Origin of the sequence: Ferrimicrobium sp. (genome assembly GCA_022690815.1) — a bacterium.
In the GTDB taxonomy this organism is placed as follows: Bacteria; Actinomycetota; Acidimicrobiia; order Acidimicrobiales; family Acidimicrobiaceae; genus Ferrimicrobium.
Window position 1 is genome coordinate 1 of sequence record JALCZJ010000009.1, and the last position, 57671, is coordinate 57671.

The window sequence follows — 57671 nt, forward strand, 5'->3', positions numbered from 1 at the left end:
AAGTTGTGCGAGCAAAGATAGCCCTCTTGGCCAACGAAGGCGTCAGGCTACGAGATATCGCTGATGAGCTGGATGTCTCTTGCTTCATGGTCTCAAAGTGGGTCAAGAGATTCGCCCTTGTTGGAGTGAGATCGCTCGGTGACGCCCCAAGGTCAGGGGTTCCAAGGACCCACTCAAGATGACAAGATCGCCGAGATCATCAGACTCACCACTACGACCACGCCATGTGACTCATCAACCCACTGGTCGACCAAAACGATGGCAGCCCTATCTGGAGTATCCCTTGCGACGGTTGCGCGGATATGGCGAACGTTTGGCCTAAAGCCCCATATGGTTGAGAACTTCACTGTATCCAATGATCCACAAGTTCACTGAAAAGGTCCAAGACGTTGCTGGTATCTATCTGAACCCCCCAGAGGCGGCAATTGTTCTCTCGCGTTGATGAGAAGACGAGAGGTGCAAGCCCCGAGTCGCACCCAGCCCATGCTCTCGGGTGGTTCCAGGGGTTCTGCTGCGTCAAAGATGCGAGTACAAGCGCGGGCGGTATCTCCAATCACAATGTTGGCCCTCGATGTCGCATCAGGCAAGGTCATCACCAAGATGACGGTTGCCCACAGGGCCATAGAGTTCATTTCAGTTCCTAGAGCTCATCGACAAGAACGTACCCAAAGAGCTGGCAGTTCATATTGTCCTCGACAATTATGCAGCCCTAAAGATCCGAATCCGTTCGAACCTGGCTCCTTGCCCATCCTCGCTTTCCAGTTCCACTTCACGCCGACGTATTCATCCGCCGATGTTTCAGGTGGAGAGGTGGTTCTCCGCTCTTACCACCAAGTACCTACAACGCAGGTGCAGCCCAGCGTGAGTGAACTCAACAAAGGAATTACCCAGTGGGCCAAAGCCTTACAAACGAGAACCCCAAGCCCTTCATCTGGACCAAGAGTGCCGAGGCGATCTTCGCTTCCATGCAGAAATACCTGGGCCCTATCGTTTCTGAGCAAACTTCTGAGGAGGGACACTAGGGTTTCACCATCGCATGGTGAAGTCCTGGAAGAGACAAGGTCGTTACTATCTCAACAAATGGCCCTCGTCTAGAGCTATGGCATCGATCAGATCCAAAATTAGGGACCTGACCCAGCCACGGCAGGTAGGGCGTCCATTTGAAGCAGTAGTCGAACAACTCAACCCGGTACTTCGTGGTTGGGGCACCTACTTCTGCCAGGGTAACTCCTCCAAGAAGTTCGGTGCAATCGACTCCTACGTACACGAGAGAATGGCGAAGTTAGCCTCTAGGAAGTACGGCCTATCCGGTTTTAACTGGATCGACCGCTTCACCTGGGAGTGGCTAGGGGACCTTGGCATCTATCGACTTACCGGAACGATACGCTATCCAACTGCGCATGCCTGAGAATGAATGATGTCGGAAAGCCGTGTGCAAGAGAACCGCATGCACGGTTTGATAGGGGGTCGCTGGGGAGGCTGACTCCAATCGTGGGGGCTGCTGATCCCGAGCCGGTGGGCTGGAAGATGCCACCACAATGGCCTGGTCGGGATCTCAACCGCGATCGGACGATGCTCAACCAGTGGCCTACCTTACCGACGCACCCCGGTTTCGGGGCGTGGCGTTGGCCCTGAGGGGTGATTTTGTTTCGTCGAGTAAACCAGTGGTTCTGGATCGGTTCTGACCCAGAGTTGGGACGCGGTGGGTTAAGGATCTGATTTGATGTTTCATTTGTGGGGCGCATCAAGAGTGTTATCCGACTGCGCTGAGAGTCGGAAGTAGTTCCCTAGATGGGAACCGGTTCGAGTGCCCGAAGACTCGTCAGCGCACTCATGAAGGCGTTGGCGAATGGCCAACGAGCCGGGGTACGAAGCGTGATCTTGCCCGATCGGTTGACAAGGCGTCCGACAAGCGAGATGAAGTGGTTGCGAAAGCTACGGGCTACGACCATGGACTCGCGAGGGGTGATGGCACCAAGGTAGCTCACCTGGCGGGTGAGGTTATGAGCGATCACCCCATGGGCTAGCCATGCTCCCTCGTGCTCTGCTGCCTTCTCTAGATACGTAGCCACGCTTGGTCGAGAGACTCCCGTCTCCCGACTGATTACCCTGACACTCTTGCCCTGCGCACTGAGGCGCAGTACCTCTCCGATCTTTCTCATTGGTATCCTCCTATTGGGCATGTGGCACCTTTGGGTGGTTGGTTTCCAGTTACCACATAAGGATGCCACAGCCTCTTTGCATCCATTGTTCCTGAGTCCTTCTCGCACCCTCTAGGGGGTGGCAAACTTCAGCGAGAACAGGTGGCAAACTTCGGCGAGAATACGCAGCTGCACCCCGAGAGCTCCGCCACCACAACCCGACCAACGTTCAGGGGTGTATCGTCGTCACCACCCCTGGCTGACGCTGTCCGCCTGCACCCAGGTACACTCGGGTGTACCAATGTACAGGTGCCGCAGCTGCGATCTCCCGGCATTAGGGTCGGTGCCAGAATTGAGTACAGTGTAAATATTGGCTCTTTGAAGACCCATAAGCGACCAATCGACTGAAGCCCATATCCTAGAACGGTCGTACCTCGTTGCACAGTGAACTGACAGGATGACAATGAGTGAAGCTTTACCACACGGTGATTCTCGACCCATCCTGGGCCGCTTGCTGACAAATAGTCTCTTCACTACCATTTCTACCATCATCGTCGGTGTAGGCGGGTTCGCTATACAGGCCATAGGGAGTAAAGAGCTTCCAACCAGAGAGTTTGGCGAAGCCTTTGCCGTGATGAGTTTTTACGCACTTGTCGGTCGGCCCTCAACCATCGTGGGCCGTTTAGTCGCTTGGCAAGCAAGCCGCGATTTCCACCCGGAGAAGCTGGCGCAACGCCAGAGCATTACCATGTTGCGAGTCCTCTCTGTCCTCTCGTTCCTCGTTGGCTGCCTCGTTCTCTTTGGATCTCTTGTCGGAAGGGACTTCATTGAGGACTATTTGCGGATACCGGTATACGACATCTTGATCGCTGCTCTCGCTACTCCATTTCTCCTTGGTATTCAACCCCTGTTGGGCATGCTCCAAGGCGAGTCACGCTTTCGGCAATGGAGTACCTTGAACATGATCGTTACCATTTTCAAGCTCCTCTTTGTCGTTATTCTTATTGCTCGATTTCAAGTCTTTGGCTTTCTTCTTGGCACCACCATGGGAACGATAGCTGCATATGTCCTCGGCCTGTGGTATCTCAGAGAACAAATGTTTAGGCACTTAGGTGTTCGGCACGTTCGATGGAGAACCTACATACCCTTTATATTGACGGGTGTCGCCTCAAAGGTGTTGATGGGGGTCCTGTTAAGCCTCAATATTATCCTTGTTGAACACTACTTCGATCACCATAGTGCCGGACATTATGCAATCGTAGCGCTGGTTGGCAATGCAATTCTCTATGCTACCGGTGGAATAGCGAGCGCGGTCTATCCATCAATCGCATCGCGCCAGTCTCAGGCCATCTCCACGCTTCGGATTATGGTGTATGCAGTGCTCGGAACAGCAATTATCGCAATCATCGCAATCATTGCGCTTCATTCAGCGGAGCCAATTATTTTTGAAGTCCTGTCACGAGCGCGAAATTTACGGCATCCGGACTATTTTATACCGTATGCCGTAGGTGCGGCAATGCTGGCATTGTTGGCGATTTTTCTGCATACCCTACAAGCGACGAATAAGCTTTCGTTACTCTGGGTTCTCGTGCCACTCATCGCACTGCCACCGATCATACTGGTAATCTTTCACCAGACTTTGATGGCTGTCGTCATAGCAAACGATGTTTGTATTGCCCTTTCTCTTCTTGTATTGGCAATCAAATATTTCCTGGAAGAACATGGACTGTCTGGGCTCGGCGACGCCGAGATCGGACTATCTGTCCCCATTCTCGAATACACCCAAGTTGATCCAGAGCCTGAGATGGGCGACCAATGCTCACGATCCGATCAGCTTTACGACATCGTGGGTCGCCGTGCATTGGTGCGTCAACGAACACGAGTTGGGAGTCCCCTCGATCCAATCTTACTGGCTCAGAAGAGGCTGGTGAAGACGCCGTTGGGTTATTCGCTCCGTGCATCTCTAGCGGTTGCCGGTGCACTGGATTCCACTCCAGTCTGCTTCGTTGCTGATCTTATTAGGTGCAACGAGACCTCCCTCACGAGTGAGATCGGATTATGAAGCGCTCCACTCTTGCGGTCTACTTTTGCCAACGATGCGGTTTGTCCGCCAATACCCTCATTTCGATTGTGGTTAGTTCCTTACACCTACAACGACTCAGGGTTGCTCGACGGAACCGGTCGCGACTGCGTCAGCGCTCCGAGACCGCTACGCAACTCTTAGCGCCCCTTCTGGCATCAGCCGATCTTCCGGAGCTCATCAGGCACCGCTATCGGGGCGAGTTTCGCATCTTCTCGAATAACTCAAACCTTCAAGCCATCCAGCTGATCTTGCCGGATTCGTTAGACACCTACGTATGTAAGGTGGCAACAGATACAGTGACGAGGTCGAACCTTGTGCGGGCATGCCGACAGCTAGCTCTGTTTGCGCACGACCCCCGCTATCACACCTGGCATCCCTATCTACCAACGCTTTTGCACGAAACAGTGATCGATGACGTGTTCTATGTCATTGAAAAGTCAGCATCTAGCACAAACGCTTTGGAATTCTCGCTCAGTGCACGACGGGTGACGCGGCTTCATGATTACCTCGACCTCATCCACGCCTTCAACGAGATCTGTGCAGTTCCGTTAACTATCGGTGAGGGCGAACTCTCAGATCAGCTAGGGGATAGCTTTCTCCATTTGCGCTCTCTCTATCGCGAGGAACGCTTTCAGGTCCTCCTGGAGTCGGTGGGGGCTCTTGAGAGTCACATTCGATCCCAACTCCTCGGCACGCAGGTTCTCCGCGGCGGCTCGCATGGCGACTATGCGCTCGAAAATATCCTTGTCGATGCCCAAACTGGACTGCCCATCGGGGTCATTGACTGGGGCGATGCTCAATGTCAAGGGATCTCCTATGTCGATGAGCTTCATCTTGCGTTGAATGCAATCAGCGTCTTGTCGTCGAAGTATCTAGGACAGGTCCTCATCGAGTTACTGAGCTCACTCGAAGGCACTCGAGGACCCTTGGGTCCGCTAGCCCGGTCCACGTTGGAATATCTCACGAATCATTGGGCCCAACCCCACCTCAGCTTGGAGGACGGACTACTCCTCGCCTGGCTTACGAACGTGAGCCGAACCCTCCGCAAAGGCCATAGCACGCGCAATGGCTATTGGCGCCAGGGCAATATCGACGTTGTTTTGCGCTATTTCCAGCTCAAGTTCTCTAGATGACAATCTGGTGTCACTCCTCAGAAGGCTGCGTGGAAACGATCGGACCCAGCTATTTCGGCGTGGATGTGAAGGGCGTGTCGGCGCTCTTGGTCCAGATGTACCTGAATGCAAGGGCCGGACCAATACGAGTTGGGGGTACTCACCATCTCTGGGAGCTGAGAAGGGAGTTCGGTCCCTGGGGTAGTCGTCGGTTGAGGATCCAGGGTTAACTGCTCCATAGCCATGACCGGTCCTTGTCAAGCTTTGGGTCCGAAGTCCCTGTGTGTACTGCTCCACGCTAGCTTTGGAGGAGACTTGTTCGAGGCGTCTCCTAACTTAGCGTGCTGGCGGATTCGGCTGAGATGTGAGCCTCGAGAGCTTGGCAGTAGCGCAGCAATTTATCAACATGGCAGCCACAGGGAACGGAGTTACGAGACGGTATAGCCGTAGCTCACCCCGTGCCCGTGGTCCGAAACTTGATTCGAATTCAACCCAGGAGCGCCAACGACAGCGGTAGTCCCAGAGATAGCGACCGAGGAACCGAATTCATCGCCAGAAACCAGGTTTGCCGCTGAAAGTTGTCCCACCTGAGTCCAGGCCCCACTGGCATCACTAAAGACATATGCAGTTCCCTTACCGTCGAACCCAGGAGCGCCAACGACAGCGGTAGTCCCAGAGATAGCGACCGAGGAACCGAATTCATCGCCAGAAACCAGGTTTGCCGCTGAAAGTTGTCCCACCTGAGTCCAGGCCCTACATTCACCTGCCACTAGGACCGACCCGATCGTCCCGGGCGTGCAACGGATGGTTCCTGCCGTCAGTGGCACACTGCCAATTTCACTAAAGACATATGCAGTTCCCTTACCGTCGAACCCAGGAGCGCCAACGACAGCGGTAGTCCCAGAGATAGCGACCGAGGAACCGAATTCATCGCCGGCGGTTCCGGAGTCTGGTGTGAGCAGCAGTGCGGGTTCAAAGTGAGAAGGGTCGTAGGTCTCTGCATATACCCGCCCGTAGCCATAGGCGGTCGGCGCACCGACAAGTTCGGTCGAGCCCGATATCGCAGTAGCCGCCCCGATGGATTGTTCAGTTGGACTTGGTTGTGCGAGGAAGTGTTGCTGTTGCTTCCACTCACCGTTCCAATACGTAAAGACGTATGCTGATCCGGGGCTACCGCCAAAACTAGGGGCACCGACCACGAGAAAGTGTCCTGCTAGTGCTATCGACTTGTTTGAGAAGAACTGTCCCACACCAGGACTTTTAGGAGCTAGTTGCGCGATAGTGGTCCAGGCCCCACTGGCATCACTGTAGACATAAACTGCGCCCTTACTCCCATACGCCAGGGTTGCTCCGATCGCCACCGTTTTACCTGAGATGGCAACTGACGAGCCTAAGTCGCTTTTTCCTTGAGCGTCGATGACAGTGAGCTGGGCACTCACAGCCCACAAATTTCCGTTTCCCTTGTAAATAAATGCTGTTCCCGTGTTGCTATTCCACTGGTCTACAACGGCCGTACCATTGGCAATTGCCACCGCATTGCCAAAGTCGTCGCCAGCCCGGGACGATGGCGGGGTAAGGGTTGCACGGCTCACCCATCTGCCATCGATGCGTTCATAGATCACCGAAAAGCCCTCGGTCGAAGAGGTGTGTGGTTGATTGCTTCCTGGTGCTCCAACGATGGCGTTCGGACCATATATGGATACTGAGTATCCAAATTCTGCTCCTGCTGTACCAGCGGTCAACTCCGCCACCTGTGTCCAGGTGCCACTGGCATCGCTAAATACATAGGCTGCACCAACGCCGTCTTGTAGCGGAGCCCCAACAATCGCGGTGGTACCATACAGAGCAACACTCCTGCCAAATTGCGCTTGCGAAGAGGCACTTGTTGCGACAAGCGAGGCTTCAGGAACCCAGTTACGAGTCGTGGTCGCCCGATAATACACATTGACTTGCCCCGCGCCGCTGTTTGCACCTGGCTGTCCAACTGCGATGGTACTGCCTGAAACCGCTACCGAGGCACCGAAAAACTGACATGCACATCCTTCGGATGCGAGTGGTGACGACGTTGCCGCGTCAGTACCTACCGTTGCGGAAGTGAGAGCCTGAGTACGCAGTATCGTACCAACGCCAAACAGAGAAGCCACGCCGAGAAGGCAGGATACCACGAATCTGATTGATACGAGTGTACATTTTTGCATCGCAACAGCGTAGCACAGCGGCGTTGCATTGGGGTCACGCGCGTACAAATGGGAGGTATTAAAAATATGGCTCTATTGACAGTTGTGCGGATCAACTCGCCCGTTCAGAGGACAGCTTCAAGTCAATCGGTCCGAGAAGCTTGCTCACCACTACCAGGGTAGCCTTGGCGGAGTGAAACCCATACGAGCGGGCAATGATGGAGTGAACTCATGCGTTGAGTCCCTCGACCCTTCCGTTAGATACCCCAAGTATGGCGGAGGCAAGTATCCCGTCTCAATGAGTTCGGATGGTCGGTGATGAGCCGGATGGCCCTCGGTAGTCTTGAGCGTGAGGCTCGTTTGCACCAGTGATCGAGCCCCTCTTTCACCTCGTCGATCTCGAGGTTACCAGCAAAGATCGCCCGTAGGGACTCCTTCATCTCATAAGCTCGCCCCTCGTTGTTTGATGGCGACGAGGGCTAGTCCACGACGTTTGGTCAGGGTTCCAGAATTCTTCAACAACGCCTACCTTGCCCCAGCGAACGTACGGGCATAGACAGGAGAGGGAAGTTTTCTCATTTCCTGCCAAAGGTCTTTGCGTACCTCCTCGAGGGCCTCGGTTCTGAAACTTAACCACATGAAATGGATCGAGACAGAACCCGAGCGTTAGGTGTCTCCTCGCCAAAGGCTCAGACCATGATCCATGGTGGGGAGCCTTGATCTTAGCACTTCGCTCTTTTCCCAGGTCATCGAAGAATTCATCTAGACTATTAGCACTTTTCCCCTCTGCTTGCGTAGACGATCTTGCCCGTCTCGTGATTGGTGACAAGCGTGAGGTAGTTGTGGCGTTTGCGATAACTGATCTCGTCGACCCCGAGAATGAAGAGATCCCCAAGGCGGTTGGGATCGAGCTCTTGGCGTGACGATTCGTTCACCTATCGTCCCTAGTCTGCAGTTTACTCAGAAACACTAGGGCCCAGGTATTTCTGCATAGAAGCGAAGATTGCGTCGGCACTCTTGGTCCAGAGGAAAGGCTTGGGGTTCTTGTTGGCGGCCTCGGCCCACTCGGTAATTCCTTCATTGCGTTCGGTCACACTTTGATGGGCACTGCGCTGGAGGTACTTGGTGGTGAGGGCTGAGAACCATCTTTTTACCTGAAACATCGGCGGACGAGTACGTCGGCGTGAAGTGGAACTGGAAAGCGAGGGTGGGCGAGGAGCCACATACGCACCGATACAGTCTTGTGAGCCCCGTAGTTTTGTCGAGGACGGCATGAACGCCCAGCTCCTTGGGTACGTGCTTGTCGATGATCTCTAGGAATCGAAATGAACTCTATGGCCCTAAGGGCGTTGGTCATCTTGGTGATGACCTTGCCGGAGGCTACGTTGAGGGCGCACATTGTGATTGGAGATCCCGCCCGCGCTTGTACTCGCATCCTCGACGCAGCAGAACCTTGGCACCATCGGGTGTATGCGTTGGGTACGATCAAGGGCCTGTACTTGGGTCTTCTCATCAACGCGAGAGGTCAATGGCCGTCTCAGGAGGGTTCAAGTAGATCCCAGCAACGTCTTGGACCTTCTCTGTAAACTTGTGGATCATTCGACACAGTGAAGCTCTCAACCATGTGAGGCTTTAGGCCAAAGGTTCGCCATATCCTCCCCACCGTGGAGGCAGAGACGCCAGCGGCGGCTGCCATGATGTTGGTGGACCAATGGGTTGATGAATCCGTGGCTCGGTCATGGTTAGCGCGTCTAATGATCTCGGTGATCTTGTCATCCCCATGGGTCCTTGGGGTCCCAGGTCGTGGTGCATCGGCGAGAGTTCCTACCCCATAGAGGGCTGATCCAGAGCGCATCGCATACCTTGAAGAGCACATCAGCGCCGTCGGAGCAGCTATTGGGGCGGAAGTACCCGTCAAGGGATGCTATGTCTGGAGTCTGATGGATAACTTCGAGTGGGCACTCGGTTATTCACAACGCTTCGGACTCATCTACATCGACTATCCCACCGGTGAACGGACTCCAAAAGCGAGCTACTACTGGTACCGCGATCTGATTGCATCAACCTAACTCTCACATCAAGACACGTTAGCGGTAACAATCCACCGCCTAACTCCACAACGTCAGTGGTGGGCCCCAACGTTCTTCTGTGGGTGGGTCACCTAGTGGACACGGTCACCCCACCGTGCCCGACAGTTCACTCACGCCTGCAACTACTCCGCCCATTGCTCCTTTGCCCCTGGGGTTGTGCCTTTGACCCTCGCAACGGGTGCTATTACACCTGCGCCGATGCCGGCCACCCACGATCGGCCTTGATCGCCAGACCAGTATCGACCCGTCAGTGGCCGCGCAACGCAACCAGTTGAGCAAGCGACTCGCGCTGTCGGCCATCGGCATCGAAATTGCCTGGCCTCAACCACTGCGAGAATATCTCCGAGAGACGAAGCCACTCGGCATCGATGATCGAATACCAGGCAGTGTCGCGGTTGCGTCCTTTGACAACAGTGGCTTGCCGAAAGGTTCCCTCGTAGGTGAATCCAAGTCGCTCTGCGGCTCGTCGCGACGCATCGTTAAGCGCGTCGCATTTCCATTCGTAACGACGGTAGCCAAGCTCATCAAAGACGACCCGCATCATCATGATCATTGCCTCGGTCGCAGCCGTGCTCCCCTGGAGGATGGGACTATAGTTGAGATGGCCTACCTCGATGGTGCCCGCCCGTGGATCGATGCGCTGATAGGATGCGACACCAACCGCGCGCCTTGCGCCATCGATGATGGCAAAAAACATCGGATCACTCCGATGGGCGACCTCGACGAGCCACGCCTCGTAGGAGGAGAAATCCTCAAACGGACCGCACGGTAGATAGGTCCATAATCGGCCTGATCGATCAGCCCGGTAGCTCTCAAAAAGCTGGGCGCCATGTCTCACTGGATCGAGCGGTTCGAGCCAACACCAGCGACCCTCAATCGTCTTAGCAACCGGCCAGGCGCGCGGGCTCTAGTTGATCACTTCGACGCCGACCGGCTGGCCAAGGTCATTGAGCTCTGTCACCCGAGCCATCCTAATCAATGGCCAACCACCTGCTCGCGGCGGTTAGGTGGGATCGCCCCATTGACCACCGACGTGCTCGGCCAACAAGGTGAGTAGATCGCTCGGCTCAATCGTCGCCGTCAATTTGCGTAGCTCCTGGGCACCAAACCAGCGATGACCAAGCAGTGTGATACGTTCCTCGTCGGTCAACGTCAAAGGACCCACCAGGTTATCACCAACCCGTGCAAGAAAGAACGGTTCCACCGCCATGAGTCTTCGGCCAGCCCAGAGACTGTCGCGCTGCACCAAAGCGATAGGACCTACGAGAGAGTCAGGATTGAGGCCGGTCTCTTCCAATAACTCCCGGTGCGCGGCTTGCAGATCGGACTCACCATCCTCAACACCACCACCGGGCGGCTCCCAAAACGAGCGTCCATCGACTGGATCACGCCAATTGAGTAGTAGGACGCGCTCGCTTGTATCAAGACAAATGATTCGCACCGCCGGCCGTATAAGCTCCGGCACACCCTCGAGGTCATCTGCCATCATCGTGTTCTTCACCCCCTGTCATTGGCGTTTTGACACCAATTCTTTCGGACCCAAGGTTTCTCTCGAACCTAAGGTCGCAGCATAACGCTCACCAATCGTTGGGCGCACCGTCGGTTCTGATCTAGCCAAGAACTGGTACGAAGCAGCTTGTAGTCAAACGCTCATACCTGGCCGACACAGCACCGAACGCATGGGGCCAGGACCTCTTGGGTCAAAACCGAGTGGCCACCGTCAGGTGCACTGATCTCAACAGGGGTGCTGTCGTGCCTCGACTCTGGTGGACGCTGCACAAGCTAGCGATCGCCCATGCATGTAACAGGCGAGGGCGATTTGGTGCTAAGTTCTGGGGATGGATCAACACGCAAACTCCGACTACTCAGGCACTTTACACGAGCATCTCGTGGACTCCCCCGCTTTGCAGGGCAACCCACTTGGCGATCCATCCCAGCGGCCTTTGGTCGTCTACACCCCACCCGGTTATGATGACGATCCCGCGCGGCGGTACCCGAGCGTCTATGTCATTCAAGGCTATACCGGGCAAATCTCGATGTGGTGGAACTACACGCCATTCAAGGAGCCGTATCCCCTTGTCGTGGATCGTTGGGTCGCGACCGGGGACATCGCTCCTTGCATCGTCGTCTATGTCGACGCCTGGACGCGATATGGGGGCTCGCAATACGTCGATTCCATCGGCACTGGTAACTATCACACCTACCTCTGCGACGACATTGTGCCCTTCGTCGACACCCACTATCGGACACTCGTCAACGCTGCGAGCCGAGGTATTCAGGGTAAGTCGAGTGGGGGCTTTGGTGCGATGATCACACCGATGCTACGGCCCGACCTCTTTGGTGGTCTTGCCACTCACGCCGGCGACACCCTCTACGAGCTGTGCTATGGCAATGAGTTTGGCAAGGCGACGCGTCTCCTGCGCAACTGGGATGGATCCCCCAAGCGCTGGTGGGACGACTTCACGAGTCGGCCAGCGTTTACCAACCCGGCCGACATGACGCTTTTGGGACTCTATGGGGTAGCCGCCTGCTTTTCACCGGATGATCAAGGCCAGCCGGTGCTCCCATTCGACACCACCAGCGGAAGAATACTCGACGACGTTTGGGCTCGCTGGCTCGAATGGGATCCTGTACGGATGGTCGACCGCCATGCCAATGCCTTACGGGGATTGCGGGCGATCTGGGTTGATGCCGGACGCTCGGACGAGTACTTCCTCGACCTCGGCGCCGAAGCGTTCGTCGACGAGCTCAGAAAACATGGCATCGATGATGTGCACTTCGAACTCTTTGAAGGAACCCATGGCGGTATCGACTACCGCTATCCTCGTTCGCTCGCCTTCCTGGCCGAGCACCTCCAGCCCTCCTGAGTTCGTCACCCACACCGACCAATCGCCGAGCATCACCCCAATGTCACCATGGCCTCAATGCACTGACGATAGGGGGGCAGTTCAGCATCGGCATCTCCGACAGCGACGAGGAGCCGTGGGGCCAATGGCATGGGGTCTCGTGCCGACGGCAAATGGTCGCAATTTTGGCACGAACGCCAACACCACGACCCTTGCATTGGTACAGTGTCATCGCCACCGGCTTGGGAACATCGAGGGGCCAAATGCTCCACTTGCCATGCAGGAGCTATGATCGGCGTCCACTCCTTACAGGGCACGTATTATGAGAGCGTCTTGGTCCGGAGCGGGACAAAGGCTCCACGGGCCACATCGAGCCTCCAGATTGTCTCGGTCGAGCCACTATAGGTAGGGTTCGCCGAGCAGTCAGACGTCGTCACGAGATGACCATGAACGACATGAGGGTTTCCACCGATCTCGATGGCAGGCTGATTAGCCGCATTGGGAGCCTTCAGGTAGTGCCAGTGTGAGGTCGTCTCCGCCAGCACGGCACCGGGAAAGCAACCCCCGCCGAACATCTTCACTTCGAAGGCCGGTGCGCTCAGGCCGTCCAAATGGAGTGTTGGCATGCTCGAGCCAAAGAGGCCGACCATCGGATCGGTCGCAGACTCCGTAAACGGCGAAATCAGGGCCGAGACCTGGACCCAGCGGCGCCTGTTGGAATACTCATAGACCCGCACCGGTGTCCCATCCGGCGCATACGGGAAGGCTACGCCGACATACCAATGACCCTTGATCGTCACTACGCGGCTCATCTCTGGCACGAACTGCTTGGTCGTCGCGCCGATGACGCTACTCGGGATATGGTGGGCCTGAGCCGCCGCAAAGTACTGGTGCACAAGCGGGTGTAGCTGAATCCGTAACCGCTCTAGCAATGCCGCCGGTGTGATCGTTGCCGATTTGACCTGACTGCTGGCGGAGGTTGTGCCACAGGCCGCGAGTCCGATTGCACCGCACACCAACAATCCAGCCAAGCGCCACCACGTGGTACGCATCACTGTCGTAACTCCATCGTTGTTATCCTCTTGTCACCCCACGCCGACAATACCGACCCTCAAGCGCAATGGCCACAGGTACACGATCGTTACCCACATATCATATCGGTCCAAGCGCACCTTGACAAACAGTCGAGTGTCGGTGTCATCCCCTCTCGAATCGACGAATCCTCACGATGGCGAGCGCTCACGCGTGAGAAGAACTGAGCGGTCGAGCTGGAGCGAATGCTCTGCGCGGCTGAACACGCGCCGGTTTTCACAAAGACTCCACTACAGTCCATCGCCCTAAGGATTTGCCAACACCTTAGAGTGACCATGCACTGGGTCGGGTGATCAGAGTCAACACAACCAACACCACAACGCCAACACACTCGATCACGAGCGAGAGTACCGCATCCGGTGCTGACATACTATCCCGGAAACCAAAGAGACTCACGTTTACGCTCACGAGCAGACCCGAAACGGTTCCGGCCAAGAGCAGGGCACCCGCAACGTAAAGCGTCCAGCGGCGCACAACGCCTACCGCGATGCCAAGGAGTACGGCGAGCGTACCTTGGATCAAAAAGAGATCACCAATCGTTGGAACATGAGAGTAGCCCGTCGACCATAAGTCAAAGTGTATGACCCCCGACGCAATGAGCAAAAGTCCTCCTAAGACCGGGAGTACGACCAGCAAAACACCATCCAATCCGGCCCTGCGGGGTGATCGTGCGATCGTCGATCCTGCAAATTTTCTTGGACGTTTCATCAACCCTCCGTTGCTCTTCACCCTTCTACGCATCCAGAGCTCATCCTGGATGGCCAACGGCGAATGGTATCCCTTGTTTCAGGGTGGCGGTTGACGGTTACCTCACTGCCTCTCGTAACCCCCACACCGCATCAGGCCCCACCTTGGGCGACCGCACGCGTTGACCCCCTTACCATCGAGGGCCAACACTCGTGGATGAGCCCTCGTCGTCGACGATGACTGATCAATGCTCACACCCCACCCAAGCTGATTGCACCTAAAGAGCTGTGACTTGGATCTCACACCATCTCGACCGAATCAGCTGCCTCGACCCAGCCACGTAGGTGGCGGAGCATCCAGGCTCCACTATCGGAGCGACCGACAATGGTCAGCCAGTCCCCCTCAACCAACTGGGTGACGAGTCGATCATCTCGGAGTACCCTATCGATGAGCTCAGGCGACTGGTCGATCACCGCGGTGAGTCGAAGCGGCTCATGGCGGACTCCATCTGCGTCGACGACCGATTGCTCAGGCAGGCCTATCTTGAGATCCCAACCAAGACCCTCGAGTACACCAAACCTGCCTACCAGGTTGTGGAGCGTCTTGTCGCCCGCCCCAAAGACCTCAGGGGCGAGGCTCGAGAAGAGGTAACACTGGTTGATCCAGTGCGCCACCACCAGGGGGCCTGCAAAGATACCGGCGAGTTGGCTCCCATCGGGGTCACTGTGGCGACGATACGAGTGCAAAAAGACGCGGCCATCGAGGTCGACTGTGCGGGTCAGTGACCGGTCTCCGATCACCAGTGCGGCGTTGTGGATCAGACCCATCTCAGGCCGCACTTCAGACCAATCGTTTGCCCGACGCCGACCACGTCGCGTGGCCACATGGTGATTGATGGTTGCCAGCACCCCTTCGATCGATTCAACGACCGGCTCGGTACTCAAAGCCTTCTGGGCTCCGATAATGATCAGTTCATCGGTTGTTGTATTGTGCTCACCCGCCAAAAACCGAGTGGATGTTGGAATCGAGATCCCGTTACGCTCGAGTCGTTCTCTCACCACCTCCATGTTGAGCAGCGACGCCGCTACCAGCGCGTTCAACGTACCGGGAGCTCCTCCGCACGCACCGCACTGGAGACTAGCTGCGTAGGCGTTGTTCCTCGAGCGCGCCCGATGTCCAACAAGCACTACGAGAGGAGCGAGCTCACTTGGAGGGCCAAGGGTCGCCAGCATGGCGCCGAGTGGCTCGATCACCCCTTCGAGCGCATCGATACCCACTGAAGCCAGATATCGACGTAGTCCCCCCTCCTCGGCATCAAGCATGCGAGCCCGGGATCCGCGCCGAATCGGGACAAATGAACCTACGGTACGAACAAGGGCATCGAACCCAGCCAGGACACCTCCAACCTCAGCCCCGAGGTACGGGGCGACCCCAACCTCCTTAACGCCCTTGACGGCGTCACCAAGTGACCATGACTGAGAGTCGATGGCGAGTCGGGCGTGATCGAGTGGAAGATCGAGAACCGGTGCGACCAACGGCGGAGCCAGGTCATAGACCACCGATCCATCACTCGCCCGAATCCGCAACGGCACACCAAAAAAGCCGGCGACGGCATCCGTCGCGTACCCACGATGTTCCTCGAGTCGACGACGAAGGCGATCCGAACGAGGGTCCATGCAAAAGACAAACTGGACGTCGACCCCACTCGCAGCGTTGACGCTCGCTTCGGTGCCGTAGGGCTTGCTATCGTGTGGCTCGTTGACGCGCATAGCGCCAGCCTCGATGTTGGCAAGGAGCTTGGTGCGAAAACGATCCTCCACGTGGCGCAACCGTCGAGAAAGCGCCTCGGGGACGATCTCTGAGTTGCTGACGAGCTCACGAGTTAGCGAGGTAGCCTCACTCCTTGGCCCTGTGGTACGGCGCACGCGCTCGGCATCGACCCTATCAAGGGTCAAGGTATCCGTCACCACACGATAGAGGAGCTGCAGACTCACCAGGTCAACCAACGCAAGTGGGCCATAATTGGAGACAAACTGTGGGTGCAGCCGTTGCCACTGAGCATGCCCAGCCCAACCTGGCAGGCGCGCGAGGAGTGCACGAAACAACGGCACCCGATCACCAACATCGCCCAGACACGCGATAAGTTCGCCGAAGATGAGTGTCGGATCCAACGAGAGCCGGTCGATTCGGCCTGGCGCCTGTGCACCGAGCAACCGGCGCGTCGTGCAGTCTCTCATCGCGTTGTGCCGCCAGCGAGCGACGAGCGAATCATCAACGCCACTCCCACCGGGTTGACTCACTACCGCGAGACACCAGCGGGCTATGTCGCGGTCAAAGGCGAGGTACCGACCAGACATCGTGGATTCTGCCTCAACGCCGGCCAACAGTGTCCCAGACGAGGGCTCTGATCCCACCAGTTGATCCCCTCGTTGCAACGAAGCTTCGATGCGAGGGCGCATCGGTGCCCAACTCGACGCATCTCGCCACTGACTGAACCACCGGCGAGCCTCGGCGGCGGCCGCATCGAAATCGAGGTCCACAAGGCCGACCAATGGGTTCATCGCAACCGCGCCAGAGAGAGGCCAGAGTGGGGCGATGAGCTTTCCAGCCTCTTCAACCTCTTCGACAAGCGTTGCATACGAAGGTGTCCCCATCACTAGCCCGCCAGCTCGAGGTCGTCTTGTGGGTCATGTTCGCACAGGGGAACAATTAACGGTGCCGGCCTAGCCAATGCGGGACTCTCAAATCGCTTTGGATACCCAAGCGAGGAGATGAACACGCGCACGGCGTCAACTCGCATACCAAAGCCAGCCGCGATCACTCCAACGCCGACAACGATGAGCCACAGCGGAGATAGCGTCGTAGGAAGCGCGGGCGACCCCAATGATCCGGTGAGGGCGCCAACAAGCCGGATGACAAGACCAAGGAATCCAAAGGAGATGACCGAACCAGCGATCCACAGGATGGGCCTCCACACTCCGGAGCTATTTGTCAGGCTCCGCGCGAGGAACGTCGCTGCGGTCATGAAGGCAAAGGCCCCAAAGGCGAGTGCGACCGTCGTCGACACCGTTGGAGAAGCCACAACCATCGCCAAGGCGCTTGCCATTGCAGCGAGGATTGCGATGCCAACATGTTGGCTTTGGCGAAAGCGCGACGATGACCGGTCACGTCGGCTTGTAGCGACCCCGATCTGTGAAGAACTCGTGAGAAACAACCACGCCTTGTAGAGGGCATGTAGGATCAGGTGCACCAGCGCGAGCACCATGAGACCCATCGAGATCTCGACGAGTACAAAGCCCATCTGGGCGCTGGTCGAAAGCACCAGCCTCCCCTTATAATCTGGGCGCTGACGCGCACTCGTGAGTCCAAACACCGCGGTAACGCCCCCAGCGATGGCGAGCAACCATAGCACGGGACGATCCGCGAGCACGATCGGAGCGAGACGCAGCAAGAGAATCATGCCCCCGTTGATCACACCCGCATGCAGCAGGGCCGACACTGGCGTCGGGGCATCGATGGTGACGCGCAACCAGGTCACGAAGGGTGCCTGAGCGGAGCGGACGAGAACGCCAAGCGCGAGCAACAAAGCGACGGGCAAGACCCAGCTCGCGTGTGCTCGTTGCTGGTCAAGCGTGGCGATGGTGATATTGCCGACGCAAAACCACGCGATGACCAAACCGGATACGATCAGGAGGTCACCCGCGACGAAAGCTCGCACAATCGACAGCTTGCTAGCCCGAGTGGAGCGCGTGGCAAACAGCATCAGGTAGCAAGCGCTTGCAAGGAGCCAACCGATCAACAAGGTGGCGATGTCTGAAGCGGTGACGACGAGTGCAATGCCCATGAGTACTCCGGGTGCACAGGCCGAAAAGATCGCCATGGCCCCGGCCGCCAGATACCGTCGGGCAAAGCTCATCACAATGGCACCCACTAGGTACACGGCCAATGCCCAAATCAGTGCGAAGCCTCCAAAACCAATCGACACAAGCCCAAGGTGGAAGGGCGCTCCATGGAATCTGCCAGCGAGTAAGAACGTGAGAATCCCGACGACGACCCAACTAAGGCCTGGAACAAGTGTGGCTGACCGATGTGGTGCAAGCCATAACAATGAGAGGCCAAGGATCGCAGGTGCCACGAGTGAACCGACAAGCAGATAACTGATCATGGAGACGATTATATACGTAGTTTTATTCGTGTATTGCACTACGGTCAATAATTGTGTCGTCTGGAGGTTGATGTCTACTACTCTCCATCCGTGGAACCAAACACAACCCCCCAACCGCGACAGTGGACGTTTCTCTCAAACCACGGCCATGTCCTGCTCGTGATCGCACAGGACCCCGAGATACGCGGCCGTGATATCGCACAAAAGGTTGGCATTACCGAACGCGCGACGCAAACGATCATCGCCGATCTTGTGCAGGCAGGATACGTCGAACGAGAGCGTCGCGGCCGAAGAAACGTCTACCGTGTCAACCTCTCACTACCCCTGCGACATCACAACGAAGCGAGCCACACGGTCGGCGAACTCCTCAAGCTTCTCGGGGGATCATAAGAGCCAAGATCCGTATCACCCCTGGCATCGATCCTTCACGCCATGCGCGACTCCCCTGGCGGCTAAAGATAAGAGACTGCTCAGGTGGATGACCACTGGGTCGCCGTCAAAGAACGGACTGATCAACGTACGCCACTGCGCATACGCGTTTGAACGTCGAAAACCTTCGAGATGATCCCCGATGCGCTCCCACTCAACCAACAACACAAACGTCGACTTGTCCTCGTGAACACGATCCATCACCGCGCCAGCGTAGCCCGCAGACCCGACCTAAAGAGGCCGTACCGGCAACTACGCAAGGGCAAATTCGTTTTCCCTGCCTGAAACGACGCGAAACGTCGCGAGTTCAATCACCATTGTCCTATGCTAAAAGACCTCTAACAGCAAAAAAGGCGGCCCATCGTCTCGGTGCCCTGCTAATCCCTCCATGGACCCACGCCTAGTTTCGTTGCCCAACCCGGTCGACAAACCAAGCTCACACCCAACCCCCCAATGCTTGATGCTAGGATCGGGACTACGATCAGCAAATCAGGACCATTTACTCACGGACAGACCTTGCCACGGCTCGTGGAGTTCGCCGACAGAGGGTGATCGCTACCAAGGGACTTGATCATGGAACAGTGCAACGTCACCGGTCCTGGCCCGGTGACGAGTCACCGGCGACGCGCACGTAGCTATGGTCGAAATCCACCATCACCAACCTCGCCTGTCAAGAGGACTAGCAAGAGTTCGAGACCGCAGATTCCGATGACGCCTGCTAGCGGGCGATGCTCGGACTCACCTGGCGAGAGGGCCAGGCGATCAACGCCCGAAGAATCGCCTCGTCTTCGTTTCTGTGGCCGCCTCTGCGCTCTGGCTCTTGCACTGGCAACGCTCTGAGTGGGGGATGTGGCCAAGAACCTGCTCAACGTGAGCCCCACAACCGGCCCAGGTTGGCTTCTTACACTGCTTGCACGTTACTGCTCTACACATACCCCACACGGTATACCGGCCCACGGTGTTCTCAGGCATTTATTGCCAGACTTCTATCGATATAAGTAACGGAAAGCGTTGAAGCTGAACACCCCACCTGCACATACGGTGCCACGGCGCGTAAAGTAATGTCGTGGCCCATCTCGCCGAGAGCAATCACCGCCATCCAACCAACAAACCGTCCCGGCACCGTGGAGGCGTCGTCGTGCGCGCGCTCGCGATGGGCATTCTCGGCATTGCGATCGCTATCGGCATCACGAGTGCCATCGTGCAACTCCTCCTCATCGTCGCGCCGACCTTTCTGGTCAATTGGTATGCTTGGCTGACCGTCGACGTGCTGGTGATCATCGGGGCGATCGGACTACACCAAAGATCGAGAGCTCTTGCATCCGGCGTCGGAATCGGGGCGATTGTGCTCACGATCGGGATCATCACACTCGCCATCGGTCAACTCAGCTGGCACTATGAACTCACCCCCACCCACCCGGCCGTTGATCGCAACCCCACCATCGACGCGATCTTTCTGGGTCCGTACTGGCAAAGTTCCCTGGGTAAGGCCCAGGCGGCAACAGAGCTCGGTGCCTTTCACGTGTATCAATCCAGTGGCTGGTGGCGGCTGCTCGCACCCTACGGCGTTGGTCCACTGACACTCACTGGGTGTGCGATCGTCCCTCACCTGATCCACGCCACAAGCCTTGACAAGTTGGTCACCGCTGCCACCGAGGCAACCGGCTCCGCCTGCCCGGGATCCATCACACCGTTAAACCGCACACGCCTCTTGGGAGCCGATCCACCCGAGGTCGTGATCTTTGCCGGTCCCGACCAGTTTCTTGGTCAGCATCTCTCGGAGAGTGGATGGAACTTCCTCACCAACGTCGACCATCACCAACTCCGTGCTGCCGTCATCTTGGACGGATCACTGAAAATCGCACAAGGTGCCGATGGACGACTGATAGGAATCACCCCGGTGGAGGACACCACGCTCACCCTCTCTCACGAACTCGCCGAGGGTACAACCAGCCTCGGTCCTCGTTCCATTAGTGTCGCAGCAAGCACACTTTCTCGGTTCTCTATCGCTACCGGTGCGTCGATTCTCTACGCTTTGAGCTCTCAGTGGGGCAACATCGTTCCATTCCTTGATTCGCAGCCGACCGATATCCTGCAGGTCGCCGACGCTTGCACCCCAGGACAGCCCGCCTTCGTTCCCTCACCGTCAACCTCGTATCGCTTTGTCGATGGGATCGGCATGGTCTCGCTCCTCAGCAGATCGGGCACGACCTGCGAGAACATTTCCCATGGATCGGTCGTTCGCTTCCCGCAACCATAACGGTCCACCGTAGTTTGGCCCTGACCATTACACTGGGTGTTGTGTCAACAGGAGAGGGGAAGCCATGGATAGCATTTTGCGTCGCCATGACCACGCGATAGTTGTCGGCACAAAGCCGACGACAGACTGGGTTGAACTGAGCCTCTACCTCGATCATGGAGCAACCCAAGCAGACTACGACCAGATCAGTGCTTTCCTCGCGAGTCACGATATCGAAGTCGTTGCGCAGAATCCATTGCGTCACCACCTCGCGGTGCGAGCCAGGGTCGCCAAGCTCTTCGATCTTTTCGATGTTACGCTCGCCGAGTTCGTCGATGAGGAGTCTCATCATTTCTTTGCACCGGACCGTGAGGCTGTCCTGCCAGCCGAACTCCAACAAGTCACCGCAATACTCGGACTCGATTCAGCACCCCAGGCAAGACCCCGTTTCCGGCCAGCGACCTCGGCAGCGACGAGCTATCTGCCAACGCAGGTAGCCAAAGCCTACGAGTTCCCCGAGGTCAATGCCGAAGGACACTCCGTGGCTTTAATCGAACTCGGAGGCGGATTTCGCCCTGTCGACATCGAGACCTACTTTAGTCAACAGGGCCTACCGGTGCCGGTGGTGACGGCCATCAGCGTGGATGGTGGCTCCAACGCGCCGACGAGCGCCAACTCGGCCGACGGCGAGGTGATGCTCGATATCGATGTCCTTGGATCCGTCGCTATCGGCGCCAGGATCGATGTGTACTTTGCTCCCAACACCGATCGTGGTTTCATCGATGCAGTCTCCGAAGCGAGCGCCCCGACTGGACCCATGCCCGATGCCATCTCAATCAGCTGGGGTGGGCCGGAGTCGACATGGTCCAAGAGTTCGCTTACGCTCATGCAATCCGTGATCTCCGAGGCCACGGCTCGTGGCATTACCGTCACGGTTGCCGCCGGGGACAATGGCTCATCCGATGGCCTCAACGATGGCCTCGCACACGTCGACTTCCCAGCCGCCGCCCCAAACGCTCTGGCTTGTGGAGGTACCCATCTCGAACTCACCCCACAGGGCCAGATCGCCGTTCAAACCGTATGGAACGATCTCGCGATCGGTGACGGCGCCTCAGGCGGGGGTATCAGCTCGTTCTTTCCACTGCCGGCCTACCAGGCCAACGCCGACGTCGGCCCATCGGCAAACCCCGGTCACGGCACGGGTCGCGGTGTGCCAGACGTCGCCGGTAACGCCGATCCACAGACCGGATACCAGATCTTGGTCGACGGATCACACATCGTCGTCGGCGGTACTAGCGCGGTAGCGCCGCTCATGGCTGGCCTGATCGTCGCCATTAGTGTTACCACAGGGGTGCGTCCTGGATTTGTCCAGCCCAGCTGGTACCCACTTGAGGAGGCAAGCAGGACAAGCGCCACGCCGGCCTTCTTCAATGTGGTTCAGGGAAACAACGGCGCATACCAGGCTCACCCTGGGTGGAACGCCTGCGCCGGACTCGGCTCACCGTATGGGAACCGAGTCGATCAACCAAGCCCATGATGCGCCCCGAGGACATGCTCAATGAGTCGCTGTTCGAGAGCCTGATTCCCCAAGCCGAGCAGCGAGAACTCGATACCGAACGCAAGCATGCCGACGCCCGAATTATCAATCTATCGAGGGGAAGCGCACTTTTTGGGACGGCACTGGCGATTCTGTTTGTGGTTGAGGTACTGACCGTCCCAATCATGTCACACGCAGTCGCTTGGCACATCGCGGTCGGGTTGATCGCAGTACCATTGCTGGTTGGCAAACTCACCTACAGTTCGCTTCGCTTCATCGGCTATTATCGCGGAGACGAACGTTACCGTCAAGCAGGTGTCCCATGGTTCCCGTTACGGGTACTCGCGCCATTCCTGGTGATCACCACCGTACTGGTCATCGGCAGCGGTGTTGAACTCGACGTTGCCGGACCGACCTCGTTCTCAGCCACCTTCCTCGCGCCCGCTCACTTTCTCCTCTCGGTGGTTTGGTTCCTGCTGATGGCCTTTCACGTCGTGGCCTACTTCAACCGAGCCGCAAGGTCAACCATGAAGGATATGTCCTACCGACTCACGAAACCACGGCCGACCAGTTCGCGTTCGCGTGTCGCGATCTTTCTTATTGCACTTGCTCTTGGCATTGTCCTCGCCACCCAATTCCAGGCCCCGATCAAGCGTTGGGAACACGCATTTACTTCATCGAGTGGAACCAACCCATCCGAATTGACGCACCCGCCAACGCAGTATTATAACCCAACTTCGCTCAAGCGTGGAGAGGAGCGAGAGAAGCTCCACGAAAAGGAGGCTCTCAAGCTCCGCAAGAAGAGTTCGTAATCGACCGGGAGGAGCGGCGGGGCCATCACGGAGTTCGAGACCGTGGAGCCAACGCTCCATTCATAGCCCTCAGTCGGTCGATACGCCAACAAAGTCTCGAATGGCAATGGTGAAAGCCCGGCTGACGGCATCTCCGGAAAAAGGTGGCCTTCCAGTACCAAGATTGGCCAGGAATCAATAGGCCGTTGATGGTTCCAGAGATCATCGAGCCAAATGGCGCTGTCGTCGCAATGGCTCCATAACACCGCACTGGTGAATGGCCAAGAGCTTTTCCAAGGGGTTCTCGCCTCTTAGTGTCTCGCTTGTGCACTTCGTTGGGTCTGCTACGAACCGAGAGGATGTGCAGCCTGCGTTGTCGCCGAAGTCCCGGCAAAGGACGATCGTCCTTTGGTTCCCAGGCCAACACCTACGCGCACGCAGAGTCGAGCCAATTATTGGCTTCAACCTATATGTGGTCGGCGACCTGCTGGATCAAGCAGCGTCACAATCCCCAGAGATCTTTGACCTCAAAACGACTCAAATCACGTAGTCGCCAGCACCATATTGGTCCGAGTCACCCGAAGCGAGCCGGAACCGCTTGTGTGAACCGAGATCGGTGATTTCGGCATCTTGCCCCAAGTCATTCACCGACTCACAGAGCCGTGGATCGCGCCGAACAACTTTTGCAGGTATGCCAACGATAACGGCATGAGACGGCATCGACTCAAGCACCACCGCATTGGCACCGACACTGGAGTCCTCCCCGATGACGACCGGGCCGAGGATCTTGGCACCAGCACCGACAATCACTCGATCTCCCAAAGTGGGGTGACGCTTCCCTCGCTCGAGGCTGCGCCCACCCAGGGTGACGCCATGGTAAAGGGTAACATCAGTGCCGATTTCGGCGGTCTCACCGATGACAACCCCCGTGGCATGATCGATGAAGAGACCGGGTCCGATCTGGGCACCCGGATGGATCTCAACTCCGGTCAACGTCCGCGTGATCATCGAAATTGAGCGAGCGAGCAGACGATGACCCCCAAGCCACAGTGGATGGCTTAACCTCCAGCCCCAAACCGCATGCACCCCGGGGTAGGTCAAGGCTACCTCGATCACTCCATTGGCAGCCGGATCTCGATCCAGAGCTGCTTGGATATCTTGACGCATCGCTCGTAACATCTAATCTCCCAAGTCTGCGAAGAGCGGCGTAGAAAGATAGCGCTCACCAAAGGACGGGATGATCACCACAATCAGCTTGCCCGCATTCTCTGGACGCTGCGCCACCTGGAGCGCAGCATACGTCGCCGCTCCCGACGAGATCCCAACGAGAAGTCCCTCTTCCTTGGCCATACGACGAGCGTACTCAAAGGCCGCATCATTGGTCACCCGTACGACCTCGTCAACGACATCACCATCGTAGGTCTTTGGCACGAAACCAGCTCCAATACCCTGGATCGGATGCGGACCCTTTTGTCCACCTGACAACACCGGCGACGCGTCGGGCTCAACGGCTACCATGCGCAGTGTGGACTTGCGCGGCTTCAACGCCTCCCCGATGCCACTGATGGTGCCACCGGTGCCCACGCCAGCCACCACAATGTCAACTTGACCGTCGGTGTCCGCCCAGATCTCCTCGGCCGTAGTGGCACGGTGGATAGCCGGGTTCGCCGGGTTCTCGAACTGCTGCAACATCACATACGACGGATCGCTCGCGACGAGTTCGCTAGCTTTGGCGATCGCTCCTCCCATACCATCGGGTCCTGGGGTCAACACCAGATCAGCGCCAAAGGCGCGCAAAAGCATACGGCGTTCACGGCTCATCGTCTCCGGCATCGTCAAGATGCACCGATATCCTTTCGCTGCACAGACCATGGCCAGAGCAATCCCGGTGTTGCCGCTGGTCGGCTCCACGATCACTGAATTCTCGTTCACACGGCCCTCAGCGATGGCCGCCTCCAGCATGGCTACACCAATACGATCCTTGACGCTGTTACCAGGGTTAAAGAACTCCAACTTGGCGGCAATCGTCGCATCGACGCCTTGCGCCAGTCGATTGAGACGGACGAGGGGGGTTGAGCCCACCAACTGGGTTACATCATCTGCAATTTTCAAGGCACTCTCCTATCGCTACATCTAGCAAACCAACATCACAACCGATTAATTCCGACCATTTTACTAGCATTTGATTCGTACCCTAGCGGGATTCATCCGCACTCACGTCACATCACCACAAAGTTCGCCTAGTAGTAGCCTTCTTACTCCACTGGGTTGACTGCCACAGTGAGTATCCATAGCTCGCCGCGTGATCAACACCAATCTCCATTCGCCGCGATCGACTACAAACTGTGGGTGTGTCAATGCGACGGACTTGGGTCACGACGACGCCGAGGATGCACCAGGTGCTATCAGACGTGTTGCGATGGCACCAAGGATGAGCGCCAACAATCCATAGATGCCAAGCAATCCGATCGTCGAAGGTCCAAAGGCTACCGTTGCGATGCCGGCGGCGATCGCAAAATCACGAATGCCTGCAGGAAGCAGAACCCCTGCACGTTGCGCGATCGGCATCCCGAGCGAGACAACCATGCCTATCAAGAGAGAGGCAATCGCAAAGACAAGAACGACGAACAATCCAATCAAATCAGCCGCGCCAAGGTGAAGTTCCGATGCCACCTCCACCATCAGCACCAGCAGCGTCAACAGGCCAAGCAAATCGCCAAGCTCGCGCAGCCCTTCTCGTTGCCCAAGGCCACGGTGGCCGACGACGACGCCGAGAATCAGCGGGACGACGACGACCACGGCCAGATTGACAGCGAGCCCAAGCGGATGCACGACCCCATGCCCGGCAGTCATCAACCCCAACAATGGACCAGCAAGGACCAGCGTGACCAAGGTTGAGCCAAAGACCATTACCGCGGCGATCGCGACGTCCCCGCCTGCCAACCCAACGAATGCGATGGTCGCGACCTCGCCCGGAGCCACTCCGAGCGCTAGCACTCCGTCACGTTGACTCCCCACCACCAGGTGACTTAAGGACCAGCTCAAGGCCAACAACAAGACGCTGCTAACGACAAGCGCAATGACCATCCTTGCACCAAGCGAACGCGCCTTTGAAATATTCGATACCTCGACGCTGAGTCCGGCGGTGAAGACCAAAACACCCAACGTCGCGTCGATCACCCATCCGTGATCGAGGAACCTTCCGGGGGTCGGAAGCCAGATCGCGAGCCCAGTAACGACCACGAGCACGAAGACCAATCGGCGCTGGAGCACCTGTAGCAACCTGTCCAAAGCTCCTCCAGCTAACGATGATGCCGGATACTCTCGTCGACATGTGCCGAATCGGCGCAACCTTGGGATGCGATCAAACGCTGCCCCCGATCATTGCGCCATGCCAACACCAGGCCAACGAGCACGACGATGATGCCGATCCGAAGAGTTGCGTCAGCCAAATTGAATGTCGTTGGGTAAAACGAGAGATGAATCCAATCCACGACTGGAGAGCGCAGCGGACCTGCTGATCCCGTGAGGCGGACGATCAGGTTGCCGAGGCCTCCTCCAATCACTAAGGCCAGGCCACCACGGACGAGGGGTGTAGCCTTGTGAGCAAACCAGACGGCAAGGGCTAGCAAGCCGACCTCTACAATCTCCACCATCCACTCAACGTGGGTGCCAAGTCCAAATGCAGCGCCAGTGTTGTCGACAAGATGAAGAGTCACTATGCCAGCCAAGTAGGTCCGTTGCGGCTGATCTGACAGGTAGCGTCGCGCTATCTGGGTGGTTGCAAGGTCAATAGCGGTCACCCCAACGACAAGACCTAAGAACCAGATGGTGGTCGGCACTATTGCCGCCTTTGATTTGCGACCCAACGATTGCACTGCCTCCACCCTATTGTGCCCGATTCTTCCCTTCGTCCGAGGCAGGTTTTACCTGTTCAAGTGTGCCGGGCCTGGCTCGCACGCGTCACGGTTACCAGACGAACCCGGTTTGATCGAGCTATGGCGCAGGCCCCCACGTGAGGGTGTCCAACGTCGCGGCTCAGTTGCGACCATCAGTGTCAGCGACGTTGCTCACGTCACGATGAAGTTCGGAGCAGACTGACCTGTCGACATCGAGGGCACGACCCGTTGCCCATCGATCGGGACCATCCATCCTCAATCATGCTTGAACAGGTTGGAAACCCGCCGGCGCCTGTCATGGATCCGTGATCACCTAGATGGTCCCATTGGGGTGACGGTGACCGATGGTCGGCAATGAGCATCTCCGGTCCTTACTGTGCCGGGACCGATCCACTTTGCATCAACTGCTCTGCGAGGAGCCCACACGCTGGTGGGAGCCAGGTCAGGATCACCAACCACCAATCACGACGGGCGACGACGATTCACTGGCTAGCTCCACTGCCCCATTGCATCAACTACGACAACAACCGAATAACAACCCACGACTCCCTCTAGGCTCGATCATCTGTTCTGGTTGTCCTACCTACGATTCACATGGATGATCAACCGCGACGGTCTTGAACCTACAGTATTCAAAAGGTGTACTCGATGCCATTACGGCGACAGGTAGCAACACGAGGAGGTAGCAGGATCATGGTGAAGGAATTTAGGGCGTTCCTGATTCAGTACAACGTCATCGGGCTCGGCGTCGCGGTCGTACTCGGTGCCGCAGTCGAGGCACTCGTGCAGTCATTGGTCGCCAACATCATCACCCCGCTCATCACCATCCCCGGTACGGTGAATTTTGCATCGCTCACGCTCCATCTGGGGGGCAGCGTGTTCCGCTATGGCGAGGTCATCAACGCCGCAATCGCCTTCCTCATCATCGCCTTGGTGATCTTCTTATTGATTGTGAGACCTCTCGGCAAGTTGCAGAACAAATTCCAAAGCGCCAATCCAACAACCGCCACCTGTCCTGCGTGCTTAAGTACAATCCAGCTCGGCGCGACAAGGTGTGCATTCTGCACCTCGATGATCGAGCCAACGGCCTCGTAGGCTATCCGCCTGGCATCATGGCGCCAGGCGATCAGGAGGCTCGCGCCCGCACGTATAAGGCGCCGGCAATCTCGGCTAGTTGTTCGGCAAAGCCCAATCGAAAGCTATTCGATTCAAGATCGACCACGACCATCTCGAGCGCCTCGACAGCGTAGCGTTCGGCCTCGCCGAGCGCGGCAACAAACGGGTCACCAACATCAACTTCGTTGGGGCGCGCGTCGGTCAAGACAACCACCAACGGCTCAGTTCCTCGGCGCCGAAGATCCAGGGCCAGTCCTCTACCCACCTGCAAACCCCGTGACAACGGAGTTCTACCCGAACGCTTGAGACCGAGGAGTCGCGACCGCGCGACCTCGAGCGATCGGGTTGGCCGCAAGCTGACCTCTGCGGTCTCTCCACCGAAGGAGACAACCGCCACCTGTGCCCGCTCGCGATAGGCGGTGCCCAATAGTCCTTCGATCGCCTCGTTCACGAGGTCCATCGCCTCACGACCAGCTACGGAGGCGGAAACGTCAACGACAAAGATCACGCAGCGTTTTGGGGCACGCTCGATGGCAACATAACGCAGATCTTGGCTCGTAAGTCCGTCCTCGCCGTCGCGCCCGAGTCGGGCGACGACGGTGCGTGAGAGCGAGAAGGTGCCCCCGACCGATGTCTCGCGGTGGCGACTGACCTCCGCACCCTGTCCGGTAACGCTAGGAGCGCGTCTCGAAAACGACGAGAGATGATCGCCTAAGCTCTGGTTGTCTGTGCCATCCATTGGCTGATCGGCATCGTCTATCTGATCGGCATCGTCTGTCTGATCGGCCTGCTCGTCCCTGCCCGACCTCGCATCACTCTCCTGAATAGATACTTCTACTCGATCGCTCGCTGGGGGTGTCGAGCGGTCATCGCTCGCTGGGGGTGTCGAGCGGTCATCGCTCGCTGGGCCATCGTGGCCCTTTCGCTCAGGCGAGGTCTTCGTCGAAGGATCCTTGGCAGAGGAACCCGTCGTAGCCCCTGGTCGAGGTGCATGGCGCCGGCGATGTGAGGTGATGAGTTCGGCCACAGCTGAGATATCGTCGTCAGTGACTTGATCACGACCCATAAGAGCAGCGTTGGCCCTTGCAGCCTTCGCGATTGCGAGGTCGGTGCGCAGGGATCCGATCCCTAGCTCGCTGCAGAGCCGAGCGATCTGGCTCAGTCGCGAGATCACCTCAACGTCAGCGAGACGCCGACGGGCATCAGAGATTGTGTGTGCGAGCATCGCTTCATTCTCGCGATGGCCGAGCGGGTCACGTCCCAACACATCGCCCGTCTCATCGGCACCAAGCTCCACTCCAAGTCGGCGCACGAGCGCCAAGTGACGAGACTCGGGCTCCATTAACGGATCGACGCTGACCACCATGGCAAAGCGGTCTAGTAGTTGTGGACGGAGCTCCCCCTCCTCTGGATTCATGGTGCCGATCAGCGAGAAACGTGCTGGCTGGACCACCGAGAGGGTATCTCGTTCGACGCGGTTGATGCCGGTTGCAGCGGCATCAAGAATGAGATCAACCAGATGATCGGCGAGCAGGTTGATCTCGTCGATATAGAGGACACCGCCATTGGCAGCACTGAGTAGACCATCGTGGATCCGAACCTCGCCATCGGCAAGCACTGAGGCGACGTCAATGCTGCCCTTGACGCGATCCTCGGTAGCTCCAAGCGGAATCTCAACAAAGGGAGCTCCCTCGCCTAGGAGCCCAGTCAAGCCACGAGCGAGTGTTGTCTTTGCTGACCCAGGCGGACCCACGAGCAAGACCCCGCCGATGGTTGGGTCGATCGCGAGCAGCTGGAGTGCAAGCTGTGCCTGTGGTTGGCCCACGACGTGTGAAAGGGGCAATTCATTGGTCATCCTCTGCCATCCTCCAACTCACCCTCGACCCCAACGATGATACGGCGTAGGTCTTGCACTCGCTCCGGCGAGGCTCGCCACATCCCCCGTTCGCTGGCCTCCAACAACCGCTCACAGATCGACACCAGTGCCGTCGGGTTCACAGCGGTCAAGAACTCTCGTCGGGTTGCATCGCTGACGTAACCATCATGCACCGCGTCGTACATCCAGTCCTTGGCGACATGGGCGGTGGCATCATATCCAAAGAGGTAGTCAACCGTTGCGGCCATCTCGAAGGCCCCTTTATACCCATGGGTCATCATGGCGTCGAGCCACTTCGGATTCAGAACGCGCGATCGCACCACTCGAGCCGCCTCTTCTTCGATACTTCGGACCTTTGGTTGTGAGGGGTTAGCGGAGTCACCAAAGTAGCCACGCACCTCTTGTGCCCCCAAGGCTCGCGCCGCCGCGATCATGCCTCCGTGCTCCTGTAGATAGTCGTCCGAGTCGAAGATGTCGTGTTCACGATTGTCCTGGACCTTATAGGCCACTTCGAGCGCCCCAAGTCGAGCCTCAAGCGCCCCACGATTCGGCACCCCATAACCACTCCTCGAATAGCTAAAACCGCTCCAGGTGAGGTAGACCTCGGAGAGATCCTTCTCGTCCTGCCACGAGCGGCTCTCCAACAGGGGCAAGATACCCGATCCATACGATCGCGGCGATGGACCAAAGATGCGTTCGACCGCTCCGGCCTCGGCAACCGGGTTCATCGACCCCTCTCCCGTCTCCTTTGCGACCAGTTCGAAGGCCTCATCCAAGAGATCGATGGCAGAGGGAAAGGCGTCACGAAAGAAGCCAGAGATACGACAGGTCACATCGACCCGCGGTCGGCCTAGTTCCGAGAGTGGGATTAGCTCAAGGGTCACGATCCGATTGGAGATCGGATCCCAAACAGGCTGAATCCCAAGTAACGCGAGGACGGTCGAGACGTCGTCTCCACCTGTCCTCATGGCGGCAGTGCCCCAGAGGACGATACCGATGTTGCGCGGATACCGACCCTGGTGTTCGTCTCGAAAACGTTCGATCATGGCGTCCCCAAGACGTCGCCCGGTGAAGAAGGAGATCTGGGTCGGCAGCGATCGAGGATCCACCGAGTAAAAATTACGTCCCGTAGGGAGCGCGTGTGCCATGCCACGGGTTGGGGCACCAGATGGACCAGAGGGGACCGCGCGACCCGCTAGCGCCCCGATCAAGGCATCTACTTCACCGGTGGTAGCCAACAGGTTCGGCACCAAGACCGAGCCGATCCAGGCTAAGACTGCGTGTAGCGGATCCTCGAGGGGGTAAGCAAGGCCAAGCGAACGACACAACGTCGGGTCATCGAAGGCTTCAATCGCAAATTCATGATCAGCGTAGGCCCATAAAAGCTCGGTCGCGCGCTCATCGTCCTCGTCGACCTCCAGTCGGGTGAGATGCTCATGGCCACCCGCAAGCAGCGGACGAAGTGCGGGCGCATCCAGTTGTGGCACTCGCGTGATGGCCACCAACATATCGATCAGCGCCTGACCCATTGGAGGAGACCCAAGGATGTGAAGACCTCCTCGGATCAACGAATCCTTGAGCTCGCAGAGATAGCCATCGACATGGAGCAAAAAGTCATCGAAGAGATCCTGGTCAACGCTGGGGGCATCGGTGACACCCATATCTTCATGCAAACGAGCCGCCTCGATGAGTTCCCAAATTTCAGCCCGAATCGCTGGCAATTTACTCGGATCCAACGCACTGATGCGCTGATGCTCATCCATCAGCATCTCCAAGCGAGCGAGCTCTCCGTAGCTCTCTGCGCGCGTCATCGGCGGCACAAGGTGCCCAATCAGAACCGCATGGGTACGGCGTTTTGCCTGTGTGCCCTCGCCAGGGTCGTTGATAACGAACGGATAAATCACGGGTAGCTCGCCAAGCACCGTGTCCGGATAGCAGGTTGGACCCATGCCAACCGACTTGCCAGGCAGCCATTCAGCCGTCCCGTGTTTGCCAAGATGACAGAGTGCATCAACGTCGGCGATTGTCGTCAGCCAGTGATAAAACGCCAGGTAGTGATGGGTCGGTGGAAGTTCTGGCGAATGGTAAATTGCGATCGGGTTCTCACCGTATCCTCGGGGAGGCTGAATCGCCACCGTCAGGTTCCCAAACTGGAGCGCCGGGAAGATCAATGAACCATCGCGCGTGTAGATCTCGCCCGGAGGAGGACCCCAATGTTGCATCACCGCCACGCGCAACTCCTCAGGGAGGGTCGCAAACCATGCACAGTAGTGCTCGACATCGAGACCGATACCTTGGCTGGCTCGAACCGAAGGATGTTCGTAGTCGATCAGATCGCCAAGCCGTGCCATCAACTCGTTGGCATCAGGCGGCAGGCCTTCAATGACGTAGCCCTCCCTGCGCATTCGCTCCGCGAGCACCATCAGGCTCTGGGGCGTGTCGAGACCAACGGCGTTGCCCAAACGGGAACGCTTCGTAGGATAGGCAGAGAGCACGACCGCGATGCGCTTGTCGGCGTTCGCCTTCCTCCGGAGTCGAAGCAGACGATGCACATAGCCGATCAGACGCTGACTACGTTCGGGATCGAGTCGATACGCGCTAATCGTGGCGCCAAAGTCCTCGTCATCATCGATTAGCTCTTTGAAGGCGATCGGGACGGTGATAATACGCCCGTCGAACTCTGGCATCGCGACGTTCATCGCGACATCGATCGGTCGCAGGCCCGCCTGGCTCTCGCTCCAGGTTGCCCTCGGAGTCGTAGCGATCAGCGCCTGAAGAACGGGCACGCCGAGCGATGCCAGCTGACCAGTCTCCCAAGCCAACGCGTCGGCGTGTCCCCCGGCCAACACCGTCGCCACGACAACGTCGGGCGCCGTCTCGGCGATCAGATCGATGACCGATGGTTCATCGTCGCCAACCCGCAACGAATAGGTGTAAAAGACATCGATGGCGAGCTGGTGCTGACGGGCCAACGCGACGAAATCTCGTACAAACGAGAGATTCCCCGAGATGACATGTGCGCGATAGATGATGACCGCTACTCGACCGCGGGCGTCCGGGGTGGTCTCGCTGATCAGGCGACCGAAGGCCGCCAACGTCTCGACCGGTGCAAACCCGTATCCGGTCCTGGTGACGGTATCAGAGAGAAAGCAAACGAAGTTAGTGAGATTGGGAACGCCACCCTCAACGAGATAGCGAAACCCCTCTTCCCAGATGCCGGCCGTCACGGTAGCCGCCGCCATCATCTCGGCATCGAACCCATTGTCGCCCGGATAGCTGACCAACGGGATGCCTCGACTCCGACATGCATCGGCCAAGGGCCCGAACCAACGGCTCGCGCCCACCCCACCAAGCAGTCGTATCACCACGATACGGGCCTCATCGAGAAGGTCATCGATCCCCGTAACCGTATCGATCTGGCGGACCGTCAGCCCGAAGTCGTCAGGCAACTCCTCCCAGGCGCTCCGGAGCGCCAAAACCTCGGTGTCCGCATTGGTCAGATAGACAAACTTGCTCACACGCTTCCTTCCAGCCAGCTATTGGATCCAGGCTAGTAGCCAGGTCAGTCGAGACCGAGGAGATGAGCGACGTCGAGATGGCTGTCAAGAACATCGGCGAGGTTGTCCAGGCTATCGTCGATAAACTGGTCAAAACACAGCGTACTGACAAAGGTTCGCTGCCGTGCGTGAGCCAACCTCGCAAAGAACGAACGACGAAACTCATCCTGATCGAAGAGACCATGGACACTCGTTCCAAAGACCTGGCCACCACGACACGCACCCTCGGCAACCAACGGCGAACGTTGAGCAACGTCCCCATCGACCCCACCGAGCATGAACAACGGCCCCTCGGTCGTCTTGACGACTCCGTGATGAATCTGGTATCCACGGACGCCGGCATCGCCAAAGCCAGGCGATGACCCAGTGACATTGGCCAACGCCTTGTCAGCACCAAAGACAACGCCGCCACCCAGGAGACCGAGCCCCGCGACGCGACCAACGCCTGACTCTACCTCATCGTCGATCTCCTCGACCAGCATCTGATAACCACCACAAATGCCGAGCAACCAGACGCCAACGTCGGTAAGCTCCACGAGACGCCTGGCGATGCCAGAATGGCGTAGCCAGTTCAGGGCGACCACGGTGGCCTTTGTGCCCGGCAAGATTACCAGATCAGCATCCATGAGTTCATCTGGTCGAGTAACAAACCGTAGGTCGATTGCTGGTTCAACAATGAGCGGGTCAAAGTCCGTGTAGTTCGCAAGGTAGGGCAACTCCACCACACGCACCTGAATCCTGTCATAGTCTTGTCCACGCATCTGGGACACGGAGGCGTAGCTCGTCGCGGTTGCCCCAAGATTGAGGGCGTCTTCGCCGGGCAGGAAGCCATCGATCAGCGGGACATTGCCAAACCACTCGGTGCCAAGACGTCGCGTCAACTCCTCGATGCCTCTGTCGAGGATCTTGCCATCACCTCGGACACGATTAAGAATAAAACCGCGAAAAAGCGGGCGATACTCCTCGCTGACGAGCAGATAGTGACCATAAATCGATGCGAAGACACCACCCGGCTCCAGATCCCCAACGAGAACGGTCCCCATGTTGAGGGCCTTAGCCAATCGAAGGTTTGCAAGGTCGCCGGGGAGCAGGTTAATCTCGCCAGCCGAACCGGCCCCCTCGGCGATGATGATCTGATAGCGCTCGGCTAACTCCTCGAAGGCACCAACAACGGTGTCAAGCAGTCCGCGTTTGGCGGCGATCCACCCACCACTCGCGATCTCACCGATGGGCCGTCCCTTGACGATGAGCTGGGATCGCTCACGCCCGGTTGGCTTGATCAACACGGGGTTCATCGCAACCTCCACCCGAACCCCACCAGCGCGAGCCTGCACGGCTTGGGCTCTCGCAACCTCCCCACCATCGACCGCGACGGCGGAGTTGAGCGCCATATTCTGGCCCTTGAAGGGTGCGGCCGCGATGCCACGTTGATAGCACCAGCGCATCAAGCCAGTGACGATCATAGACTTGCCTACATTGGATCCAGTACCGGCGATTAAGACTCGCTTGGCAAGCGATGTGTTCACCGACAAGACCGGGGTCGAACCCGCGAGCATGGCTGGCACATCCGGTGTCGACAGGTCGGGCAATACATAACATCGATTATCCTAGACGCACCGACCGTCAGACAGATGGATCCGATGCGCGGTTCCCTGGTGTCACGAAGAACCCATCACGGGTCGTCCAGTGAGTCGGTCAACTCGAAAAATTTGGCGAGCCATGGTTGTGCAGGCAAGGTGCATCAATAGGTCCCGGTACCTAGGTTCAGTGGATGAAGATGGCAAGCACGGCGATGACGAAGAGGATCAACAGATAACTCAGGTAGGCGTTGAGCTGCCCACTCTGCAACGGTGCCATCCATCGTGCGAGCTGCTTGACACCCCGACGCAACAACTCGATGAGACCGGCTCCAAAGATCGGCGCCTCGCGTGCCTCGTAGGTCACCCGATCCAACACATATCCCTGATCGCGATAGCTCCGCTGCGTCTGGGTAATCGGTCGATAGAGGAACGAATACACCGTTCGTAACGGATTCGAGAAGCTAAATCCAGTGGTTGCGCTCGCCGCAAGGTCTACAGGCTCACCGCCACTCCACGGCGCAACGCGGCGAGGAGCAAAGCGCCTCACAATCAAGAAGATCGGCACCAGTGCAAACAACACCCCAACGATAACGAACTTCACCGGAGAGATGAAGGCAAAACTCGACGAGAGTGGCACGATCAGGAGTCCGTCGATCAACGCCCTTGCGCTTTGGGGGTCCGGCCAGTCAGCCTTGCGCATGAACGGCTCAAAGAAGACCAAACTCAGCGCCATCGCAAGGTTCGCTACTCCCAGTACCAGCACCGTGAGCCGACTTGCAAGCGCAACCGGTCGACCTCGGCGGCGACCTCCAAGGAGTCCGACCCCATAGAGTTTGACGAAGGTGGCGAGCGAGAGGGCGGCCGAGAGGGCGAGACCGGCTCCAACCAAAATTAAGGTGGTCCGCCCAGCGAGTGAGGTGATCTCAAAGTCATGAAAGAGCGCCTCGAACAGTAACCACTCAGTGACAAATCCCATCGCTGGCGGCATGGCCGAAAGGCTCATGGATGCGATCAGAGCGCCGATACCGACCGTAGCCGGATACTCGTGGGCAACCCCGGTCTGCTCGATCCGATAGCTCGCATCACGATCAGCCTTCACCTTGGCAGCAAGAAAGAGGGCGGCCTTGGCCAGGCTATGGCCCATGAGATGCAAGATGCCGATGATCCAACACAAGCCTGCCAGCTCCACCTGGCCTCCTGACTGAAAGATGAGAGCAGCACCCAGTGCCGCGACAGCGATACCCGCGTTTTCGGCACCTGACAGCGCGAGCAGCCGACGCCAATCATGTTGTTGGAACGCGTACAAAACAGCCACGATCGCCGATAACATCCCGGCCGTGGCGACCACGATCCCAACGAAGAGCGTCGACGGTCCGTGGGCAGGTAGCCACTGTAACAACGCGCGGCCTAAAGCAAAATAGGCGGTGTTCAAAACCAGCGACGACAGGATCGCCGCTGTCGGGCCGTCTGCCACCCCATAGGCATCCGCGAACCATGAGTACAACGGAATGATACCGAGCTTGGCCCCAAAGCCCACGAGAAACAGGATGCCAATCAGGCCAGAGATCACCTCAGGACGTATGGCCCAGTCGGCGCGAAAGCTCCCAAAACTGAGGTGAGGGCCGAGCAGCCCTACCCCCACAATCAAGGCCACGCTCCCCACCTCCAAGAGAGCAATCATCGACAGCGTTGACTTGGAGCCCACACCATCAGGTCGGTTAGAGACAAGCATCACGGCGCCACCAAGGCTCATGAGTTCCCAACCGAAAATCATGGACGCACCGTTGTTGAAGCCACTGAGCCCAAGGACCCCGAGAATAGCGAGCGCAGCACCGAGCGACCACCACGTCCCAACCTCGCGACAGACCCAGACCGCAAGCAATACGGCCAACCACGCCGGCACGAGTATCCACAAGGCCCCAGGAGCCATCCGCCACGTCACCAACTGATTGCCAACGACGAAGATGGAAACCTTGCTTGTGCCCGCCGGCAACCCGACGATGTCGGCAATGAAGCCGACGAGCGTTGCCACGATGAGCCCGGCTCGTGCCAGCCGTGTCATCACTTTGAGCCGGCGTAGGAAGTTCGCGGCGATGACCAGAACATAGAGTGTGGCCGCGATGCCCATCCCTAGGGCTGCAAGCTGGCCTTGGCTCATCGCTCACGCCCCATGAGCCCCAAAAGGGCATCAATGATCACCGCTGGATGTGGCGGACACCCCGGCACCCAGAGGTCCACCGGTAGGAGCCCGTGGAGTCCTTGTCGCGCGTGATCACCACCACCATTGGTCCCGCCAGAGATCGCGCACACACCGGTCGCCACCACGTAGTTTGGCTTTGGCATCGCCTCATATGTCGCTAACAGCGGCTCGTACATCGGGTTGGTCACCGGCCCGGTCACAAGCAGTACGTCGGCAAAACGAGGTGACGGCGTAAAGAAGATACCAAAGCGATGGAGGTTGTAATAGATATTATCTAGCGCCCCGATCTCAGACTCGCAGCCATTACAGGAACCAGCGTCAACATGACGGACAAAGAGGCTCTTGCGTAACCGACGGGCATCGCCTTTGGGATGTAACCTGGGTTGACCCGGCTCGACGCCGCCACGACGCCGCAAGTCGTCTCGGTTCTCTACTGCTCGGGCCAAGCGTGGTGGCGCAACCAATACACTCGATGGGCACACTTCGATGCAGAGGTTACATCCGACGCAGGCACCCTGATCGAGTGTGAGTTGCTGATCGACAGTAATGGCTGAGGTGGGACAACTCTTGGCGCACTGCTCGCAACCTGGGGGACAAGACTCGACTGTCGGTTCAGGCAGCCCTGGTATCGTCGTCAGGGCTGCAATCGGCCAAGGTGCTGTCTTGATTCCACCTTTGAGTCCTCGATAGGTCCATAGCGGCATCAGTCCAACCTCCTAACGATCGTTTCCTGCCAACGAAAGACCAAAGCTGGCCTCGTTGATGGCGTAATCCATCATGTTGGTTCCATCCACGGTGTAGGGGAAGACTCGCCAATTCGAGAAGGAGGGCTCCTTTATTTTGACCCTCGTGAGGCGACCGTCTTCGAGATAGACGGCGTAGATCAACGTACCTCGAGTCCCCTCCACCCATCCGAGGCCCTCGGCCTCACCAGTGAGGCTTGCGGCCTCAAACGGTACCTGAATCGGACCATGGTCAAGACGTTTGAGGATCTGTTGAACAATGGCAAACGATGCAAACAACTCCTCCTCTCGGATGAGCGCTCGAGCACGCGCGTCACCGGCACTTGCGTCAGGCACAACGAACTGGTAGCGATCGTAACCACCATAGGGATGATCACGTCGTAGATCACGATCGAGTCCGCTAGCGCGCTCGATGGGGCCGGTGGCCCCTTGGGCGAGCGCTACGTGGGTCTCAAGGACCCCGGTGGTCTCGATCCGATCCAGGTAACTTCGCGTTCCGTTGAGCGTACCGAGATAACCCTGGACTCGCTCTTCGAGATCCATAAGCATTGGTTCAAGAGCACTGACATCGAGATCCTTCCGGAGCCCCCCTGGGGTGATCAAACCACGCAGAAACCTGCTGTCGGTTAACGAGGCGTTGGTCTGTTTGGCCAGCTCCTCGAGATAATGACCTTCGGCTTCCCCGACCTTTAAGGTGGTAAGTTTTGCGAGGAGACCGAAGTAGTGAAGGTGGTTATAGATGCGTTCTAGCTCCGCCAACAACACCCGCAGCTGTTGGGCCCGCTCAGGCACCTCTATACCAACAGCGCGTTCACATGCCAACGCGAAGGCAAAGGCGTGGGCGACACTATCGACCCCCGAGACCCGCTCGGCAAGGATCGACCCCATCGTCGGTGTCGCCCCCTCAAAGCGCTTCTCCATGCCGCGATACTTATAGAAAAACTGCGTCTCAAGATGGACAATCCCCTCACCGGCGTAACTGAAGGCAAACCTTGCAGACTCAACAACATCGGCACGCACCGGGCCAAAGCGCAACAGCTGAAGGTCCGGACTCTCGACGATGGTCGGTGCCGACGGTGCTATTGGGACCTGTTGGTCTTGTGAAGGAGCGCCCCTCGCTTTGGCATGGTGGAAGATCAGACTCCGCCGATCAAGGGCTCCAGCAAAGTCAATACCATAGAGATCGCGTACCTCACGTTCGTAAGAGCCAGCCAGTGCAACAATCGGCGACAGCGAAGGCACCTCGGTCCCGGGGCTAACCCGGCAGCGCCAGAGACGAAACGGCTCACCAATGGCCGCACTCGCCAGATAACTGAGCTCGATGTCGTCCCCAACCTGCCTCGCCCAGATCCCTTGGAGCCGATTGTAGGTCCGTGGCGGCGCACTTGGATCAGCCGCAAGCTGGGCAAGGATGTCTCCAAGCTGTCCCGGATCGTCAACAATATACTCTTCACAGGGTCGCATCATCGACCTCCCACAACTGCTGCGATATGGGTAAAGAAAATCCAAAGTGGATGCGGCCACCAGATACCGAGACCCAACACGACGACGAGGGCGACCACCATCGGCGCCACCGACGTGATCGGGATGGGCCCCTTGGGCTTGTGCTTGGTGGCGGGTGGGCGTGCTCCAGTAAAGTACATTCGACGGAAATGAGTCATAAAGCCGACGAAGATCACAATCAGGGCAACAGCCATGACACCAACAGCCCAGGCGTTCGGTCCGGCCAGGCCGCCGCGCATAATCGTCAACTCGCTCAAAAACAGCGCAAATGGCGGCGCACCGGTGATTGCAAAGGCCCCAGCGAGCCAGGTCGCGCCCATCACCGGGAACCAATCGGCCACCCGACGGATATCGGCGATCTGGCGACTCCCAAATGCTTCGATCGCGTTGCCAGCACCGAAGAACACCGCCGACTTGGTCAGCGAATGGTTCAGCATCTGATAGAGAGCACCGACGGTACCGAGGACCCCACCGAATCCGAATCCGAGCGCGATAATCCCCATGTGTTCGACACTCGAGTAAGCTGCTAGCCGCTTGATACCTCGTTGGCGAGTGATAAAGAGGGCGGCCACCACCAGACTCGCGACCCCGAGGATCACAAGTCCTGTGCCAGCATAAACGCCCATTGTCGTCGTGCGCATGATGCCAAGGAAACGAACGATACCGAGCATCGCACAGTTGAGCACTCCTCCAGAGAGCATCGCCGACACCGGTGTTGGACCCTCGCTATGGGCATCGGGCAGCCAGGTATGCATCGGGGCAAGCCCAGCCTTCGTACCATAACCAACCATGACCAACAGGAAGGCCATCAGCAACAGTGATGGATCCGCATGTGGGGCAAACTTGGTAAAACTCTGCCAGGTCATCGGGTACTGCGGCCCCTCGGTGAACGTACCGGCAAAGTAGAACAACACCGTCCCGATGAGCGCCAGCGAGAGACCGACGGCGACGACAACCAGATACTTCCACGCCGCCTCTGTCGCGCGTCGATGCGGTTCCAACCCTACGAGTACGGCACTGACCAGCGTGGTCAAATCGATCGCGATCCAATAGAGCCCAGGGTTGTTTTGAATCGGCGACAGTAGCATAACGAGGGCGAAGCAGGCAAAGAGGGCATAGAAGCGGCGCAGCGAACGTGTTGAGCGGTTTTGTTCCCGAAGATAACCCCGCGCATAGACCGTGGCAAAGAGGTACACCAGACAGACACACACCAGTACCCAGACTGCGAATGGATCGATAATCAGCAACGAGTCGACGCCGACGACACCATGGCTTGGGACAAGAAACAGGATCCAGAAGATGAGCCCCAGATCGACAATCGAGGCGATCTGGTTCGCCCACTCGGCCAGCACAATCCGTGGCGCGCCGAGTGAGACAAGCGCTGCGGCTGCCGTCACCACCAGCATGATAAAGATAAGGGTCAAAATCATCCGGTAAGCTCCCGCAACGCTCGCACGTCCGTTCCACCGGTCCGAGCGCGCAAGGATGGCGCCAACACCGCATAGGTCGCGACGATGATCAACAGATCGAACAGAATCACAATCTCTAACAAAAACGGCATACCCGGTACGAGGATCTGTGAACCAGCGAGGATACCGTTCTCGATCATCAACAGCCCCAACAGGCTCGCCAAAGCCTCGGTGCGAAGGCACAACATCAAAAACGCGATGAAGTCGACGGCGAGCAACACCGTCAGCGCCAACACCGCGACGGCAGGGAGCGAAACAAGCTGGTGGGCAACCTCTTCCGCGATCACGAAAGCAAAGATCACCAACACGCCACCAACCACTACTGCCGAGCTTGAGCGCAAAATCGGTGCAGACTCGCGGCCAACTCCCGTCCGATCGAGAATGCGCACGACAAAGAAGGGAATCAAGATGCCGCGCACAACGATCGTGAGCGCTGCGATCCCATAGGAAAGCGGGAAATGTCCCCAGATGGCGACGATCACTGAGATCAAACCGATGACCCACGACTGCAGGGCAAAGGCATAGACATGGTTACGGACCCAATGCGACCCGAGAATCACAAAACTCAGGATCAACACGACGAACAGCGCCAAACTCAATACCGCCACCACGATTGGATGTTGTGTAATCATCGACATGGAATCAACCTCACAGAACCTGTCGCGCCACGACTGCGAGCACCGCCAGAATGAGTGCGAGCGCCAGGGGCTCTTGATACCGGAAGAAACGGAGCCGCGACTGTGCCGTCTCGACGACAACCATGATGCACGCGACGATCAGCCACTTGCCCAAAAGCACGATTACGCTCATGGCAACACTCGGAACCGATCCAGTAGACGAGAGTCCCCACGGAACGGCAAGCACATTAAGGAAGATGGTGTACAGGATGGCTTGCTTCATCCACGACGACCAGCGGATCAAACCGAGCATCGGCCCCGAGTACTCCAGGATCCTGGCCTCGCCAATCATGTAGACCTCGTAGTGGATTGACGAGTGGATCGGAAGTCGCTCGGTCTCCACCGTGAGGAGAATCAAGAAGGCAGCGACGAAGAACAGATGAGCCGGACTGAGATAGGTTGCAAGACTGCCAACGAGCAGATGATTGACAACGAACGGAAGCATCGACTCCGCCAGCAAGGTAATCCCAATGAACACCATGATGAGGCTGGGCTCTGCCAAGATAGCAAGGATCGACTCCCGAGAACTCCCCACCCCTCCGTATGGATGGCCGGTGTCAAGCCCAGCCAGACTCAGAAAAAAGGCTGCCAACGTCAAGATAAGCCCGCCGCCGAGGATGTCCCCGATGTTCGACAATGGTAAGGGAAAGTTCGTCAACACAGGGATCAACATAGGAACGATCATCATGGCGACGAAGGCAACGACCGGGGTGAGCCAAAACAGGAACGATGCCGAGGTCGGCACAAGCTGCTCTTTATGGAACAACTTCCAAAGGTCTCGATACGGCTGCAGGATAGAGGGCCCCCGATTCCCTTGCACGCGCTCCTCAGCGAAGACAATGAACCCGTGAATCAACGGGGACAACAGGACTATGGTTAGCACTTGGCAGACCTGCAACACCACATCGCTCACAGCGCTGTCACTCCTCCGTCTCGACAGTCCTTGCCGGACAACCCGACAGGACCCTGTTCCGCAGAGGAGTCATTAGCCACAAGGGCAGTGCAAGGTGGACTCCATCACCCCTTGTCAAAATCCTATCTTGGACCTTCCTTGGCTGTCAACTTAATAGCCACAAGGCCCAGACGCTGCGATCAGTTGTCGATGCTGGGTTGCCATCACCAATCGCAACGCAATGCTCGAGCGACCGCCATGAGCAGTCCAGCGCGCGTGTAGCCGAACGTGACAAGGAGCGAAAACCGTCGATCATCCGAGGCCGAGGATCAGCGAGCATTCAGGCCATGCCGACCACCCACCCTGTTGCTGTTCAATTTGGGCAGCCCGATTTTGTGTGGCGGGACTCGCGCTTGAGGGGAGGCCGCTGAAACCTAGACCCGCCCAGGTAGCAGCAGAAAACTGGTAGGCACCGTAGTAACCGTTGCCGGTGTTCTCCTGGTAATTCCCACCTGCTTCACAATTACGCAGAGCACTAAAAGCCTGCGGCGACGGGGGTGCTGGCGTACCTCCCCACTGTCCAGCAGCCCCACCTGTCGAAACCGCGGCAGCCACACCGCTCGCACTTGGTGCTCCTTGTGAGGACGTTGGTGGGGCCTGTTGGGCTAGAGCTTGTTGCTGGGCGGCCTGAGCTCGAGCTTGTTGCTGGGCGGCCTGTTGGGCTGCTTGTTGTTGGGCGGCCTGAGCTCGAGCTTGTTGCTGGGCGGCCTGTTGGGCTGCTTGTTGAGCCAGCTGTTGTTGCACAAGTTGAGCGATCTGACCATGCATGGACGAGAGTGAGGACTGCTCGTTGGTGATAGCTACCTGTAACGACGCCAACTCCTGCGAAAGCCTCTGTTGTGCTTGCGATGCCGAAGCTAGGGCGTGAGCAGCAGCGTTGACTAGCGTCGTGACCACCTGTTGATCGCGCCGGTATCCCGTGATGATGTTGACGATGTATCCACTAGCAACACTTTCATAGGCACTCTGTGCTGCAACATTATTTTGATTGGTGTTCAGTGTCGAGATTACCGAGCTCGACCCGGGTGCATCAGTAAACTTGGCGACCGCGTAGCGCACCAGAAGCTGTTTCTCACTCACTAGGTGCGTACGAGCCTGTGCAAGCTCGGCGGTAACCCTCGTGAGGTTGGTGCGATCGATGAGCACCTGTTGCCTGGCCGAAGCCGCCTGCACCGCGATTGTTCGAATCTGAGTTGATTGCACCGCGATCTGGCGACTCAGTTGGTCTGCCTGAGTCTGGAGGGTAGCCTTGGAGGCGCTGGTAAGCACACCGGGAACTGTGGGCAGCAGGGTCAAACCCAGTAACCCTATCGAATAGACAATTCCCTTTGCTAACGTCCTCGCTGGCATGGCCTTATTTCAACTCCATCCTTCGCGTTTTCTCAGCATAGCAGCCCCAGTACTCCAACAACTACTCGTGGCTAATCGGTGCTGGCCGTGACGACGCCATGGCTCAATGCCAAAGGAAACCAACTCATCTATACGGAACGCCTCATAGCGAACGAATCCTGCGATAGCTCCTCACCGGCATCGGCGATAGCGCCGTTCAACAACGACCGAGGACCCCGGCCAGGAGGTGATCGAAGCGACCGCGGAGCCCTGGTGAGAGAGCGTAACTACAAGAAGCTACGTCAGTACTCAGCGGAGGTCTCCGAGTTCTCCTACCGCAATGTCGCCAGTACGAATGACCAACGGGTCGTCGTAGTGCGCAAGAACATCTCGGTTGAGCGGCGAGACAACGTACTCTTTGACGAGTACCGTTACCTGTTCTACATAACCAATGATCAGAAGATGACCCCAGGCGAGGTCGTCGCCAAGGCTCACCAGCGCTGTGACCAAGATAATCTGCACGCCCAGCTAAAGAGGGAGGTGCGTGCGTTTCACGCTTCGGTCAACACCTGCCAACTGGACCTACTTGTTGATGACGTCACTCGCCTGGACACTGAAGGCCTGGTGTCCCTTACTTATACCAATCTCGCCTCGTTGGGACAACAAGCACAATGGTGAGCGTCGGCTCATGTTGGGGATGGAGTTTTACACCTTCCGCCAGGCCTTTATCGAGATCCCCTGCCAGATCGTGAAGGGTGCTCGCCAGGTCCTCTGGCGTATCCTCGCCTGGAACCAATGGCTAGTGTTGCTCTTCCGCCTCGACGCCACCCCTTGAATAGCAACAGTTTTTCCCTGCGCTGGGCCTCTGGCAAGGTCATGCCCGAGAACGACGTAGCCAAGCTGAAGATGCCCTCCAGGGTCGTCAGCACACCACGATCTACCCCTGGTAGCCCATCTCAACGTCTTAAGAGCCCGATTCTGCCTTCGATAGGTCCCCTCTGACACCACGACAGTTCCCCCCGAGCGCAGGACCGCCTCTCTTCGCTTGTTTTAGGTCAGTTGATGTCAACTCCCATGGGGTTCTCCGATAGTCTGGGGGGGATGACATCTGAGCTGTACTCAGACTGAAACCTGAACCCAAATAGACAGGGGATGGGAGGATATAGCCTCGTCAACCCCGAGATCATAAGAGTCGATTCGTCTGCACCGAGTGGGAGTGATATGATGTCACTGCTGTGTCGGAATCTTGCCAGTCAAGAGGTGTTGGGGCTGCTATGGTCGTGTTATGCACGAGGATTTTGATTGGTGCTTTGGGGTTATCCAGTCCAAGGATGCCCGCTTTGACGGCTGGTTTGTAACTGCGGTAATCACCACTGGGATCTACTGTCGGCCGAGCTGTCCAGCTCGATCGCCTTTGGCTCGGAACTTAGCATTTTATCCGACTGCCGCAGCAGCACAGCAGGCGGGGTTCCGCGCCTGCAAGCGCTGTCGACCCGATGCGTCACCTGGCTCACCCGAATGGGATACTCGTCAGGATCTGGTCGCCAGGGCAATGCGGTTGATCGCAGACGGCGTGGTCGATCGCGAGGGCGTGGCCGGGCTGGCGTCCCGCGTCGGCTACAGCGCCCGCCAGTTGGAACGGCACCTCATGGCTGAGGTCGGTGCTGGGCCGCTTGCCCTCGCCCGGGCCAACAGAGCTCAGACTGCGCGGCTTCTCATCGAGACGACCACCATGACCTATTCCGATGTCGCGTTCGCAGCTGGATTCTCGAGCGTCCGCCAATTCAACGACACCGTGCGCTCGGTCTTTGCTTGCACGCCAACCGAATTGCGTGTGCGAGCCACCGGTCGTGGCACGCCGAGACCGACGATTGATTCCACGACTCCCGGCAGTTTGACCTTCCGCCTTTCGTTCCGTTCGCCGTTGGCGCCCGAGAGCCTCTTTGGTCACCTGGCAGCTACCGGTGTACCTGGATATGAGGAGGTCCGTGCTGGTGCCTATCGACGTACGCTCCGGCTACCCAACGCCAACGGGATCGTCTCGCTTCGGCCACTCAGTGACCACGTGTCATGCCGGCTGGTCCTTCAGGACCTGCGTGATGTCCCCACTGCTATAGCAAGGTGCCGCCGGCTCCTCGACCTAGACTCCGATCCCGAGGCGTTCACTGCTGCCCTGTCCAACGATCCGGCGCTTTCCCGCGTGGTGGCTCATTCGCCAGGCCGTCGAATTCCGCGCACCGTAGACGGAGCAGAGATGGCAGTTCGGGTTGTACTCGGTCAACAGGTATCAACCAAGGCAGCGCGTACCCATGCTTCCCGCCTAGTAGCACAACACGGTACCCCGATCGATGATCCGGACGGTGGGTTGAGTCGAGTATTCCCGTCACCTCAGGCATTACAGAATCTTGATCCAGAGGCACTGGCGATGCCGAGGGCGCGACGGACAGCACTAGTGGCCTTGGTCGGCGCGCTGGCCGATGGTTCGGTTGAGCTTGATGCTGGCGCAGACAGTAGGCGTGCCCGTCACCACCTAGCGGAACTGCCTGGTATCGGCCCGTGGTCGGTTGAGCTCATCGCTATGCGAGCGCTTGGCGATCCAGATGCGTTTCCGGCTACCGATATGGGCGTGGTGAAGGGTGCTGCGGCGCTTGACCTGCCTGTGAGTCCTGCGGCACTGGTGGCTCACAGTCGACGGTGGCAGCCATGGCGGTCCTATGCTGTGCAATATTTATGGGCCACCCAGGATCATCCGATCAACCGTTGGCCACAGGGAGAGGCAACATGCAAGTGATCCGGTATCGAACTCTCGATAGTCCAGTCGGCCTCATCACACTTGCTGGACTAAGAGAGTGCATTACCAATCTGGTGATGGAGAATGCGGCCCATCCACCAGCATCTCGGAACCAGTGGGTAAAGGATGCTGATGCCTTTCCTCACGTGGTCGCTCAACTCGAGGCGTACTTCCGAGGCGAGCCAACCGACTTTGATGTTGCACTGGCACCTACTGGCACCAACTTCCAGTGTCGGGTATGGGATGCCCTGCGCGAGATCCCATACGGCGAGACCCGCTCCTATGGCGAGATCGCCCACAGTATCGGCCAGCCAGCCGCAGCGCGGGCTGTGGGGATGGCTAACGGTCGTAATCCGATCGCTATTATCGTTCCCTGTCATCGGGTGATTGGAGCCAACGGAGACCTAACCGGGTACGCCGGAGGATTGAGTGCCAAACGTGTCCTGCTTCAGCTGGAGGCGGGATAGTTTCCTCGTGATACGACCGCTCGTCTGCTAGCGTGCCTACTCAGAAGTTCCATTCGTACCTATTGGGCCCAGCTATCTCTCCACAGCGGCGAGAGTCTCGTCGGCACTCTTGGTCCAGATGAGGGGCTTGGGGTGTTCGTTCTGGGCTTTGACCCACTTAGTAATCACGCTGTTGAGTTCGCTCATGCGGGGATGAACCTGCGCTATAGGTACCCGGTGGTAAGGGCTTGGAACCAACACTTGGCTTGGAACATCTCAGGACGCGGGCGTGAAGTAGGGTACATCGCGGGGGTGCACGGGGCAAGGTTTGCACCTGGACGGATTGTTGGAGCTTTGCGTCATCAATGGGGACAAGATGGACTTGGAGGCTCTTTGGGTACTCATCTTGTCGATGAACTCTAAGAGCTAAATTGAACCCGATGGCCCTCTTGGGCAACCGCCGGTAAGACCTTGCCTGATGCGATATCGAGAGCGCACGTGATAGTTGCTGATGCCGCCCACGCTTGTGCCCGCACCTTTGACGCAAGAGAACCCCTGGAAATAGAGCATGGACTGGGTACGATTGGGGGCCTGCACCTGGGTCGACACGAGAGGACGATGGTGCGCTTCCAGGGGACACAGATAGATGCCAGCAATGCCTTGTGACCCATTCGCATGAACTCCTCGGTCATCAGATACCGTGGAGGTCTCAACCAGGATCCAATCCAAAGGTTGACCTACACATCCGCTCAGCCTCCGCGCCAACACACGCCGGCGAGGGCTGTGATGGTGTTCATGCGTTCATCAATCCAATGGATTGGTCGTGGTGATGGGCGTTGATGGGTGTTGGCGATCTCGTCGTCTTTGGTGGGTCCTTGAAGCCTCCAGATCTTGGAGCATCTGAACCCCAAACAACGAGAACCGTCACCTCCACCCATCTCCTGTTTGCAATCGATAGAGAGCGTGTTGTCACAATCGCGATGGTTCTTGTCCCTTCATCTGCCAACCATGCGATCATCCAAGATGATCGTGGCTCTGCCCACCTTGGCCCGTGGAGGCGTTGTGTAACAGATGAGGGCTAAGAGATGCTCTCGCTCCTCCTTGTGTGAGCGTCATGTGAGCAAGATCGGATGCCCACCGACCTTCGGTGTCGGCTCCTCTGTTGTAAGGTACTTTTCCTCATCTCTGATCACCGGGCATCTCCTGGAGCAGATGCCAACGAGGATCACCAGGCGTACGGGTTGAAAAATCTCATTGAGGGGGTTTCTGAGAGGGGACGCTAATGCCGTCTACCGACAACAGCGACGGAGCCCAACAACGCTAAGCCTGTGACCTCAACCGTGATGGGACCGTTGGAGCGTACTCGTCGGCTCAGCCGCTTCGACCCCAACACTGCAAGGCCGCCAAGGTGTGCACGCTGTTCGGGACCAAGCACAACTTTCGTCGAACCAAAAAGCGAAATTGCAACGATCCTTCGGCGCTGTGTCACAGATAACCCTGAAAGATCAACCAGCGACGAACCAAAAATCGCGACAACCACTGTTCTAGTAGAACGCGGGGCAAGCGATTGGCTGCCAAAGATGGACAGGGCAAACTTGGTCCCCGACGTCATGGCCTCGCCTGGTCCCGGCAGCATTGGTCGCTCAAGGCCTACGCTCGCGCCACCAACACCCGTGATATCGATATCAGCAAGCACGACACGTAAGTCGCCATGGGTTCGTGCCACAAGCACTGCATCGACGCGGTCCCCAAACTCCGATCGGTCGAGACGCCCCTCGGACAACGCCTCCCTCAACTTCAAAACGGCACGATCTCGATCATCATCAGAGCAGCGCTGATCGAGTTCATCCCCCATTGCGATAGATGCTAGACGAATGTCATCGCTGAACTTGACGGACTCTCGGCCATGGTTTACGGTCTGTGGACGGACGTGGTTGTACCATGAACTACGCGACAGCTGGTTAAACGAACAACGTAGCGAACAAGATCGCCTGCCCCATCAATGACGGTTGGGCATATGCGATAGCCACCGGCGGTGATGACACCGTAGAGAACAAACCCTATCTCTGCTTGGTCTCAACGCGTGTGCGACCTCCCAACTTCCTGTACACGAAACTACCTGCCTGATTCGATACCCCTGAGCCACGACATGGCATTGTTGGAGAACACCAACTGGCAAGCCACGACTACAGTTGGTCCACGCCACCGGGCAATCGTTACGCACATGAGACCAGTAGGTGGCGATCGTACCATCGGCCTGGGATCACCTTCATGCCAAACGCCATCCGCACAGCCACACCCGCTGCGACCATGGTTGGGCTGCGCGGTCTAGACACTCACACGGGTCGTTCGTGATCGACAAGCCCTCCCTACCAGTAGGATCTCTCAGACATGGATATGGAGGGATAGCCGATGAGGATCATTGCCATCGAAGAGCACTTCGCCCCACGAGACCTTGAGGCAGAACGAGGTGGATCGACAAGATACCCAGGCGAACTTGGCGATCGCCTCGATGATGTCGAAGAGCAACGCATCGCCGATATGGATCGCAATGGCATCTCATTTCAAGTACTCGCCTCGACACCACCCAATGCTCAAAATGCTTCAGAGGCTAGGAGGTGGAACGATAGGCTTGCTACCATCATCGCTGCTCATCCCGATCGCTTTGGAGGATTTGCGGCCTTAGCAACGCCCGAACCAGAGTCCTGCCCGGCCGAACTCGAGCGAGCCGTCAAGGACCTCGGATTCTTAGGTGCCATGATCCATGGTCATGCCAACGGAGTGTTCTGCGACTCACCGGCCCTCAACCCCACCTTCGCCAAAGCCGAGGAGCTCGGCGTTCCGATCTACCTGCATCCCACCCCGCCAGTACCGGCGGTGTTTGCCGCCTATTACAGCGACCTCAAACCTGAGGTCGCACAGGTGCTCTCGACTAGTGGTTGGGGGTGGCACGCGGAAACCGGCCTGCACGCCTTGCGTCTTATCGTGGCTGGCGTGTTCGAACGGTTCCCACACCTTCAGATCATCATCGGCCACATGGGCGAAAACGTACCATTTTCTCTTGCCAGGGCGGAGGCGACGCTTGGGCGAGTGACTCCCGAGCTCACGCGCTCAATCAGCCAGACGTTTTGCGAAAACTTCTACATCACGACATCGGGTTACTTTACGATCCCTCCGTTGCTATGTGCAACGATGATCGTGGGCGTCGACCGACTCATCTTCTCAGTTGACTATCCGTTTGCCCGCAACGAAGATGCTCGGGCCTTTCTCGATTCCATGCCTCTTTCTCTTGCAGACCGTCACAAGATCGCTCATCAAAATGTCGAACACTTGTTGGCCATCCATCCTTGAGCAAGCACAAGTTACCGCCCAAACTAACGATCACCAATGGTCTGGCTTCCTCGGACGCTCGAGCCAGGCTGCCTGCGACGACATCCAGCCTCGACCCCCTCTCAGTACCCAGCGCATCGATTACCGCCTTTCATCAAATGCCCATCCATCCGATACCGCACTAGACCGGTACTACCAATCGTTTGGCGTGTCCGGCTCGCGCGCATCCAAGTAGTGTGCCTGACACTTGTGCGCCAGCACGTGCATCTCAGATCTGTGAGCGTGGCTCCTCGTGATGGAAGGAGTACATGCTCGCTGCAGCGATCGTCACAGCGACGCAACCACACAGAGCTGGCCAACAAAGGGGCATGAAACCGATCCAGAGCAACAGGTTCAGTCACCAGACCACGCTCAAGGGGCTGTCCAGGCCGACACACTGTGACAGCATCTCGACGATATCATCGGTCTGCTGGCTCTGCGTCCTATCGGCTCACACCAGTTCCAGAACGTCCTGCCGTCCGAGCCCCCACCTTGCGCAAAGGCCAACTGAGCCGACACGGCGTGACCAGGCCCTCCCTCGAGCCGCGGCTCGCGCCGTGAGCTCCGAGGGAATACACTCGCCACTGCAGTCAACTTGCAGCCTGGGCCATGTCTAAGGCCACGGTAGGCTCGTGGTCGGCAAAGAATGAGCACCGAGCACAAGCAGAGCCCCAACCCAATCCGAGGCCATCGCATGGAGGACCAGGGCCCTCATCAAAGCGGCCGGCCGGCCCCTTGCGCGTGATGCCCATCGTTGACAGCCAAGCGCGTCCAGAGTTTGTTCGGTGTTAACCGAGATCGATGGACTCGCCGTGGCGTCCCACCCCATTGGTGAACCTGGTGGCACCCTCGGCGCCTTCCGCCGCAAAGGAGCGGCGGCCGTAGCCAAACTCATTCCCAAGCGCCGCCACGAACTCAAGGTCAAGACCCTCATAGACCGACGCCCTATCGTTTCGCAGGCAGAGTTGGGGGAACCGGGCAATCTCGCGAGCCAGGTCAATCGCTATTTGCAGCGCTCGACCGCTCGGGGCCACTCGGCTCACCAAGCCCATCCCCAATGCCTCCTCAGCGCCGACTGCACGGCCAGTCAGAATGAGATCAAGCGCTCGGCCTAGTCCGACGATTCTCGGCAACCGTACTGTGCCGCCGTCGACGAGCGGGACACCAAAGCGGCGACAGAAGACCCCGACAACCGCCGTCGATGCCATCACCCGCAGATCGCACCAGAGCGCGAGCTCCAAACCACCTGCTACTGCGTAACCCTCAATGGCAGCAATTGTCGGCTTGCTCAACTGTAACCGGGTGGGTCCGAGGGGTCCCGGACCGTCTTCGTCGAGCCGATTCGCATGGCCCGCCGCGATCGCCTTGAGGTCTGCTCCAGCACAAAATGTACCGCCAGAGCCCGTCAGGATGGCGACGTGAACCTTTGGATCGTGTTCGAAGGTAAGAAACGTCTCCTCTAGCCAATCCGCAGTTGTTCGATCGATCGCGTTTCTTGCCTCGGGACGGTTGATGGTAACAATGCGGACTACGTCGTCGTCTCGAACCTCAATATCCGCCATCACCAACTCCCCTCGTGATAGACATAACCCCTTACCAATCCTTCCAACCTAGCGGTGGCGTTGCCTCCAGCTCGGCACCGACGAGCAAGTGGCGTCCGATCGCGACGCTCCACTAGGCTGCCGAGTGGTGATGGAGTTCACCTACGGTTCTTTCACTAATGACTCCTACGGCGAACTGCGAGAGGACGGAGTTACTTGTCCAAGGCGTACCTGAGAGAACTCATCAAACGAGAACCGAACACGACCTGGACAACAAGCCAGCTCGTTGGGCACACGCTCACTGATCTCAGCCCCAAAGGTGAACCCAAGAGCCTCCTAGGCCCTCGCGATCAACTGGGAGATCCGATCCCCCCAGGGGTCCTTGTCGATCTGGCGCTTGACAGGCTCTTTGGGGCCATCACCCATGGACTCGAAGCCTTCGATCTGTATCCGTTGTTCACAACACCGCTCATCTCTTGCGAGGCAATCCGCTTTCGCCAGGCTATCGCAGGCGACCTCCTCGACCCTGGTGGTCGCGCCCCGATTCTCCTCCTCCTTGAGGGTATCGAACGGGTCGAACTCTTGCTCAAAGCGATGCAGGGGGGTCGGCAGTCATTGAACAAGCAGCGCTGGCTCCTTGATGCCATCATCGTCTATACCGAGACCATGCAGGCCGTTGTGGCACAACTCGATACCGTCACATGGCAATCCGCAGGTCTCAAAGGTCTCGCAGCATCACTTCGCGACGCCGTAAGCACCGAACACTTTGGTGAACTCTCAAACGATGCCCATGCGGTCAGCGCGGCGCTCGATGCCATCAGCTATCGGCTCATCCTAGAAGATAGTGCCATCACCGTGGAGCCGAGCGATTCAGATGACACAAGGTATCGCGATCACCTCCTGGAGTTGTTTTCTCGTTTTGGCGACTCCAGTGGTTCTGAACCACCGACGCAGCTACGACGACGCTCGAGCACCCACATCGACGACCAGATCCTTGTCATCGTCTCACACCTGTTCCCCGAGGAATTCTCGAAGCTCGCGACCTTCCCAGGTGCCCATGAGCGCTTTCTCATCCCTTGGATTCCGCGTATAGAACGTGAACTCGCCTTCTATCTCGCCTGGATCGAGGAGCTCCTAGCGCTACAAGCACAAGGTCTTCCTTGGACGCTTCCGAATGTGAACAGCACACCAGGGCTCCAACGAGCCGATGAGGTATACGATCTGGCGCTCGCTCATGACCTCGTGAGCTCCAACTCAACACCAGTAACAAACTCCTTTGAGCTCACCGGCGACGAGACCGTCATCGTTGTGACCGGTCCGAACGATGGTGGAAAGACTACCTATGCCCGTTCAATCGGTCAACTTTATTGCATTGGTGCCCTTGGGCTTCCGGTCGGAGCGCGACGCGCTACCATCACGCGCGCCCCAATGGTTGCCACCGTCTTCTCAGAGCAAGAGGCGACCGATCGCCTTCAAGGACGCCTTGAAAGCGAAATCCAGCGCGTCCGCTCCTTCTTCGAGCTAGCAAAGGAACAGTCCTTGCTCATCGCTAATGAGGTCTTTAGCTCCACGAGCGTCGACGATGCGGCCCAGCTTGGACGGCTCCTCATCGATCGGTGCAACGAGCGCAACCTTCGATGCATCTTCGTCACGTTCGTCGACGAACTCGCCCGTCCTGAGTCCGGCGTCGTTTCACTGGTAGCCATGGTCGACGAGGATACGCACCTACCCAGCCACCGCCTCCAACGGCGACCCCCGCAAGGAAGGGCCCTCGCGCTTGAGCTCGCCTTACGTTATGGACTCATCAAGGCAACAGATAATGATTGAGGTCAATCTTCTCACACCACCTGACACCCAACACAGCGGTGCTGCCTTCACTAACGATGCGTCACTCACCGACCTCGGGGTGGGAGCACTCATTGAGGTCATGGCCGACGGTGACCAGCATCTCGGAGCGGTTGCCCAGCACTACTTCATCAACGCACCATCTGACCCAGCTGTGATTCGGTGGCGCCAAGAGGTGTTTCGTGACGCGCTCGGACATCTTGAGTTCATTCGCGACCTTGAAACGATCGCACGCCATGGAGCTGAGCTACAACGCCAATCCGCCTATGCCCTGAAGCCCCAACCCCCCATCTCGACACTGCTTCGCTCCCGAGAACTCTTGACCCTACTCATCGCTGATCTCCGGTCGCTCGCACAGAGGGTCGCCAAGCCAGACGCCACCGTCACATCGGCCGGCCTCAGACTCCTCGTCGAAGCCATCTCCACCAACTTCACACCGGACTATCTGGACAGTCTGGAGATCACGCTCCAGGAGTTGCGCTTCGAACACGGCCTCATGGCAAGGGCAAACCTGACTGCCGGCAACCTCACAAGTCACCAGCCTCTCCTTGAGGGCCCATTTGAGGGTCGTGGTTGGCGAGATCGGCTGCGCCTTGTTAGAGGCGATCGTAACCGCATCGAGATCGTCCCGCGTGATCAGGCTGGGAGCGAGACACTGCGCGAGCTGAGAAATGAGGCGCTTGTTGATATCGGCGGCACAACCGCGAAAGGCCTCGGCGTCGTCATCGACTTCTTCGTCCGACTAGGACGCGAGCTTGCCTGGCTCGTTGGCGCTCTGAATCTCTACCATCGGCTCCAGTCGCTCGATCTCCCACTCTGCTTCCCAGAGCCCACCATGAACGAGGGTCGGATCACATTCTCGACCCTGGTGGAGCCAACGCTGAGCTTGCGCACAGGCCAACGACCGGTCGCTAATGATCTTGATGCCAGCACACGCTCGGCCATCGTAATCAGTGGAGCCAACTCGGGAGGCAAGACCACCTGGCTCACCAGCGTCGCGCTGGCCACACTGATGATGCAAGTTGGTCTCTTCGTCTGTGCAGACGCGTTTTGCTCCGACGTCCGCACAGCCCTTAGCACCTTCTTCCCTCGAGACGAAGATCGCGCGCTCGAACGAGGACGCCTCGACGACGAACTGCTTCGCCTCAGTCAAGCCGTGAACGCCTTGTCCGAGGGAGGTCTCTTCTTACTCAACGAGCCACTGAGCTCTACCAACGAGGTGGAGGCCTGCGCGATCGCGACTGCCCTTATCGATGACCTCAGGCGACGCAACATCGCTACGATTGTCGTCACCCACTACCCTACCCTCGCACGATCGTTAGCCACCGACGGCACGAGCCTGCGACCAGCGGTTGTTAACAACGGTCAACGTACCTACTGCATCGAATTGGCCGCACCACCAGCCGACTCCTCGGCCATGGACATCTACGAACGCCTCGGTGGTTGGTGAACGGCGCCCGCCGGCATGCTTGTGACCAGCAAACAAGTGGGCGCAAGGCCTCATAGACCCAACATCCGTAATCTAGTGCATGGATCGAAGCGCCTCACGGAGTTGGTCACGAACCTTTGGGTGAGCGACATTGTTGCAAATAGCTGCAGCTTGATCATAAGAGGATCGACCAAAGAGCAGAGCGGAACCCTGTTCAGAGACGATGGCGGAGTGCTGAAAAGACGTTACTGGCCCATCGAGCCGCTCAAGAACCGTTGAGGTTGCACTTTTATCATGCCAAGATGGCAGCGCGATAATCGAGTGTCCCCCAATCGCGTGGAGCGATCCGACGGTGAAATCAGCTTGCCCACCGATCCCAGAGTAAAAGCGACCGTTCACAAAATTCGCATTTGCCTGACCGAAAAGATCGACTTGGATCGCAGAATTGATGGCCGTCATGCCTGGTTGTTGCGCGATCTTGGAGGGATCGTTGACGATCTCGGTACGGGCCAAGCGTAGTCGAGGATTCGAGTCGCACCAAGCATAGAGTTCACTGGACCCGAACAGGAACGACGCGACAAGCGCACGATCACCATCCAGTGCGCCGACCCGCTCCAGGTTCAGTACGCCGTCGCTGATCATCTCCGACCAGATACGAAGTTGGCGTCGTTTGGTCAACAGTGCAGCGACGGCATTGGGGATCGCGCCAATGCCGAGCTGCAAGGTCGATCCATCCTCGATGAGTTCGGTGACCAGGCTGGCAATCGTGGTGGCGACCCCTTGGGCTGGATCCAACGCCGTCGGGCTTAGTAACGGTTCGTTCGCACTGATGGCAAAGTCGATCTGGTCGACAGCGAGCTCGCTATCGCCGTAGGTATAGGGCATCAACTCGTTGATCTGAGCAACCACGAGGCCTTTGTTGCGTCGCGTCTGCTCAATCGCGGCAGGCAGGATATTGACCTCGGTACCCAGCGAAACGTGATCTCCCCGCCGCCTTGAGACATGGATCAAGACAATATCGGGCTTCCTCACCGAACCGAGGAGCGATGGCACCAGGGACAGTCGCATTGGTAGATATTCCAGCTGTCGGCCACGGTCTCGAATCGCTGGGCCCAAGAATGGACTCTCGTAGGTGACTCCCTCCCGAGTTGGAATCGCCCCATGTGGATTCAGGATAAAGAGCCGGTAGGAGGGGACCACAGCATCGAAGGCATTGAGCAAGGTCATCGGGGTTGCAAAGTTGCCACCGGCAACCACCCTTGGCGAATTCTTGGCTACGGCTTCGAACCGCTCCTGGGCTACCTCATACGTGACCAGCTCCAAAACCATGCCTCCCAGTTTCGCTACAACCAATCAGCAATCAGAAACTACCACCATGGATTCGATCGAGACAGTAGCAGCCCAACGGTGAACGTCCTTGCACGTCCTTGCACCTTCGCTGATCGACAAGCCCCATGCAGCTAGTAGCCCACCAAGCCCCAGCCATCCTAGCCTTAGAATTGCGAACTGTGCTGGTATTTTATGGCGAGAGGGAGGATACCCATCCATGTCCAAGAAACTAAGTCGCCTTGATGTCCGTCGTATCAACTTTGGCTTCTTCGTTCGTCCAGCCAGCGAGACGCCGACTAAAACAGCGAACGTCGAGCCGGTCTATGCCTACCTCGTGACGCATCCAGAGGTGACGCTGCTCTTCGACACCGGCATTGGCGCGGTAGACCCAGAGACCGAGGACCATTACCAACCGCGGCGCATAGACCTAGTTCCAGCATTGACACAGGTTGGGGCTCGACCTGAGATGGTCGACTTGGTAGCCAATAGCCACCTCCACTTCGATCACTGTGGTCACAACGCCGACTTCAGTGACCGTGCAATCCTCATGCAAGAGAGCGAACTTCGCACTGCCCGCGGCGCAAACTACACCATGCCCAACCTGATCGACTTCGTCGGAGCACGCTACGAG

48 protein-coding genes and 1 riboswitch (1 of these 49 running past the window's edge) are annotated in these 57671 nt (G+C 57.8%); of the genes, 20 read left to right on the top strand and 28 right to left on the bottom strand.

Annotation, left to right across the window (positions count from 1 at the left end):
- Both MP439_04090 and MP439_04095 read left to right on the top strand, forming a co-directional pair.
- Positions 1-182, top strand: a 182-nt coding sequence (locus MP439_04090) for a helix-turn-helix domain-containing protein (GenBank protein ID MCI2975242.1), incomplete at its 5' end; no start/stop codon positions are given.
- 854 nt (positions 183-1036) lie between these two features.
- Complete coding sequence (locus MP439_04095; protein MCI2975243.1) at positions 1037-1408, top strand: hypothetical protein; 372 nt, start codon at positions 1037-1039, stop codon at positions 1406-1408.
- Between the two features lie 379 nt (positions 1409-1787).
- On the opposite strand, the gene MP439_04100 is transcribed toward MP439_04095, so the two are convergent.
- Complete coding sequence (locus MP439_04100) at positions 1788-2162, bottom strand: hypothetical protein (GenBank protein ID MCI2975244.1); 375 nt, start codon at positions 2160-2162, stop codon at positions 1788-1790.
- Positions 2163-2604: 442 nt separating this feature from the next.
- Between MP439_04100 and MP439_04105 the strand changes: the two genes are divergently transcribed.
- A complete protein-coding gene (locus MP439_04105) occupies positions 2605-4203 on the top strand; it encodes a polysaccharide biosynthesis C-terminal domain-containing protein (protein ID MCI2975245.1) in 1599 nt (532 codons plus the stop codon).
- 41 nt (positions 4204-4244) lie between these two features.
- Positions 4245-5357: an aminoglycoside phosphotransferase family protein gene (locus MP439_04110; GenBank protein ID MCI2975246.1), complete on the top strand. Its 1113-nt coding sequence runs from the start codon at positions 4245-4247 to the stop codon at positions 5355-5357.
- A gap of 407 nt (positions 5358-5764) precedes the next feature.
- On the opposite strand, the gene MP439_04115 is transcribed toward MP439_04110, so the two are convergent.
- The 3 genes from MP439_04115 to MP439_04125 form a co-directional block, all read right to left on the bottom strand.
- Positions 5765-7534, bottom strand: coding sequence for an FG-GAP repeat protein (locus MP439_04115; GenBank protein MCI2975247.1), 1770 nt, complete (start codon positions 7532-7534; stop codon positions 5765-5767).
- A gap of 236 nt (positions 7535-7770) precedes the next feature.
- The gene (locus MP439_04120) at positions 7771-7953 is read right to left on the bottom strand and encodes a hypothetical protein (protein ID MCI2975248.1); all 183 of its coding nucleotides are present in this window, start codon (positions 7951-7953) and stop codon (positions 7771-7773) included.
- A gap of 330 nt (positions 7954-8283) precedes the next feature.
- The gene (locus MP439_04125) at positions 8284-8448 is read right to left on the bottom strand and encodes a transposase (protein MCI2975249.1); all 165 of its coding nucleotides are present in this window, start codon (positions 8446-8448) and stop codon (positions 8284-8286) included.
- Positions 8449-9408: 960 nt separating this feature from the next.
- Between MP439_04125 and MP439_04130 the strand changes: the two genes are divergently transcribed.
- Entirely contained in the window at positions 9409-9582 is a 174-nt protein-coding gene (locus MP439_04130; GenBank protein MCI2975250.1) for a family 1 glycosylhydrolase, read from the top strand.
- A 268-nt stretch (positions 9583-9850) separates the two neighbouring features.
- Here MP439_04130 and MP439_04135 read toward each other — a convergent pair whose 3' ends face one another.
- Together MP439_04135 and MP439_04140 are read right to left on the bottom strand one after the other, a co-directional pair.
- A complete protein-coding gene (locus MP439_04135) occupies positions 9851-10441 on the bottom strand; it encodes a GNAT family N-acetyltransferase (GenBank protein ID MCI2975251.1) in 591 nt (196 codons plus the stop codon).
- 165 nt (positions 10442-10606) lie between these two features.
- Entirely contained in the window at positions 10607-11092 is a 486-nt protein-coding gene (locus MP439_04140) for an NUDIX domain-containing protein (protein ID MCI2975252.1), read from the bottom strand.
- Positions 11093-11441: 349 nt separating this feature from the next.
- Here MP439_04140 and MP439_04145 point away from each other — a divergent pair, with 349 nt between their 5' ends.
- Both MP439_04145 and MP439_04150 read left to right on the top strand, forming a co-directional pair.
- A complete protein-coding gene (locus MP439_04145) occupies positions 11442-12470 on the top strand; it encodes an alpha/beta hydrolase-fold protein (protein MCI2975253.1) in 1029 nt (342 codons plus the stop codon).
- Between the two features lie 124 nt (positions 12471-12594).
- Positions 12595-12741: a hypothetical protein gene (locus tag MP439_04150; GenBank protein MCI2975254.1), complete on the top strand. Its 147-nt coding sequence runs from the start codon at positions 12595-12597 to the stop codon at positions 12739-12741.
- 28 nt (positions 12742-12769) lie between these two features.
- On the opposite strand, the gene MP439_04155 is transcribed toward MP439_04150, so the two are convergent.
- From MP439_04155 to MP439_04170, 4 genes are all read right to left on the bottom strand, one after another.
- Positions 12770-13504 carry a hypothetical protein gene (locus tag MP439_04155; protein ID MCI2975255.1) on the bottom strand — a complete coding sequence of 245 codons (735 nt, stop codon included), beginning with the start codon at positions 13502-13504 and terminating at the stop codon, positions 12770-12772.
- A 301-nt stretch (positions 13505-13805) separates the two neighbouring features.
- A complete protein-coding gene (locus MP439_04160; GenBank protein ID MCI2975256.1) occupies positions 13806-14249 on the bottom strand; it encodes a hypothetical protein in 444 nt (147 codons plus the stop codon).
- Positions 14250-14527: 278 nt separating this feature from the next.
- Entirely contained in the window at positions 14528-16882 is a 2355-nt protein-coding gene (locus MP439_04165; GenBank protein ID MCI2975257.1) for a DUF2309 domain-containing protein, read from the bottom strand.
- 2 nt (positions 16883-16884) lie between these two features.
- Positions 16885-18393 carry a hypothetical protein gene (locus MP439_04170; GenBank protein ID MCI2975258.1) on the bottom strand — a complete coding sequence of 503 codons (1509 nt, stop codon included), beginning with the start codon at positions 18391-18393 and terminating at the stop codon, positions 16885-16887.
- 90 nt (positions 18394-18483) lie between these two features.
- Here MP439_04170 and MP439_04175 point away from each other — a divergent pair, with 90 nt between their 5' ends.
- Positions 18484-18783: a MarR family transcriptional regulator gene (locus tag MP439_04175; protein MCI2975259.1), complete on the top strand. Its 300-nt coding sequence runs from the start codon at positions 18484-18486 to the stop codon at positions 18781-18783.
- Between the two features lie 15 nt (positions 18784-18798).
- Here MP439_04175 and MP439_04180 read toward each other — a convergent pair whose 3' ends face one another.
- On the bottom strand, positions 18799-19023 hold the full coding sequence (locus MP439_04180; GenBank protein MCI2975260.1) for a hypothetical protein: 225 nt from the start codon (positions 19021-19023) through the stop codon (positions 18799-18801).
- A gap of 937 nt (positions 19024-19960) precedes the next feature.
- Between MP439_04180 and MP439_04185 the strand changes: the two genes are divergently transcribed.
- The 3 genes from MP439_04185 (at position 19961) to MP439_04195 (ending at position 23410) form a co-directional block, all read left to right on the top strand.
- The gene (locus tag MP439_04185) at positions 19961-21082 is read left to right on the top strand and encodes a hypothetical protein (protein MCI2975261.1); all 1122 of its coding nucleotides are present in this window, start codon (positions 19961-19963) and stop codon (positions 21080-21082) included.
- Between the two features lie 64 nt (positions 21083-21146).
- Positions 21147-22598, top strand: coding sequence for a S53 family peptidase (locus MP439_04190; protein MCI2975262.1), 1452 nt, complete (start codon positions 21147-21149; stop codon positions 22596-22598).
- Entirely contained in the window at positions 22595-23410 is an 816-nt protein-coding gene (locus MP439_04195) for a hypothetical protein (protein ID MCI2975263.1), read from the top strand. The genes MP439_04190 and MP439_04195 overlap by 4 nt, the downstream gene beginning before the upstream one ends.
- Positions 23411-23926: 516 nt before the next feature.
- Here the strand turns inward: MP439_04195 and cysE are convergent.
- From cysE to MP439_04215, 4 genes are all read right to left on the bottom strand, one after another.
- Positions 23927-24568, bottom strand: a complete 642-nt coding sequence (gene cysE, locus MP439_04200) for a serine O-acetyltransferase (GenBank protein MCI2975264.1) — start codon at positions 24566-24568, stop codon at positions 23927-23929.
- Complete coding sequence (cysK, locus tag MP439_04205; protein ID MCI2975265.1) at positions 24569-25501, bottom strand: cysteine synthase A; 933 nt, start codon at positions 25499-25501, stop codon at positions 24569-24571.
- 261 nt (positions 25502-25762) lie between these two features.
- Positions 25763-26680: a hypothetical protein gene (locus MP439_04210; GenBank protein MCI2975266.1), complete on the bottom strand. Its 918-nt coding sequence runs from the start codon at positions 26678-26680 to the stop codon at positions 25763-25765.
- An 11-nt stretch (positions 26681-26691) separates the two neighbouring features.
- Entirely contained in the window at positions 26692-27231 is a 540-nt protein-coding gene (locus MP439_04215; protein ID MCI2975267.1) for a signal peptidase II, read from the bottom strand.
- Positions 27232-27936: 705 nt separating this feature from the next.
- Between MP439_04215 and mscL the strand changes: the two genes are divergently transcribed.
- Positions 27937-28383: a large conductance mechanosensitive channel protein MscL gene (gene mscL, locus MP439_04220; GenBank protein MCI2975268.1), complete on the top strand. Its 447-nt coding sequence runs from the start codon at positions 27937-27939 to the stop codon at positions 28381-28383.
- Between the two features lie 31 nt (positions 28384-28414).
- Here mscL and MP439_04225 read toward each other — a convergent pair whose 3' ends face one another.
- From MP439_04225 to MP439_04270, 10 genes are all read right to left on the bottom strand, one after another.
- Positions 28415-30259: an AAA family ATPase gene (locus MP439_04225; GenBank protein ID MCI2975269.1), complete on the bottom strand. Its 1845-nt coding sequence runs from the start codon at positions 30257-30259 to the stop codon at positions 28415-28417.
- Positions 30256-33798 carry a cobaltochelatase subunit CobN gene (cobN, locus tag MP439_04230; GenBank protein ID MCI2975270.1) on the bottom strand — a complete coding sequence of 1181 codons (3543 nt, stop codon included), beginning with the start codon at positions 33796-33798 and terminating at the stop codon, positions 30256-30258. Before cobN ends, MP439_04225 begins: the two co-directional genes overlap by 4 nt.
- 44 nt (positions 33799-33842) lie before the next feature.
- Positions 33843-35426, bottom strand: a complete 1584-nt coding sequence (locus MP439_04235; protein MCI2975271.1) for a cobyric acid synthase — start codon at positions 35424-35426, stop codon at positions 33843-33845.
- A gap of 175 nt (positions 35427-35601) precedes the next feature.
- On the bottom strand, positions 35602-37575 hold the full coding sequence (locus MP439_04240) for a hypothetical protein (protein ID MCI2975272.1): 1974 nt from the start codon (positions 37573-37575) through the stop codon (positions 35602-35604).
- Positions 37572-38321, bottom strand: coding sequence for a 4Fe-4S binding protein (locus tag MP439_04245; GenBank protein ID MCI2975273.1), 750 nt, complete (start codon positions 38319-38321; stop codon positions 37572-37574). Before MP439_04245 ends, MP439_04240 begins: the two co-directional genes overlap by 4 nt.
- 12 nt (positions 38322-38333) lie before the next feature.
- Positions 38334-39827 carry a nickel-dependent hydrogenase large subunit gene (locus MP439_04250; protein MCI2975274.1) on the bottom strand — a complete coding sequence of 498 codons (1494 nt, stop codon included), beginning with the start codon at positions 39825-39827 and terminating at the stop codon, positions 38334-38336.
- Entirely contained in the window at positions 39824-41293 is a 1470-nt protein-coding gene (locus tag MP439_04255) for a hypothetical protein (protein ID MCI2975275.1), read from the bottom strand. The genes MP439_04250 and MP439_04255 overlap by 4 nt, the downstream gene beginning before the upstream one ends.
- The gene (locus MP439_04260; protein ID MCI2975276.1) at positions 41290-41970 is read right to left on the bottom strand and encodes a hypothetical protein; all 681 of its coding nucleotides are present in this window, start codon (positions 41968-41970) and stop codon (positions 41290-41292) included. Before MP439_04260 ends, MP439_04255 begins: the two co-directional genes overlap by 4 nt.
- 10 nt (positions 41971-41980) lie before the next feature.
- Positions 41981-42922, bottom strand: a complete 942-nt coding sequence (locus MP439_04265; GenBank protein ID MCI2975277.1) for an NADH-quinone oxidoreductase subunit H — start codon at positions 42920-42922, stop codon at positions 41981-41983.
- A gap of 56 nt (positions 42923-42978) precedes the next feature.
- A riboswitch (Fluoride riboswitch) is annotated at positions 42979-43040 on the bottom strand.
- A gap of 173 nt (positions 43041-43213) precedes the next feature.
- Entirely contained in the window at positions 43214-44311 is a 1098-nt protein-coding gene (locus MP439_04270; protein MCI2975278.1) for a transglycosylase family protein, read from the bottom strand.
- A 78-nt stretch (positions 44312-44389) separates the two neighbouring features.
- On the opposite strand from MP439_04270, the gene MP439_04275 reads away from it, so the two are divergent.
- The 4 genes from MP439_04275 to MP439_04290 all read left to right on the top strand — a co-directional run bounded on the left by MP439_04275 (position 44390) and on the right by MP439_04290 (position 47548).
- Entirely contained in the window at positions 44390-44968 is a 579-nt protein-coding gene (locus MP439_04275) for a hypothetical protein (GenBank protein ID MCI2975279.1), read from the top strand.
- 10 nt (positions 44969-44978) lie between these two features.
- Positions 44979-45125: a hypothetical protein gene (locus tag MP439_04280; GenBank protein MCI2975280.1), complete on the top strand. Its 147-nt coding sequence runs from the start codon at positions 44979-44981 to the stop codon at positions 45123-45125.
- A 450-nt stretch (positions 45126-45575) separates the two neighbouring features.
- Complete coding sequence (locus tag MP439_04285; protein ID MCI2975281.1) at positions 45576-47081, top strand: helix-turn-helix domain-containing protein; 1506 nt, start codon at positions 45576-45578, stop codon at positions 47079-47081.
- Positions 47078-47548: a methylated-DNA--[protein]-cysteine S-methyltransferase gene (locus MP439_04290; GenBank protein MCI2975282.1), complete on the top strand. Its 471-nt coding sequence runs from the start codon at positions 47078-47080 to the stop codon at positions 47546-47548. Before MP439_04285 ends, MP439_04290 begins: the two co-directional genes overlap by 4 nt.
- A gap of 1258 nt (positions 47549-48806) precedes the next feature.
- On the opposite strand, the gene MP439_04295 is transcribed toward MP439_04290, so the two are convergent.
- Positions 48807-49382 (bottom strand): DUF1707 domain-containing protein, encoded by a 576-nt coding sequence (locus MP439_04295; GenBank protein ID MCI2975283.1) that lies wholly within the window; start codon positions 49380-49382, stop codon positions 48807-48809.
- A gap of 557 nt (positions 49383-49939) precedes the next feature.
- Here MP439_04295 and MP439_04300 point away from each other — a divergent pair.
- Positions 49940-50878, top strand: a complete 939-nt coding sequence (locus tag MP439_04300; GenBank protein MCI2975284.1) for an amidohydrolase family protein — start codon at positions 49940-49942, stop codon at positions 50876-50878.
- A gap of 806 nt (positions 50879-51684) precedes the next feature.
- Here the strand turns inward: MP439_04300 and MP439_04305 are convergent.
- Positions 51685-52458 carry a crotonase/enoyl-CoA hydratase family protein gene (locus tag MP439_04305; GenBank protein ID MCI2975285.1) on the bottom strand — a complete coding sequence of 258 codons (774 nt, stop codon included), beginning with the start codon at positions 52456-52458 and terminating at the stop codon, positions 51685-51687.
- 195 nt (positions 52459-52653) lie between these two features.
- On the opposite strand from MP439_04305, the gene MP439_04310 reads away from it, so the two are divergent.
- Both MP439_04310 and MP439_04315 read left to right on the top strand, forming a co-directional pair.
- The gene (locus MP439_04310) at positions 52654-54264 is read left to right on the top strand and encodes a hypothetical protein (protein MCI2975286.1); all 1611 of its coding nucleotides are present in this window, start codon (positions 52654-52656) and stop codon (positions 54262-54264) included.
- Positions 54257-55732: a hypothetical protein gene (locus MP439_04315; protein MCI2975287.1), complete on the top strand. Its 1476-nt coding sequence runs from the start codon at positions 54257-54259 to the stop codon at positions 55730-55732. Before MP439_04310 ends, MP439_04315 begins: the two co-directional genes overlap by 8 nt.
- A gap of 72 nt (positions 55733-55804) precedes the next feature.
- Here MP439_04315 and MP439_04320 read toward each other — a convergent pair whose 3' ends face one another.
- Positions 55805-57034: a 4-hydroxybutyrate CoA-transferase gene (locus MP439_04320; protein MCI2975288.1), complete on the bottom strand. Its 1230-nt coding sequence runs from the start codon at positions 57032-57034 to the stop codon at positions 55805-55807.
- Between the two features lie 223 nt (positions 57035-57257).
- Here MP439_04320 and MP439_04325 point away from each other — a divergent pair, with 223 nt between their 5' ends.
- Positions 57258-57671, top strand: the 5' portion of a protein-coding gene (locus MP439_04325; protein MCI2975289.1) for an N-acyl homoserine lactonase family protein. Its footprint extends 294 nt past the window's final position; only the first 414 of its 708 coding nucleotides appear in the window; its start codon is at positions 57258-57260; its stop codon lies off the right edge, out of view.

Bases quoted from the DNA above. Each gene is read 5' to 3' on its own strand.
- mscL (MCI2975268.1), top strand. From the start codon at position 27,937: ATGCCATTACGGCGACAGGTAGCAACACGAGGAGGTAGCAGGATCATG.
- MP439_04225 (MCI2975269.1), bottom strand. From the start codon at position 30,259: ATGACCAATGAATTGCCCCTTTCACACGTCGTGGGCCAACCACAGGCA.
- MP439_04250 (MCI2975274.1), bottom strand. From the start codon at position 39,827: ATGATGCGACCCTGTGAAGAGTATATTGTTGACGATCCGGGACAGCTT.
- MP439_04195 (MCI2975263.1), top strand. From the start codon at position 22,595: ATGATGCGCCCCGAGGACATGCTCAATGAGTCGCTGTTCGAGAGCCTG.
- MP439_04315 (MCI2975287.1), top strand. From the start codon at position 54,257: ATGATTGAGGTCAATCTTCTCACACCACCTGACACCCAACACAGCGGT.
- MP439_04100 (MCI2975244.1), bottom strand. From the start codon at position 2,162: ATGAGAAAGATCGGAGAGGTACTGCGCCTCAGTGCGCAGGGCAAGAGT.
- MP439_04120 (MCI2975248.1), bottom strand. From the start codon at position 7,953: ATGAAGGAGTCCCTACGGGCGATCTTTGCTGGTAACCTCGAGATCGAC.
- MP439_04190 (MCI2975262.1), top strand. From the start codon at position 21,147: ATGGATAGCATTTTGCGTCGCCATGACCACGCGATAGTTGTCGGCACA.
- MP439_04240 (MCI2975272.1), bottom strand. From the start codon at position 37,575: ATGAGCCAAGGCCAGCTTGCAGCCCTAGGGATGGGCATCGCGGCCACA.
- MP439_04295 (MCI2975283.1), bottom strand. From the start codon at position 49,382: ATGGGGGATGAACTCGATCAGCGCTGCTCTGATGATGATCGAGATCGT.
- MP439_04255 (MCI2975275.1), bottom strand. From the start codon at position 41,293: ATGATTTTGACCCTTATCTTTATCATGCTGGTGGTGACGGCAGCCGCA.
- MP439_04245 (MCI2975273.1), bottom strand. From the start codon at position 38,321: ATGCCGCTATGGACCTATCGAGGACTCAAAGGTGGAATCAAGACAGCA.
- MP439_04105 (MCI2975245.1), top strand. From the start codon at position 2,605: ATGAGTGAAGCTTTACCACACGGTGATTCTCGACCCATCCTGGGCCGC.
- MP439_04280 (MCI2975280.1), top strand. From the start codon at position 44,979: ATGTTGGGGATGGAGTTTTACACCTTCCGCCAGGCCTTTATCGAGATC.
- MP439_04270 (MCI2975278.1), bottom strand. From the start codon at position 44,311: ATGCCAGCGAGGACGTTAGCAAAGGGAATTGTCTATTCGATAGGGTTA.
- MP439_04285 (MCI2975281.1), top strand. From the start codon at position 45,576: ATGCACGAGGATTTTGATTGGTGCTTTGGGGTTATCCAGTCCAAGGAT.
- MP439_04095 (MCI2975243.1), top strand. From the start codon at position 1,037: ATGGTGAAGTCCTGGAAGAGACAAGGTCGTTACTATCTCAACAAATGG.
- MP439_04170 (MCI2975258.1), bottom strand. From the start codon at position 18,393: ATGATCAGTTATCTGCTTGTCGGTTCACTCGTGGCACCTGCGATCCTT.
- MP439_04180 (MCI2975260.1), bottom strand. From the start codon at position 19,023: ATGGATCGTGTTCACGAGGACAAGTCGACGTTTGTGTTGTTGGTTGAG.
- MP439_04260 (MCI2975276.1), bottom strand. From the start codon at position 41,970: ATGTCGATGATTACACAACATCCAATCGTGGTGGCGGTATTGAGTTTG.
- MP439_04160 (MCI2975256.1), bottom strand. From the start codon at position 14,249: ATGAAACGTCCAAGAAAATTTGCAGGATCGACGATCGCACGATCACCC.
- MP439_04140 (MCI2975252.1), bottom strand. From the start codon at position 11,092: ATGATGGCAGATGACCTCGAGGGTGTGCCGGAGCTTATACGGCCGGCG.
- cysE (MCI2975264.1), bottom strand. From the start codon at position 24,568: ATGTTACGAGCGATGCGTCAAGATATCCAAGCAGCTCTGGATCGAGAT.
- MP439_04305 (MCI2975285.1), bottom strand. From the start codon at position 52,458: ATGGCGGATATTGAGGTTCGAGACGACGACGTAGTCCGCATTGTTACC.
- MP439_04115 (MCI2975247.1), bottom strand. From the start codon at position 7,534: ATGCAAAAATGTACACTCGTATCAATCAGATTCGTGGTATCCTGCCTT.
- MP439_04300 (MCI2975284.1), top strand. From the start codon at position 49,940: ATGAGGATCATTGCCATCGAAGAGCACTTCGCCCCACGAGACCTTGAG.
- MP439_04150 (MCI2975254.1), top strand. From the start codon at position 12,595: ATGGCATGGGGTCTCGTGCCGACGGCAAATGGTCGCAATTTTGGCACG.
- MP439_04165 (MCI2975257.1), bottom strand. From the start codon at position 16,882: ATGGGGACACCTTCGTATGCAACGCTTGTCGAAGAGGTTGAAGAGGCT.
- MP439_04145 (MCI2975253.1), top strand. From the start codon at position 11,442: ATGGATCAACACGCAAACTCCGACTACTCAGGCACTTTACACGAGCAT.